The organism is Enterobacter sp. DC4, assembly GCF_000568095.1.
GTDB classification, from domain to species: Bacteria; Pseudomonadota; Gammaproteobacteria; order Enterobacterales; family Enterobacteriaceae; genus Enterobacter; species Enterobacter pseudoroggenkampii.
In genome coordinates, this window is record NZ_AZUB01000011.1 from 1 (window position 1) to 57671 (window position 57671).

Below are 57671 nucleotides of genomic sequence, written 5' to 3' on the forward strand. Positions count from 1 at the left end.
ATTTGCCTGGCGGCTTTAGCGCGGTGGTCCCACCTGACCCCATGCCGAACTCAGAAGTGAAACGCCGTAGCGCCGATGGTAGTGTGGGGTCTCCCCATGTGAGAGTAGGGAACTGCCAGGCATCAAACAAGTGAAGAGGCCATCCGAAAGGATGGCCTTTTTGCGTTTATGCGCCAAAAAAACGGCAGGCCGGGTAAGGCGAAGTCGCCACCCGGCACGTCAGACCGCACTCCACGTCACAATAAAGCCCGCAATCCCATCCACATCATTTAAGTCCAGCACCGGAACCTCAAGCGGCAATACCACATCACTGGCCACCGCAATCACATGCTCATCCAGCGTTAACTCGCTGAAATCATGCCCGGCATTGCTTCTGAACAGCATGATCTTAGGCACTGCCTCATGCTTAAATCCCTCAATCAGCACCAGATCCAGGGTGGAATGATCCATCCGACTGACCAGATAAGCGAGATCCAGCGGCGCCTCATCCGGCGTTTCTGTCATTAACGCCCAGCGCTGAGGACTTGCTACCATCGTTTGTGCTGCTCCGGCCTTACGCAGCTCATAGCTGTCTTTTCCTGGCGTATCGATATCCATGTTGTGATGACTATGCTTAATCAATCCAGGACGAAGGCCTCTGGCACACAGCGCGGGTATCAGCTTTTTCAGCAGCGTGGTTTTCCCGGTCCCACTCCATGCGGAAATGGCTAAAAGAGGTATCATTTTTTCTCCTGCATCATCTGCAAATCTTCATGCGTGTTCACGTTCGCAAACGCTGATTTCGCATCGCTAAAATCAACGGAATGGCCGCCAGACTCACGCATGAAGACCATCACCCTGCGCTCTCCCGCAGCCAGATAGCTCTGCAGAGCAGGCGCTAGCGAACGATGCATCAACGCGATAGCAGGATGGTCACGCTCGCCGTCATGTACCCAAACCACAGGTGCTGTACCACGAAGCAGGAGCAGACGCTCGACAAGACAGGAGGGAATAAACGGCGTATCGCAAGGGCAGAAGATAAACCACTCTCCGTGCGACTGTTGCATGACCGAAAGCATGCCGGCAAGCGGTCCCGGGTAATTCTCAAGGCTATCCTGATAAACGGCGTACCCGCTGCGTCGGTAAGTGTCGATATGCCTGTTCGCGCTGATGGCCATTGCCGTCACCTGGCCGGCAAGCGTATCGGCGACATGCTGCCACAAGGGCTTTCCATTAAGAAGCTGAAGCCCCTTATCTTTACCGCCCATTCGCGTTGCTCTGCCGCCTGCCAGAACGACCCCGATGATTTCCTGGCTAACATTCACGAATATCGCCTCTTTTATTGTGGGATTGACCCTGCTAACGTGTCACTCTAAATGAAAGGAGCACCACCATGAAATGTAAACGTCTGAATGAAGTTATTGAACTCCTCCAGCCCGCCTGGCAAAAAGAGCCAGAGCTAAATCTGATGCAATTTTTACAGAAACTGGCGAAAGAGTCAGGTTTTGACGGCGATCTGGCAGACCTTTCTGACGACATCCTGATCTACCACCTTAAAATGCGCGACTCCGCCAAAGATGCTGTTATTCCTGGTATTCAGAAAGATTATGAGGAAGATTTTAAGACCGCATTATTGCGCGCCCGAGGCGTAATTAAAGAGTAAAAGCTTGTAAGCGGCGGCACCGAAATCGCCACAAGATGATATCCTGAATCATTCGTATAATTTCCGGATGATCGGATGAACGACCAGGCTTTTACTTTCCAGACATTACACCCGGACACCATTATGGATGCCCTGTTTGAACAGGGTATTCGGGTGGATTCCGGGCTAACCCCATTAAACAGCTACGAAAACCGCGTCTATCAATTTCAGGACGAGGATCGTCAGCGCTTCGTCGTAAAGTTCTATCGTCCTGAACGTTGGTCCGCAGAACAAATTCAGGAAGAGCATCAGTTTGCTCACGATCTGCTGGATGACGATGTTCCCGTTGCCGCACCGCTAAAATTCAATAACCAAACGCTCCTCACGCACGAAGGGTATTACTACGCAGTATTCCCAAGCCTGGGTGGTCGTCAGTTTGAAGCGGATAATATCGATCAGATGGAATGGGTTGCCCGCTATCTTGGGCGTATCCACCAGACGGGACGCAAAAAAGCCTTTATTGCCCGTCCAACGATGGGGATTCAGGAATACCTCCTTGAACCGCGCGAACTATTCGAAACGTCTGCAATGATCCCCGCTGCGCTAAAGGATGATTTCCTCAACGCCACCGATAAGCTTATTGCTGCAGTGAAAACCTGCTGGCGCGATGATATTTCCGTTCTGCGCCTGCATGGCGATTGTCACGCCGGGAATATTCTCTGGCGTGATGGCCCGCTGTTTGTCGATCTCGATGATGCGCGTATGGGGCCAGCGGTTCAGGACCTGTGGATGCTGCTCAATGGCGACAAAGCCGAGCAACGCATGCAGCTTGAAACCATTATTGAAGCTTATGAAGAATTTAGCCCGTTTAATTCAGACGAAATTGCCCTGATTGAGCCTTTACGTGCGATGCGTTTTGTTTATTATCTCGCATGGTTAATCAGGCGTTGGGACGATCCGGCATTTCCCCGAAATTTCCCGTGGCTTACCGGAGAGGATTACTGGCGTAGCCAGATATCTACATTTACTGAGCAGGTTAAGGTTCTTCAGGAGCCCCCTCTGCAATTAACGCCGATGTATTAATTGGACACACCCAGGAGAGAGTTAATCATGAAAAAAATTTGGCTGGCGCTGGCAGGTATGATTCTGGCATTTAGCGCTTCTGCTGCGCAGTTTACCGACGGCAAACAGTACATCACGCTGGACAAGCCGGTCGCTGGCGAGCCACAGGTTCTGGAGTTCTTCTCGTTCTATTGCCCACACTGCTATCAGTTCGAGCAGGTGCTGCATGTCTCTGACAGCGTGAAGAAAAAGCTGCCGGAAGGCACCAAAATGACCAAGTACCACGTTGAGTTCCTGGGCCCATTGGGTAAAGACCTGACTCAGGCATGGGCGGTGGCGATGGCACTGGGCGTGGAAGATAAGATCACTTCGCCAATGTTTGAAGCCGTACAGAAAACCCAGACCGTTCAGACTACTGCGGATATCCGTAAAGTGTTTGTTGATGCTGGCGTGAAAGGTGAAGAGTACGATGCCGCATGGAACAGCTTCGTGGTGAAATCACTGGTTGCCCAGCAGGAAAAAGCGGCTGCTGACCTCCAGCTTCAGGGCGTTCCGGCGATGTTTGTTAACGGCAAATACCAGCTGAACATGCAGGGTATGGACACCAGCAGCATGGATATCTTCGTACAGCAGTATGCTGATACCGTGAAATACCTGGTTGAGAAGAAGTAATTTCGCTGATGTAAAAACGCCGGTCACTGACCGGCGTTTTTGTATGAAGATTTTATCTTGTCTATCTGTTCGTCTTTCTCTTTCCAGAGCGTATTAAGCCACTGCTGGAAACGACGTTTGAAGTTCTTATCGTTTACGTAATCACCGTGCAGTTCAGCGTCTATCGGGACCAGATCGACGTGCACGACAATGCGCGTCAGTTTGCCGCTGAGCATATCGAAGAACGGCGTCCTGTCGTTTTCCGGATAGCAGAGCGTGACGTTAAGAAGTTTATCGAACTGTGCTCCCAGCACGTTAAGCGCCATCGCAATCCCCGCCGCCTTTGGCGGCAACAGATGCTGATAAGGAGAGCGAGTTTGCTGGCGCTTCTCTTCCGTAAACCGGGAACCTTCAACAAAGTTCACGATGGTCGTTGGATGTGCGCGAAACTTTTCACAGGAACGGCGCGTGGTCTCCACATCCTTACCGCGACGTTCCGGATGACGAATCAAATAGCTGCGCGAATAGCGTTTCATAAACGGCATATCGAGCGCCCAGCAGGCCAGCCCGATAAAAGGCACCCAGGCGAGCTGCTGTTTCAGGAAGTATTTGTTCATCGGGATGTGTTTGCGAAAAAGCACGCATAACACCACGATGTCCGCCCAGCTGTGGTGATTGCAGATCAGCAGGTACCAGTTCTTTTTGTTGAGACTCTCCAGCCCTTTGACATCCCACTTCAGATGCGGGTTAAGGCACAACAGGATCGCCAGCCCTTCGCACCAGCAATACATCATGAAGTTACAAAATGCGGACACGGCTCGCCACACCACGGGTACAGGCAGCAGCAGTTTAATGATCCCGGCGAGAATGATCGGCACGGAACAGGCGATCGTCACCAGAATAGTTAAAATGATGCTTAGCAGTAATGTTATTGCAGCGAGCAATCTCGACATGATGAGCTTTTTCAAATAGTTAGCTGTAAGTGAGCGACCGACTAGTCGACGCTGGGCGCTGATTTTACCAGAAAACAGACAAATGAATGGCGCTTTCACATGATGATTTGGCGGCTTTTACCCTGGCGCAGCAGATTTCTCTGGGGTTCTGCGCGAATCAAGGCTTATATCCACATAGACTAAATTGCCATCAGTTGGCCATATAGATAAGATCTGACAACATAACAGCATGATAATTAAGATCTAAATATTACCTCATATGTGTTTTTTGCGTCTGTTATTCATATGAAGTGAAAATATACACAAACTTATCCACAGTTTGATTTTTGCGAGCGATCCTCACGATCGCAAAATCTTTTCCTGTATCTGGCGCTAATAACTGATGTTTTCATCCTTCTGTGGCATCCTTTACCCATAAATTGATTAAAGGCACGGACATTATGGTTCAGATCCCAGAAAACCCTCTTATTCTCGTCGATGGCTCTTCTTACCTGTATCGGGCATACCATGCGTTTCCTCCTCTGACCAATAGCGCAGGGGAACCCACCGGCGCAATGTATGGCGTGCTGAACATGCTGCGCAGCCTGATCCTTCAGTATCAGCCAACCCATGCGGCCGTCGTCTTTGATGCGAAAGGTAAAACCTTCCGCGATGAGCTGTTTGAGCATTACAAATCCCACCGTCCGCCAATGCCTGACGATCTGCGTGCGCAGATTGAGCCGCTGCACGCCATGGTAAAAGCGATGGGGCTGCCGCTGCTGGCCGTCTCCGGCGTTGAAGCCGATGACGTCATCGGCACGCTGGCGCGTGAAGCAGAAAAAATGGGGCGTCCTGTGCTGATCAGCACCGGTGATAAAGATATGGCGCAGCTGGTAACGCCAGGTATCACCCTGATTAACACCATGACCAACACCATTTTGGGGCCAGAAGAAGTGGTCACTAAGTATGGCGTGCCGCCTGAGCTGATTATCGACTTCCTCGCGTTGATGGGCGACTCCTCGGATAACATCCCTGGTGTTCCCGGCGTCGGTGAGAAAACCGCGCAGGCGCTGCTTCAGGGGCTGGGCGGGCTGGATACGCTCTATGCGGAATCGGACAAAATCGCCGGGCTCTCCTTCCGTGGCGCAAAAACCATGGCCGGAAAACTGGAAGAGAACAAAGAGGTGGCTTATCTCTCCTATAAGCTGGCTACAATCAAAACCGATGTCGAACTGGAGCTGGGCTGTGAGCAGCTGGAAGTGCAACAACCTTCCGCTGACGATCTGCTGAGCCTGTTTAAGAAATACGAATTTAAGCGCTGGATCACTGACGTGGAAGCCGGTAAATGGCTGCAGGCAAAAGGGGCGAAACCTGCTGCAAAGCCGAAGGAGACGATTGTCGTTGACGCAGAAGAGCAGGCGGAAGAAGAAGCCGTGGTGCTTACCTTCGACAACTACGAAACCCTTCTTGAAGAGTCACAGCTGATCGCCTGGATCGAGAAACTGAAAAAAGCGCCGGTCTTCGCCTTTGACACCGAAACGGACAGTCTCGATAACATTTCTGCCAATATGGTAGGCCTGTCATTTGCGACAGAGCCTGGTCATGCGGCCTATGTTCCCGTTGCGCACGATTACCTGGATGCGCCGGAGCAGATCTCCCGTGAACGCGTGCTTGAGCTGCTGAAGCCGATCCTGGAAGACGAAAAGGCGCTTAAGGTTGGGCAAAACCTCAAGTACGATCGTGGCATTCTGCAAAACTACGGCATTGAACTGCGCGGGATCGCCTTCGACACCATGCTCGAATCCTACATTCTGGACAGCGTCGCGGGTCGCCATGATATGGATTCCTTATCTGACCGCTGGCTCAAGCACAAAACCATTACGTTTGAAGAGATTGCCGGCAAAGGGAAAAATCAGCTCACCTTTAACCAGATTGCTCTCGAAGAGGCAGGACGCTACGCGGCGGAAGACGCTGACGTCACGCTGCAGCTGCACCTGAAGATGTGGCCAAAACTGCAGAAGCACGAAGGTCCGCTGAACGTGTTCCAGCATATCGAGATGCCGCTGGTGCCCGTGCTGTCACGCATTGAACGTAACGGCGTGAAAATCGACCCAACGGTGCTGCATAACCACTCCGGGGAGCTGGCACAGCGTTTGACCGAGCTGGAGCAAAAAGCGCATGAGCTTGCAGGTGAGCCGTTTAACCTCTCTTCACCGAAGCAGCTGCAAACCATCCTGTTTGAAAAGCAGGGCATCAAGCCGCTGAAGAAAACCCCTGGCGGCGCGCCGTCAACCTCTGAAGAGGTGCTGGAAGAGCTGGCGCTGGATTATCCGCTGCCGAAAGTGATTCTGGAGTACCGTGGTCTCGCGAAGCTGAAGTCTACCTACACCGACAAGCTCCCGCTGATGATCAACCCGAAAACGGGTCGTGTGCATACGTCGTATCATCAGGCTGTCGCGGCGACCGGTCGACTCTCATCTACCGATCCCAACCTGCAGAACATCCCGGTACGTAATGAAGAGGGGCGTCGTATTCGCCAGGCTTTCATCGCTCCAGAGGATTATCTGATTGTCTCGGCGGACTACTCGCAAATTGAGCTGCGCATTATGGCGCACCTGTCCCGTGACAAAGGCCTGTTGAGCGCATTTGCCGAAGGGAAGGATATCCACCGGGCAACCGCGGCAGAAGTCTTCGGTTTGCCGCTGGACAGCGTGACCAACGAACAGCGCCGCAGCGCTAAGGCGATCAACTTCGGTCTGATTTATGGCATGAGTGCATTCGGGCTTTCGCGCCAGCTCAACATTCCGCGTAAAGAGTCGCAGAAGTATATGGATCTCTACTTCGAGCGTTATCCGGGGGTGCTGGAATATATGGAACGCACTCGCGCGCAGGCGAAGGAGAAAGGTTATGTCGAAACCCTTGATGGTCGCCGTCTCTACTTACCTGACATCAAATCCAGCAACGCGGCGCGTCGCGCTGGCGCAGAGCGTGCGGCGATCAACGCCCCGATGCAGGGTACCGCGGCGGACATTATTAAGCGTGCAATGATCGCCGTTGATGCCTGGCTGGAAAAAGAGAAGCCTCGCGTGAAAATGATCATGCAGGTACACGATGAACTGGTATTTGAAGTGCACAAAGACGACCTCGACGCCGTGTCGAAGAAGATCCACGAACTGATGGAAAGCAGCATGACGCTTGACGTGCCGTTGCTGGTGGAAGTGGGAAGTGGTGAAAACTGGGATCAGGCTCACTAACGGTTCTTCGCATAACGCGCCTTTTATGTAAGTTTGCAACATAACAACGCGCGTTTTGTGACGATCATTAGAATTCCCTATGTAAAGAATGAAAAAAAACTACAAAAAGTGCTTTTTCTGCAGAACAAAAAGGGGTAGAGTTATCGGCGTAGGGTACAGAGGTAAGATGTTCTATCTTTCAGACCTTTTACTTCACGTAATCGGATTTGGCTGAATATTTTAGCCGCCCCAGTCAGTAATGACTGGGGCGTTTTTTATTGCGGCAAAGAAAAATTCAGGCAAAAAAAACGCGGCCATCGCCGCGCTCGGTATTACTCTTCTTCCGCTTCCGTCGCGGGTTCCAGCTCGCTAAACCAGGTGTCGAGCTTCTGACGCAGTTTGTCCACACCCTGCTTTTTCAGCGAGGAGAACGGCTCAACCTGCACGTCACCGTTGAACGCCAGCACCGCTTCGCGAACCATATTCACCTGCGCTTTGCGCGCGCCGCTTGCCAGCTTATCGGCTTTCGTCAGCAGCACCAGCACGGCGATATCGCTTGCCACAGCCCAGTCGATCATCTGCTGATCGAGATCTTTCAGGGGATGGCGAATATCCATCAGCACCACCAGACCTTTCAGGCACAAGCGTTTTTCCAGGTATTCCCCCAGCGCACGCTGCCACTTGATTTTCATCTCTTCCGGTACCTGCGCGTAACCGTAGCCCGGTAAGTCGACCAGGCGTTTGCCCTCTGCGACTTCAAACAGGTTGATGAGCTGGGTACGGCCAGGTGTTTTTGAGGTACGCGCCAGGCTCTTCTGATTGGTCAGCGTATTCAGGGCGCTGGACTTCCCCGCATTGGAGCGGCCAGCAAAGGCCACTTCAATACCGGTATCAGAAGGAAGGTGGCGAATATCGGGCGCACTGGTGACAAAATGCGTCTGTTGGTAGTTCCAGGTAGTCACGTGGTCGTCTCCAAAATCGTAATCTGAGGGGGATTATACCTGAATGCAGGCAAAAGGCTTTTCTGATTGCCAGGACTTGTAGGCGAATGCCCCAACCGGTGTGAGAGATCGGCCAGAGATGCTATGGGAGATTTCAGAGAATTCGCAGGCGTCAAAAAAGCCAAACTGTTTTAAATCATAATCTTATTTCCGGGTAATTGTCTGAAAATCCCTTTTTGTACCGTTTCGTTGCTTGTTAGTTTAACGGAACAAGGTAAAGTGTGCGTCAGGGCGAGGAAGCCAGCAGGATATCGACTTAAGGATTAGGGTCAGGAGCGCCAGGAGGCGAAGACGCAGGATTGTCAGGATGACCAGCGCCTGGAGGCGTTTAAACAGGAAAGGGAACCGTATCACGGACGGTATTAGCCAAGGGATAAACAGGGTTTGTTGTTGGCAAACACGGAATGTCTGACCCGCTAAGGGTTGTGAGTCAGGAAAAAAGGCGACAGATTGCTCTGTCGCCTTTTTTCTTTGCTTGCTTTCTGCTAGATTTCGCCGCAATTCTATACTGAAGAAAACGACTTAAAGATAAAACATCATGAAAAAACCAACCTCCGCTGCGGGCGCGAAACGCCCTGCAAAAGCACGCCGCAAAACGCGCGAAGAACTGAACCAGGAAGCGCGCGATCGCAAACGCGACAAAAAACATCGCGGTCATGCTGCGGGTAGCCGTGCCAACGGTGGTGGTGCAGCGGGCGCTTCTGCAAAAGGCAAACAGCAGAAAGATCCTCGTATCGGCAGTAAAACTCCCATTCCACTGGGCGTGACAGACACCCCGGTCACTAAGCAGCACAAACCAAAGAGCGAGAAACCTATGCTTTCACCGCAGGCTGAGCTGGATTTGCTGGAGAACGATGAGCGCCTGGACGCGCTGCTGGAACGTCTTGAAGAGGGTGAAACCCTGACCGCCGAAGAGCAGTCATGGGTGGATGCCAAACTGGATCGCATCGACGAGCTGATGCAGAAGCTGGGCCTGTCTTACGATGACGAAGACGACGAAGAAGAAGACGAAAAGCAGGAAGATATGATGCGTCTTCTGAAGGGTGGAAACTAACATTTGCACCCGGCAGGCACGATAGTCCTGCTTATAACCCTTCCGGTTATATGTTATCTGGTGTGGTTATTCGTTAAACTACGGCGGTTGTCGCGGCGACAGAAGTGGCTGCGCACCCGAGTGATGGCCCGCGATGGGGCCAGAACGGGCCGCCGTATACGAACGCGACACCAACGGAAGGAGTGAGCATGTCAGCACCAACTATCGACTGGGATTTGGCCCTAATCCAGAAATATAACTATTCCGGGCCGCGTTATACGTCATACCCCACCGCGCTGGAGTTCTCCGATGTCTTCGGAGAGCGTGATTTCCAGCAGGCTGTCGCGCGCTATCCTGAGCGTCCGCTGTCTCTCTACGTCCATATTCCGTTCTGCCATAAGCTGTGTTACTTCTGCGGCTGCAATAAAATCGTGACCCGTCAGCAGCATAAAGCCGACCAGTACCTTGATGCGCTCGAACAAGAAATTGTGCATCGCGCGCCGCTGTTTGCTGGTCGTCACGTCAGTCAGCTTCACTGGGGCGGCGGCACGCCAACCTATCTGAATAAAGCGCAAATAAGCCGCCTGATGACCCTGCTGCGCGGCAATTTCAGTTTTAACGCTGACGCTGAAATCTCGATCGAAGTCGATCCGCGTGAAATTGAGCTGGATGTACTGGATCACTTACGCGCCGAAGGCTTCAATCGTCTGAGTATGGGCGTGCAGGATTTCAATAAAGAGGTTCAGCGTCTGGTGAATCGCGAGCAGGACGAAGAATTTATCTTTGCCTTACTCAATCACGCGCGTGAGATTGGCTTCACCTCGACCAATATTGACCTGATTTACGGCCTGCCAAAGCAAACGCCGGAAAGCTTCGCCTTTACGCTGAAGCGCGTGGCCGAACTCAACCCGGACCGTCTGAGCGTCTTTAACTACGCGCATCTGCCGACCCTCTTTGCCGCGCAGCGCAAAATCAAAGATGCCGATCTTCCTTCTGCCCAGCAGAAGCTGGATATCCTGCAGGAAACGATCACCTCGCTGACCGAAACCGGCTATCAGTTTATCGGGATGGATCACTTTGCCCGTCCGGATGACGAACTGGCGGTCGCTCAGCGCGAAGGGGTCCTGCACCGCAACTTCCAGGGCTACACGACTCAGGGCGATACCGATTTGCTGGGAATGGGCGTCTCCGCCATCAGCATGATTGGCGACTGCTACGCGCAAAACCAGAAAGAACTGAAGCTGTATTACCAGCAGGTTGATGAGACGGGCAACGCGCTGTGGCGCGGCATTGCATTAACGCGCGATGACTGTGTCCGTCGCGATGTGATTAAGGCGCTTATCTGCAACTTCCGTCTCGATTTCAGCGACGTGGAAGCGCAGTGGGAGCTGAACTTCAGCGATTATTTCGCAGAAGACCTGAAGCTTCTGGCGCCACTGGCGAAAGACGGGCTGGTGGATGTGTCGGAGAGCGCGATTGAGGTCACGCCGAAAGGGCGTCTGTTGATCCGTAATATCTGCATGTGCTTCGACGCGTATCTGCGTCAGAAAGCGCGTATGCAGCAGTTCTCGCGGGTGATTTAAGCGGAAATGCCGGGTGGCGCTTCGCTTACCCGGCCTACATTTCACGCTTTTGTAAGCCGGGTAAGGCGAAGCCGCCACCCGGCTTTTCATTGATAGCTCGTTAGCTAAACAGCCCAACCAGCGCCGCACACAACATAGCCGCAACGGCGGTCTGTGGCGTGTGGCTTTCAGCGGCTCCGCTAGAGAGCATATTCACGATTGTTTCCAGCATGATGTTCACCCCCAATTTCCGGGCACGATCATACAAAACTCATCGGAACAGTAAAGCGCAAAATAACGGCGATTTGCGCTCAATTAATAACCTTTACACTTCGGGGAAGATCACTCCATTCCCAGCTCTTTAAGCTTGCGCGTCAGGGTATTACGTCCCCATCCCAACAGGCGAGCGGCTTCCTGCTTGTGACCCTGCGTATGACGAAGCGCGGTAGTTAACAGCGTACGCTCCATCTCTGGCTGAGCTTCAGACAGCAGGTTTTGATGACCGGAACGCAACGCGCGGTCGGCCCACTGTGCCAGCAGCGTCGCCCAGCTGTCCGGCAGCGCGTGGCCGGTAGTGCTTTCAGGCGCGGTCGCTTCAAACAGCTCAGCGGGTAAATCCTGAATCAGCACTTCCTGCCCGGCGGCCATCACGGTTAACCAACGGCAGGTGTTTTCCAGCTGACGCACGTTGCCCGGCCACGCCAGGCGCGTCAGAGCGGCATCGGTTTCCGGGTGAAGCTGCTTGGCTTCCACACCCAGCTCGCGGGCGGCCACCTGCAGAAAATGACGCGCCAGGCGGGGAATATCTTCCCGACGCTCACGCAGCGGCGGCAGATGAACGCGGATGACGTTCAGGCGATGGAATAAATCCTCACGGAATTTCCCTTCCTGCACGCGTTGCTCCAGGTTCTGGTGGGTCGCGGCAATAATGCGCACGTCTACCTTCACCGGCGCATAGCCGCCCACGCGGTAAAACTGTCCGTCGGCCAGCACGCGCAGCAGGCGGGTCTGGACATCCAGCGGCATATCGCCAATTTCGTCCAGGAACAACGTGCCACCGTCAGCCTGTTCGAAACGCCCCTGACGAATGGTATTAGCGCCGGTAAATGCCCCTTTTTCATGGCCGAACAGTTCGGACTCAATCAAATCCTTCGGGATCGCCGCCATATTCAGAGCGATAAACGGCGCTTTTGCCCGCGGGCTGTGGCGATGCAATGCATGCGCCACAAGCTCTTTACCGGTTCCCGATTCACCGTTAATCAATACGCTGATGGACGAGCGGGACAAACGACCGATAATGCGAAACACGTCCTGCATCGCCGGCGCTTCGCCGATGATGTCTGTCGTTGGCCCAAAATCGGGTGCGTGGCGCGGCTGCTGCTGCTCCTGATAATGGCTAATCGCGCGCTCAACCAGCGCCACCGCTTCGTCAATATCAAACGGTTTGGGCAGGTAATCGAACGCCCCTTGCTGATAGGCGCTCACTGCGGCATCCAGATCGGAATGCGCGGTCATTATGATGACCGGAAGCATAGGGTGGCGTTGTTTGATCTGCTTTAACAGCGCCAGCCCGTCCATGCCCGGCATACGAATATCCGAAAGCAGAACATCCGGCGTTTTGGTGGTGAGTGCATCGAGCACTTCGCTGCCGCTCTCAAACGTCGTGCAGCTTAATCCTGCCCCTGTGAGCGCGCGTTCAAGCACCCAACGGATGGAGCTATCGTCATCGACTACCCAGACTATCCCTCGTTGCATAAACGTCACCTTTATTTTTTAATCGGCAGGAAAACCGAAAACTCGGTATGTCCCGGCCAACTGGTAAATTCAATTTTCCCGGAGTGTTGATCGATCAAACTGCGGGCAATGGATAAGCCCAGGCCGGTCCCGCCTTCGCGACCGCTTACCATCGGGTAGAACAGGGTATCCTGCAGATGCGATGGAATGCCGGGCCCGTTATCCTCAACGTCGATTCGGGCCGCCAGCCGGTAGCGCACGCCGTGTAACGTGAGCTGGAAGGCGGTGCGGGTGCGTAAAATAATCTCGCCCCCTTCAGGCCCCAGCGCCTGCAGGGCATTACGCACAATATTCAACAGGACCTGCTCAATCTGGTCCGGATCATGGGCCAGTTCCGGCAGGCTTGGGTCGTAATCACGTACCAGCGTGACGTTCTCCGGCAGCTCCATTGAGACGAGCTTCACCACCCGTTCAGCCACTTTATGGATGCTTTCAGTGACGTGCATTCCCGGCTGCTGCGGACCAAGAAGACGGTCTACCAGATTTCGCAGACGGTCCGCCTGCTCAATGATGACGTTGGTGTACTCCGCCAGCGCGGGATCGGGGAGTGCCTTGGTCAGAAGCTGCGCCGCGCCGCGTAATCCACCCAATGGGTTCTTGATTTCATGCGCCAGACCGCGCACCAGGTCACGGGCGGCAATTTGCTGCGCATGCTGAAGCTGCTCCTGGCTCAGTCGACGCTGATTATCCATCGGCGCCATTTCCAGCAGGATCATCCCATCGGGAAGACGCTGCGCGGTCAGCGACAGAATGTGCGAGCGCCCGTCGATCACCAGCGTCACTTCGTTATCGGTAAACCCCTGGCCAGCCTGCAAACTTTCCTGCATCAGGCCAATATTCAGCGAAAAATAGCTCAGGAGTTCAGGAAGCGGGGTGCCGAACAGTTTACGTGCGCTTTGGGCGAGCAGCTGCTGCGCCGCCGGGTTGGCGTAATGAACGGCCAGCTCGTCATCGACCAGCAAAATGCTGTTAATCAAAGAATTGAGGATCTGCCCAGCATCGGGCAGCGTGCCAGTTGCCATTCAGCAGTCTCCTGGAGTTGTTGCACTGTTTTAGTGCAGTATAGCGTTTTCGGCGTAAATAGCGCGTGAGATCAGGTTGTTGGTGGAGAAAAAAGCCCATCCGGAGATGGGCTAAAAGTTTCCACGGCAACTACCCCCGGCGCTTGTCACGCCGGGTAAAACAACTTTATTAAACGCTGTAGTACAGCTCGAACTCAACCGGGTGTGGCGTCATACGCACACGGTCGTTCTCTTCAATACGCAGGGCGATGTAAGCGTCAATCGCTTCATCAGTGAACACACCACCCGCAGTCAGGAACTCGCGGTCTGCGTCCAGCGCCTGCAGGGCTTCTTCCAGAGAGCCAGCAACCTGTGGGATCTCTTTCGCTTCTTCTGGCGGCAGGTCGTACAGGTTTTTGTCCATCGCTTCGCCCGGGTGGATCTTGTTCTTAATACCGTCCAGACCGGCCATCAGCAGTGCTGCGAAGCACAGGTATGGGTTAGCCGCTGGATCCGGGAAGCGCACTTCGATACGACGTGCTTTAGGAGACGCCACCACAGGAATACGGATAGAAGCAGAACGGTTACGTGCAGAGTAGGCCAGCATCACTGGCGCTTCGTAGCCCGGAACCAGACGCTTGTAGGAGTTAGTGGTTGGGTTCGCCAGGGCGTTGATCGCTTTAGCGTGTTTGATAACACCACCGATGTAGTGCAGCGCCTGCTCGGACAGACCGGCATATTTGTCGCCAGAGAACAGGTTGGTACCGTTCTTGGACAGAGACATGTGGCAGTGCATACCGGAACCGTTATCGCCAAACATTGGTTTTGGCATGAAGGTCGCGGTTTTACCGAAACGGTGCGCAACGTTGTGCACAACGTATTTGTAAATCTGAATCTCATCCGCTTTCTTGGTCATGGTGTTAAAGCGGGTAGCGATTTCGTTCTGGCCAGCCGTCGCCACTTCGTGGTGGTGCGCTTCAACAACCAGGCCCATCTCTTCCATGATCATACACATGGTAGAACGGATGTCCTGTGAAGAATCGACCGGAGGAACCGGGAAGTAACCGCCTTTCACGCCAGGACGGTGACCTTTGTTACCACCTTCGTATTTGGTGGAAGAGTTCCATGCGCCTTCGATGTCATCGATAGCCACGTGGGAACCAGAAATTGAAGCGCCGAAACGGATGTCGTCAAACAGGAAGAACTCTGGCTCAGGTCCGAACAGAACGGTGTCTGCGATGCCGGTAGAACGCAGGTACTCTTCAGCGCGTTTTGCGATAGAACGTGGGTCACGGTCGTAGCCCTGCAGCGTGCCTGGCTCGAGGATGTCGCAACGGATGATCAGGGTTGGTTCTTCGAAGAACGGGTCAATGAGCGCAGTGGTCGCGTCCGGCATCAGAACCATGTCGGATTCGTTAATGCCTTTCCAGCCACCAATGGAGGAGCCGTCAAACATTTTGCCTTCTTCGAAGAATTCGGCGTTCACCTGATGAGCAGGGATTGTGACGTGCTGTTCTTTACCTTTGGTATCGGTGAAGCGCAGATCAACAAACTTCACTTCATGTTCGTTCAGCATCGTCAAAACGTGTTCAGCGGACATACTTAACTCTCCAGATTGGTCATTGTCGTCGTGGTAACGAGGTCTTCAATTTCTGTTTGTACTGGCTGGTGCCATGTATTTTTTATAAAGCGAAATCTGTGCCAACTTTTAAAACACCCCAAAAAGGCGTTATCATGCGCACCATAGTGCAAAAGGGCTGCACCACGATGGATTTGTTGCACCAGTATAGTGCTTCAATGTGAACATTGAGCACCATATTGGTGCAATTTACGTTAAAGAGCCCTTTTACCGCTCCGTGAAAGCGATCACAAAGCATCCCTGCATGACTTGTTTGCGGGGGATGTTTGTGATCCTGTTTTGTAGTGCGATTAATCCGTGTACAATAACGCGCTATTTCTAAATGCCTGAGGCAAAGTTGTGATCGAAAATTTGCGTAACATCGCCATCATCGCGCACGTAGACCATGGTAAAACTACCCTGGTTGACAAGCTGCTGCAGCAATCCGGTACGTTTGATGCGCGTGCCGAAACCCAAGAACGCGTGATGGACTCCAACGATTTGGAGAAAGAGCGTGGGATTACCATCCTCGCGAAAAACACCGCGATTAAATGGAATGACTACCGTATCAACATCGTTGATACCCCAGGGCACGCCGACTTCGGTGGTGAAGTTGAACGTGTAATGTCCATGGTAGACTCCGTTCTGCTGGTCGTTGACGCAATGGATGGCCCAATGCCACAGACGCGCTTCGTGACCAAAAAAGCTTTTGCCCATGGTCTGAAGCCAATCGTTGTTATCAACAAAGTTGACCGCCCTGGCGCGCGTCCTGACTGGGTTGTTGACCAGGTCTTCGACCTGTTCGTTAACCTCGACGCGACCGACGAGCAGCTGGACTTCCCTATCGTTTACGCCTCTGCGCTGAACGGTATCGCAGGTCTGGACCACGAAGACATGGCTGAAGACATGACCCCGCTGTATCAGGCGATTGTTGACCGTGTTCCTGCGCCAAACGTCGATCTCGACGGTACCCTGCAGATGCAGATCTCTCAGCTCGACTACAACAACTACGTTGGCGTAATCGGCATTGGTCGTATCAAGCGCGGTAAAGTGAAGCCTAACCAGCAGGTTACTATCATCGATAGCGAAGGCAAAACCCGTAACGGTAAAGTTGGTAAAGTACTGACTCACCTGGGTCTTGAGCGTATCGAGAGCGACATCGCTGAAGCGGGCGACATTATCGCTATCACCGGTCTGGGTGAACTGAACATCTCCGACACCATCTGCGATCCGCAGAACGTCGAAGCGCTGCCAGCCCTGTCCGTTGATGAACCAACCGTATCCATGTTCTTCAACGTCAACACCTCTCCGTTCTGTGGTAAAGAAGGTAAGTTCGTTACCTCTCGTCAGATCCTTGACCGCCTGAACAAAGAGCTGGTGCACAACGTTGCGCTGCGCGTTGAAGAAACCGAAGACGCTGATGCATTCCGCGTTTCGGGTCGTGGTGAGCTGCACCTGTCTGTTCTGATCGAAAACATGCGTCGTGAAGGTTTCGAAATGGCGGTTTCCCGTCCGAAAGTAATCTTCCGCGAAATCGACGGCCGTAAACAAGAGCCGTTCGAAAACGTGACGCTGGACGTTGAAGAGCAGCACCAGGGTTCTGTGATGCAGGCTCTGGGTGAGCGTAAAGGCGACCTGAAAAACATGAATCCAGATGGCAAAGGCCGCGTACGTCTCGACTACGTGATCCCAAGCCGTGGCCTGATCGGCTTCCGTTCAGAGTTCATGACCATGACCTCCGGTACCGGTCTGCTGTACTCCACCTTCAGCCACTACGACGACGTTCGTCCGGGCGAAGTGGGCCAGCGTAACAACGGCGTGCTGATCTCCAACGGTCAGGGTAAAGCGGTTGCGTTTGCGCTGTTCGGTCTGCAGGATCGCGGTAAGCTGTTCCTGGGTCACGGTGCTGAAGTTTATGAAGGCCAGATCATCGGTATTCACAGTCGTTCTAACGACCTGACCGTAAACTGCCTGACCGGTAAGAAACTGACCAACATGCGTGCGTCCGGTACTGACGAAGCAACGGTTCTGGTTCCACCGATCAAGATGACTCTGGAGCAGGCTCTGGAATTCATCGATGATGACGAACTGGTAGAAGTGACTCCACAGTCAATTCGTATCCGTAAACGTCACCTGACCGAGAACGATCGTAAACGTGCTATGCGCGGTGCGAAAGAAGACTAATACGGTCAATCCGTAATAAAAAAAGCCGCTGATTTCTCAGCGGCTTTTTTGTTGTTATTTGAAGCTGTATTTCACCCCCAGCATCCCCTGGGTATCGCTGTAGCCTTTGTCGCCTATCTGCTGAGCCACGTTGCCCCATACGCTAAGCTGCGGCGTAATCTGTCCCTCTACACCTGTCTTAAGTTCACCGATATTGCGAGTACCGCGCATTTCATTGCTGACGTCATCCATGCGAATGCGCGTGGTCTGGGTATTGTGGATCCAGTTCGCCTCGATAAACGGCTGGAAGGTACGGGATTTACCGTCGTCAATCGCGTTATGTCCGCTGATATAGGCCTTCACGCCGAGACGTGTCATCAGGTTTCCCTGAGTCTCGTCTTTCACCCGCGTGCCGTTGCGCTCGCGATGGTCGTCAGCCTTCACGTCCATCCAAACGGCCTGCGCCTTCGGCTGGACCCAGTAGCTGTTGCGGCCGCTTTCGCCTACCTTAACGCTATAGCCTGCTTCTACTGAAGCGGTCACGCCGCTGGAGCGATAACTCTCTGTGGCCTGATCCTGCCCCATCACCTTATTGTCGAACCAGTTATACAGCATCCAGCTATCCACGTAGGTGCCACTTTTATCTGCGTCGTTTGCGTACCAGGTCCCGTACAGACCGACGCTATAGCCATTCACTTCACCGCGTGAGTGGTAGCCGGTCAGGCTGGAAGCGCTCCGGCTCTGGCTGTTGCCGTAGCCCGCCATCAGACCAAGATGCCACCGATCCAGACCGTCGGTGCTCCACTGGGCGACATCACCACCCATCTGCAGCACGTAGCGATTGGCGGTCGTTTTTAACTGGCCACTGCCGTCTCGGAAACGCGTATGGCCGCCGACGTTACGCATCCACAAGCTCGTTACTTTCTGCTCGCCGGTGAGCATATCGGTGTACTGCGTTTCACCCAGACGGTCGTGCAGACGGGTCATAAACAGCGTATTTGCCGCATAGCTGTTTGCCATATAGCTACCAAATTCCGGACGGTACTGATGCTCGCTTTTCGGTGGTGCTGGCGGTGGGACGGGCTCTTGCGGCGGAATCACCGGGTCGACTGGCGGGTCCACTGGGTCAACTGGTGGATCTACCGGGTCGACTGGCGGGTCCACAGGGTCAACAGGTGGGTCTACCGGGTCAACTGGTGGGTCCACAGGGTCAACTGGTGGGTCGACGGGTTCAACCAGGCTGGTCAGAAACCAGTTTTTACCTTTTTGCACAACGTTATAGTCATAGCCCCCCGCCACGATACGGCTGGCCTTCTCAAACGTCCCCTCAGAGTTGCCGCCAACGCTGACAATTTCAATCCCTTCTACGGTTTGTGCGCCAGTACCGCCAATGTTGTTCACTTCCACGCCGGTATGACCTGAAGTGTTGCCTTCAACGATCAGTTTGTCCGTTTCCGAGGTATCGTCAAACAGCACGGTATTGAAAACCAGCTTGCCGCCGTTGCCGATAAAATCATCACTGATGGTCAGGGTTTGCCACGCCGCATCCTCAGCATGCTGGAAATTAATCGTGCTGCCCGCATTCAGCGTCAGGCTGGTCAGCGTGGAGCTGTCGCGCATATTCCACACGGCATCATTCATCGTAAGCGCGATAGTCCCGGTACCGTTGGCGTTGCTCTCAATATAAGACGCCCCGTTCCACAGTGAGCTGTCATCCATATTCAGCGTAATGGTACTGTTTTGAGCCGGAAGCGTGCTGGTGGCCGCGACGCCGCCTGCGGAGAGGATATCGCCGTTGAGGAGGAATTTACCGCCCGCGGACGCATCAATAACCCCGCCATTGCCGACGTTCATGGCATAACTGCCGTTGTCGCGTTGGCCAGCGGTGGCAATGGTTGCGCCACCCCCGAGCGTTATCACGCCACGTGACCAGGCATACATCCCATGCGGTGCTTGCGCGGAGCTGCTGATTTTCTCGCTGCTGTTGACCGCAATGGTGACGTTATCTCCAGGATTCACCGCGCCTGTGTATGCATAGACGCCATGCGCGCTGGCACCGTTGGTGGTGATGGTCGCGCCTTCATCAAGGGTGATGGTTGACGAGCCGGTAGAATAAACCCCGGAGGCGCTGGACGCGTCGGTGGTTATCGTCGCGTTTTTTCCCAGCTCAATTTTTGACGCTGAACCTGCATACAGGCCGTAGGACGATGTGCCGTAGGTTTCGATGGCGGCCTCATCCCCCAGACGGACATATGAGCCGCTCTGGTTGGTTCGAATCCCCTCGGCGGAGGTCCCACGCGTAACAATGTGCGCACGATCGCCGACGATAATGTTATTTTTGGCCTTCGACGCATCATTCAACGCATAGGCGCTGATGCCCCGACCGGTGCTGCCGGTGGTTTCGATATAGAGATCGTCACCCACATAAATATTGGCGGAGCCGAGAGAGCCCTGGCTGAAGGAGCTGTATCCGGCATTAATACCGTCACCGCTTTGGCCATTGACGTAAATATGGGTGCGGTCGCCGGTAATGATAAATACCGGGTTGTCGGGCGTGTTCATGCCATGGGTACGAATACCGTCGACGTCTTTACCATTGTTGGCGGCCACTTTTGACTGGGTGCGAATAGTGAGATCGTCGCCAAATATCACCCCTGGGCTGCCGGACGTGGAGTTCTGAATAACGGTGACCGAATGCTCAAAGGCTTCCGCCCCCGGTCCTTCAAGGGTGATCCCATCTCCATAGATCGGGATATTACCCGCGCTGTACTGGTAGACATAGTTAGGATCGCTGGTATTTTTGCTAAAGTTCGCGTTTGCCGTTGCAGGAATCAACGCCTGTATTTCTGCAGGCAAGTCCGTTACTGCTCCGGAGGCTGGTAAATTAGCAAAATCTATTACCGCTGCATGTGCGGTAAATAGCGCTGACGATAACGCCAGCGAAATCGCAGCGGCGATTGGTGAGTGTTTCATTAAATATGGCATAGCTAGCCCCTTCTTTCAGGCGTAGAACATCCTCCACAGCATTAGATGTGGGTATGTAAAAAGGTTGAAATTAAAAAATAGAAACGAGAATTTTATGAATGCTGGTACCTAACTTCCTCTCAAGTCGTATTTTATGAACATAAATTTTTTTAACATCAATGCTGTCTGTTTTTATAATCTCCTGAAGGCACGCTCCAGACAAAAATCTGTTAAGCAACGTGAATTCAACAGCATTTAACATGCTGCCACGTCTGCAATTCACCCGTCTCCCGGAGAATAGATGGCTAATTTTTTCCTTTAATATATTGTCGTTATCATTCGAATAAATAACTCCCTTTATTTCACTGTAGTGAGTGAAGAAATAATTGGCCAATGCTTCCAGCTTGCGGTCTGAGATAATCACAATGTTCATGTTAGTTCTCGCCAGACGTTCAATCCATTGCGGATCGGCAAGTACGCGCAGGTTGCACATCGAAAAGTCTACAAAAATAAATCCGCGTAATAAGTGATTCTTGTTTCCTCTCACTATTTTATTTTCTACTGCAATCTGCAGGAAATGGTTATCACCTGGCCAAACTGCGAACGAGGCGTTTCCACAATATTGTGACCGTACTGCGTTATCTGGATATAACTGACAGGACAATTCACAGCTTATGCAGCGGACAACCTTATGCGACGATGTTATCATCCAGTCCACTCCTGTCTTATTTTCGGTATCAATATTTCACTGCCATGCAAATGTGTCAATCTTGAAACATATCCAGTGGGCCTCTCTTGTTTATGAAAAATAGTGGTAAAGAATATAAATTCCTGGTGATGTCTATTCTGTCAGGCCGTAGCTATAGCCAGAGGACATACTTTGGTCGACGTATTCCCAGAACATTCGTCAGTCCATTAAGATTATTCGACAAAAAAAATCCCGGAAGAAGATTTATGAAATAGCACTAATAGCTAAAAATTCGTTTCGTAAATCTGCCGTAACGACCTTCTTTTCTCCGGTTGCGGCTCAATATAATTATTTGACCTGGTGATGTGTAATGAAATCTCATTATGTCGTTTTAGATGAGGGAAACCTAAGAAAAAAGTCTTGTAACAGATTGAAAAATAATACGTTGTTTTTAATCTTAGATGAGGTGGTTTCGCGTCCTAATCCATCTGACCTATAATGTTGTTAAATATACGTATATGTTTTTAGCGTATAAAGTTAAGCATTGTTATTGCAGAGGAAGGGAAAATTGTATCTCATTAACAAGTTGGTCGAGTATGACCCAGAAAACAAAACCCTGGTGAATCATATTACCGGGCGCACGATACAATTGCAGCTTCCTGCCAATCTCTGTTTTCTTTATCTCGTCACCCATCCCGGCGAAATAATTTCGCAAAACCAGTTAATGGTGGTGGGATGGGGGGAGCGCAATGACGTCACCACACCGAATACCTTTTACCAGGCCATTTTGACATTACGCAATGCTCTGGCTGAGGTGGGGTTACCGCGTGATACGGTAAAAACGATTTCGCGCCGCGGGCTTATGCTTTCCGGAACCACTCAGGTTGAAGTATTTACCCCGACTGCTGAGACGGTCATCGTCAATAAAGACGTGGCAATAGCCGATGACACCGCGAGGCAGAGGCCAGTCTGGTTGATAATTACCACCGCGACGCTTTTACTGATCGCCTTTATCAACGGGGTGATATTATATAAACACCACCAGAACATGCCGTTTAGTCACTTTATTCCACTTTCAACGGGCAGCACGAACAACGCTTGCCAGCTTTTTTATGCACCTAATGAACCTATTCAGGATCATTACTTGACCCTGTTAAAAAACAATCCCGGTTTGTGCGCCGAAAAACGATATGTCTTCCTCATCGGCTATAGTAAAACGGAGCGAATCGCGGCGTTTGTCTGTAATAACGATGCGCGACGGGACGCGGCAGCATTATGTACCACGCATTATTTTTGGACGCATGAGCAATGAAGACACTCCGGAACCGTATTATTTTACTGGTGGCGTTTCTGATGGCCGCTATCACCAGCGGCTGGTTAGCGTATTCGCATTTTTCGAGTACGCCGATACGTTGTACGGGAGATGTGGAATGGACGATTGGTAAAAACCGATTTGTGGGTACGGTTTCCTGGCGGATGCAGCATCGGGAGGGGTCAACCGTCATTAACGGTAAATTATTTGGTCAGACGGTTTCTGAAGTTAACCGGACCATCTATTTTCACTACAGCTATCATCAGAACGCGCGCGTATTAAATAACGGTCGGATTGTTAAAACCTTCGCCGATAATGCGGATGAGGCTGATATCAACGCAACGCTGCCAGGTTTTTATCGTACGCCGGGAAGAGAGCTGAGTCTGATGATCGATGAGTATCGGGGAGCCTGGCTTTTTGCCGCGTCAAACGTCCCTTCACTTTACTGTCGTAAAAACGCGCCGTAAAAATCGATCGCACACCTTAGACCGCACGCATAGTCAAATCTCTTTATTCCCGCTACAGTTACCTCTCCACGGCGAGCAGGAGATAAACATGCTTTATATCTTTGATTTAGGAAACGTCATCGTCGATATCGATTTTAATCGCGTGTTGGGTGCATGGAGCGACTTTAGCCGCGTGCCGCTGGCAACGTTAAAGCAAAATTTCGCGATGGGCGAGACCTTCCATCAGCATGAGCGGGGCGAGATCAGTGATGAGGAGTTCGCGGAACGTTTCTGTCAGGAGATGGATCTACCGTTAAGCTACGAGCAGTTTTCCCACGGCTGGCAGGCGGTATTTGTCGCCATTCGGTCTGAGGTGATAGACATCATGCACAAACTGCGCGAGCAGGGGCATCGGGTCGTTGTGCTATCAAATACCAACCGTCTGCACACGACGTTCTGGCCTGAGGAATACCCTGAAGTTAAGGCGGCGGCAGATAAGATCTATCTTTCGCAGGAGATGGGTATGCGTAAGCCTGAAGCGCGAATTTACCAGGCTGTTCTGCAGTCAGAGGGATTCACCGCGGCCGATGCGGTCTTTTTCGATGACAACGCCGATAATATAGAGGGAGCTAATCAGTTGGGTATCACATCAATTCTGGTGACCGGAAAAGAGACGATACCAAACTACTTCGCGAAGCAGCTATGCTAAAAACCGTTCATCAAAAAGCCACGCACCATACTCGCCCACTGCGGGCCTGGCTGAAACTGCTCTGGCACCGTATTGATGAGGACAATATGACCACGCTGGCGGGTAACCTCGCCTACGTGTCGTTGCTCTCATTAGTACCGCTGGTGGCGGTTATCTTTGCCCTGTTTTCCGCCTTTCCGATGTTTGCGGACGTCAGCCTGCAGCTTCGTCATTTTGTCTTCGCGAATTTCATTCCTGCAACCGGGGATGTCATCCAGAACTACATTGAGCAGTTTGTCGCTAATTCCAGCAAGATGACGGCAGTGGGGGCATGCGGGCTTATCGTCACCGCGCTGCTGTTGATGTACGCCATCGATAACGCGCTGAACACGATCTGGCGGAGTAAAAAAGCGCGGCCAAAGGTCTATTCCTTTGCCGTGTACTGGATGATCCTCACGCTGGGGCCGCTGCTGGCTGGGGCGAGCCTGGCGATCAGTTCGTATCTCCTTTCCTTGCGCTGGGCGAGTGATTTAAACGGCGTAATTGATAATGCGCTTCGCATCTTTCCGTTGATCCTGTCGTGGCTCTCATTCTGGCTGCTCTATAGCGTCGTACCGACCACGCGCGTGCCTAACCGTGATGCTGTCGTGGGGGCGCTGGTGGCGGCGTTGCTCTTTGAGCTCGGTAAGAAAGGGTTTGCCCTCTACATCACCATGTTTCCGTCCTATCAGCTGATTTACGGCGTGTTGGCGGTGATCCCCATTTTATTTGTCTGGGTCTACTGGACCTGGTGTATCGTCTTGCTTGGTGCTGAAATAACTGTCACTCTCGGTGTATACCGCGAACTTAAAAAAGCAGCAGCAGCTGAAAAACAACAAGAAGCAGACCAACCATGATTGCATTGATACAGCGCGTAACCCGTGCCAGCGTCACCGTGGAGGGAGAGGTGACGGGTGAAATTGGCCCAGGACTTTTGGTGTTGTTAGGTGTCGAAAAGGATGACGACGAACAAAAAGCCAACCGCTTATGTGAGCGCGTGCTGGGCTACCGTATTTTCAGCGATGCGGAAGGCAAGATGAACCTGAACGTCCAGCAGGCGGGCGGCAGCGTGCTGGTAGTTTCCCAGTTTACGCTGGCAGCGGATACCGAGCGCGGCATGCGCCCGAGTTTCTCTAAAGGCGCCGCGCCGGATCGTGCAGAAGCACTTTACGAGTACTTTGTTGAGCGTTGTCGCCAGCAGGAAATGAATACGCAAACCGGACGATTCGCTGCAGATATGCAGGTGTCGCTGGTGAACGATGGCCCCGTCACATTCTGGCTCCAGGTATGAGCATACTTACGGCATGGCCGCGGGTAACAAGAGAGAGTACAGCTATGTATCACCTTCGAGTACCGCAAACGGAAGAAGAGTTAGACGCTTATTACCAGTTCCGCTGGGAAATGCTGCGCAAGCCATTGCATCAGCCAAAAGGCTCTGAACGCGACGCCTGGGACGCGATGGCCCACCATCAGATGGTGATGGACGAGGAGGGTAACCTCGTCGCCGTCGGGCGTTTGTATATCAACGCCGATAACGAAGCGTCTATTCGCTTTATGGCGGTTCATCCCTCCGTGCAGGACAAAGGTCTGGGGACGCTAATGGCGATGACCCTGGAGTCCGTCGCCCGTCAGGAAGGCGTTAAGCGCGTCACCTGTAGCGCCCGCGAAGATGCCGTAGAATTCTTTGCCAAACTTGGTTTTGTGAATCAGGGGGAGATCACGACCCCGCAAACCACGCCGATTCGTCATTTTTTGATGATCAAACCCATCGCCACGCTGGACGATATTCTGCATCGCGCCGACTGGTGCGGACAGCTCCAGCAGGCCTGGTATCAGCACATTCCGCTCAGTGAAAAAATGGGTGTGCGTATTCAGCAGTACACCGGACAAAAATTTATTACCACCATGCCGGAAACCGGCAATCAGAACCCGCACCACACGCTGTTTGCCGGCAGCCTGTTCTCACTGGCCACGCTCACCGGCTGGGGGCTGATCTGGCTGATGCTGCGCGAGCGCCATCTGGGTGGCACCATCATTCTGGCCGATGCTCACATCCGCTATAGCGCACCGATCAGCGGCAAGCCGAGCGCGGTGGCCGATCTGGGGTCACTGGGCGGCGATCTGGACCGTCTGGCACGTGGCCGCAAGGCTCGCGTACAAATGCAGGTTGAACTGTTTGGCGATAAAACACCGGGCGCGGTGTTTGAAGGCACCTATATCGTTCTTCCGGCGAAGCCCTTCGGCGCGTATGAAGAGGGTGGGAACGAGGAGGAGTAATCTCCTGTTCACTCTTACCGGGCGTGCTGAATCCGCCCGGCGATATCCCGCATAACATCTCGCGCTGACTGGCTGATGCCGCCAAGCTGAAAGAAGCCATGGATGACGCCCAGCCAGCGCTGAGCGGTACACTTCACACCCTGCTCAGTCAGATGCTGATACAACATTTCTCCCTCATCACAGAGCGGATCGTACTCTGCGGTAATGATGTGCACTGGCGGAAGCCCGTAAAAATCATCGCGCCAAAGCGGGCTCGCTTCGGGATGCTGACGGTCAGTCTCTGCGAGATACATTTCATACCCGCTGAGCAGGGTATCCCGGGTGATAACGTAATCCGTGCCATTGAGGGCATAGCTTTCAAAACTGGCGGTGGCGTCGAGCATGGGGTAGATAAGAATAAGCTGTGCGGGTTTCCATCGCCCCTTCGCGTTGAGCCGCAATGACGTTACCAGCGCAAGATGTCCCCCCGCGCTGTCTCCACAAAGGGTGAGCCGGTTCCTGTCGACGCCTAATTTGTCCGCATATTGCCATACCAGCTCCGCACCTCTTTCCGCATCGTCATGTGCGGCGGGGAAGGTATGCTCCGGTGCCAGCCTGTACTGGATCGCAATCACCCGACAATTGCTGTAGCAGGCTAACTGACGAAGTTGGTTGTCATGGGTATCAAAGCCGCCGCTGATAAAGCATCCACCGTGATAGTAGATCGCTGCAGGCAATATTTCAGGTGCATTGAGAGGTGAAAATACCCGAATGGTAAGACCCTCAAGAACAAGCGTCTCCACCTGTACGCGCGTTTCGGTCTCCCCGGCAAGCCCCGTGCTGGCAATATAGCCCGCTCGTCGTACTTCAACACTCTGTCGACGTGAAGACGGCCGCCCTGCAGCGATAAACCCCTGAACCAGCTGCGCAATACCCTGTTCCAGCGCCATGAAAAATTCCCTTTTACTGTATGGATAAACAGTTTTATAGCCTGGTTTGATTCAAAAGAAAACAAGAATATTGTTGCGGATAACAATCTGGAAAGCGGCCCGCAAATAGAAGGCAAACTATTGGCTGGGACTTTAACCCTACTGAGAGAAAGTGTATGTTGCCTTGAAAATAGACAATAGTGATATACTGAGGTGATATATGAGTTTACTGGCGGAGCTTAACATGGGCAGAATTCTGGTCGATTTGTCGGATGACGTTATTCAACGTCTCGATAACCTCAAACAGCTGCGTAACCAACCTCGTGCCGAATTACTGCGTGAAGCAATTGAGCAGTATCTCGATCAGCAAAGCTCATCCGTTATCCGTGATGCGCTTGGTCTGTGGGGGAACCAGCAAGAAGACGGTTTAGAGTATGAACGCAAGCTGCGTGAGGAGTGGTAGCTATGGAACACATGGCGGTTTTTGATACCAATATCCTGATCGACCTTTTCAACAATCGCGTCGAGGCAGCAAATACGATCGAAAACACAGCGTCGCACCGGTCAATCAGTCTAATCACATGGATGGAAGTCATGGTGGGGGCACGCAAACATGGCCACGAAGCGAAAACAGCGTCGGTAATGGGCGCATTTGAGATTATCGATGTAACCCGAGAGATCGCTGAAAGAAGCGTCGTGCTCCGTGAGAAGCATGGCATGAAACTGCCGGATGCCATTATTTTAGCGACTGCCCAAAGCAGAAATTGCCCGTTAATCACCCGGAATACTAAAGACTTTCAGGGCATTCCAGGGGTTGTTTCACCATACCAGCTGTAGGCCGGGCAAGCACGCGCTGCCCGGCACTGTTACAGGGAATTACTCCCCTTCACCCGGGAACAGGAACGGGTTGATCGAGCTGCGGGCAAAGCCCTCCTGCTCCATTTTCGCGTCCAGAATCAGCGAGGCAAGATCGTCGGCCACCGCTTCGACTTTCGGGTCTTTTTCCTGATACAGAATCTTCAGGTAAGTGCCGCAGTCGCCGCAGCTTTCGGCTTTCACCGCCGCGTCTTCATTTTCCAGCGACCAGTAGTTCAGATCGCGGGTCTGCTCGCAGTTGCTGCACTTGATGCGCACCACGTGCCACTCGGTTTCACACAGGTTGCAGTGCAGGTAGCGCAGCCCCTGCGTGGTGCCGATTTGCACCATGCTCGATACCGGCATGGAGCCGCAGACCGGGCAGAACTGGCGCGCTTCGCCGTATTCGGCGCGCGCTTTGCCCGGGATCAGGCTTGCCATTTGCGCCCAGTAGAGCGACAGGGCAGCCCAGATAAACGGCGCTTTATCGCTGCTCACCAGCGAGAAGTCAGAGGCAAACAGCGCGCTCGCCATCTCTTCCAGCTCTTGTTCGGACGCTTTTTCCAGATTCTCAATGACCGCCAGCGCGGTACCGCTCATCTCGGGTTTAAGCTCGGCAATCAGCGAATGCAGCAGCTTCTGCCAGTGCTTGTCGCGCGGCAGGACGTGAATGTCCAGCGGCGGCTTGCCCTGCGCGTTGGCTTCTTTGATGCGCGCGGTCAGGTCCATTTGCAGGGGATGATCGTACAGCACCACTTCCTGCGCGTGGGCGACCAGCGCGGCAAAGCGCAGAAAATCACCCAGCGGGTTGTTCTCTGCCAGCTCACGCAGACGCTCTGCGCGGCGGTTGTAGAGGTTCTTGAGTCTGGGGAATAACAACGGCGGAATATAATCCGCCGTGCGTTTCTCGCTCGACCCCAGCTCATCTTGCGGGATTATGCGAATACTCATTCAGATGACTTTTCCTGTTTCTGGCGGACTTCACGGTACCAGCGCGGGTGATGCTTCTTCGCCCACGTACTGGTTACCCATCCTTCCACCATCGCGGTAATGGTGCCTTTCACCCAAAGGGCGGCGTAGATATGCACCATGATAACCACAATTAACGCCACTGCGGCAAATGAATGCAGCATCAGCGCGAATCGGATCACCGGGATTGAGAAAGCAGGCGCAAAGTACGGACGCCAGATGATCACGCCGCTCACCAGCAACAGGACCAGGAAGATAATCGCCGCCCAGAATACGCATTTCTGGCCGAAGTTATAACGCCCGGTATCACCCACTTCCTCGTTGACGACGATCTTACGAATATTCTTCGCCCAAAAGATATCATCCCGATTGATTAGGTTATGGTGCCAGTAGCGGAAAAACATGATGATGAACGACGCGAACATGATGACGCCCACAAACGGGTGCAGAATACGCGCCAGCTGTGGTGTCCCCATGATCTGCATCAGCCAGTTGAAGGACGGGAAGAAGAACCCCAGCCCGCTTATCGCCGCCAGCATGAAGCAGAAGGCGGTGACCCAGTGGTTGATGCGTTCCGGCGCGGTGTAGCGCACGATGGTGTCACGTTTTCTCATTTGCGCACCTCGTCTTTCTCTTCATGCAGGTTGTCGTCTTCCTCTTCCGCGCGGTTCGGACCAACGCCGACGTAGTGGAAGATGCTCGCTGCGAAGGTGGCAGCAAAGCCCACCGCTGCCAGCGGTTTCCAGATGCCTTTCCAGAACTTCACGGTGGCGCTGATTTCCGGGTTCTCCGGCAGGCCGTGATACAGGTTCGGCTTGTCGGCGTGGTGCAGCACGTACATCACGTGCGTACCGCCAACCCCGGCCGGATCGTACAGGCCCGCGTTGTCGTAACCGCGGGTTTTCAGCTCGCCCACGCGCTCTGCCGCCAGCGTTTTCATATCCTCTTTGGAGCCAAAGTGGATAGCGCCGGTTGGGCAGGTCTTCACGCATGCAGGCTCCTGGCCGACGGTAACGCGGTCAACGCACAGCGTGCATTTGTAGACGCGGTTGTCTTCCGGGTTCAATCGCGGTACGTCGAACGGACAGCCCGCGATGCAGTAGCCGCAGCCGATGCACTGTTCGGACTGGAAGTCGACGATGCCGTTGGCATACTGAATGATAGCCCCTTCTGACGGACATGCCTTGAGGCAGCCCGGATCCGCACAGTGCATACAGCCGTCTTTGCGGATAAGCCATTCCAGTTTGTCGTTCTGCTCCACTTCCGAGAAACGCATCACCGTCCAGGACTTGGCGGTCAGGTCCGCCGGGTTGTCGTACACCCCGACGTTGTGACCCACTTCGTCACGCAGATCGTTCCACTCTGAACACGCCACCTGACAGGCTTTACAGCCGATACAGGTGGTCACGTCGATAAGCTTCGCCACTTCCTGCTGGTGGTCCCGCGCCTGAGGCGCGGGCGTGAAACCATTAGTCGCGGAACGACGGATAATGTCTTGAGATTGATAAGCCATAAGTCGTCTCCGTTACACCTTTTCCACGTTCACGAGGAAGGCCTTAAACTCCGGCGTCTGCGTGTTCGCATCACCGACGAACGGCGTCAGGGTGTTCGCAATGAACCCTTTCTTCGCCACGCCCTCATAGCCCCAGTGAATCGGAATACCGATGGTATCCACCTGCTGACCATGAACGTTCAGCGTGCGAATACGCTTGGTCACCACCGCCTTGGCCTTAATGTAGCCGCGGTTAGAGGAGACCTTCACGGTATCGCCATGGGCAATCCCGAGCTTGTTCGCCAGCTTCTCGCCGATCTCCACAAACTGTTCCGGCTGCGCGATGGCGTTAAGCAGCGCGTGCTTGGTCCAGTAGTGGAAGTGCTCGGTCAGACGGTAGGTGGTACCCACGTACGGGAACTTGTCTTTTTTACCCAGCGCTTCGAAATCGCCCTTAAAGATACGGGCTGCCGGGTTAGAGACCACGTTCGGGTGCAGCGGGTTGGTGCCCAGCGGCGTCTCAAACGGCTCGTAGTGTTCCGGGAACGGACCTTCCGCCATCTTATCGATAGCAAACAGGCGTCCCATCCCTTCAGGCTGCATGATAAACGGCCCAACGTCGCTGCCCGGTGCGGCAGTGCTGTAGTCCGGAATATCCACGCCGCCCCATTTCGCGCCGTCCCACTTCAGAAGCTGACGCTTCGGATCCCACGGGTTGCCCTGCGGGTCAGCGGATGCGCGGTTATAGAGGATGCGGCGGTTAAGCGGCCACGCCCATGCCCAGCCCAGCGTATTGCCAAGGCCCGACGGATCGGCGTTATCGCGGTTGGCCATCTGGTTGCCCTTCGGCGTCCAGCTACCGGCAAAGATCCAGCAGCCGCTGGAGGTGGTGCCGTCATCGCGCAGGTGCGCGAAGGTGCTGAGCTGATCGCCTTTCTTCGCCAGTACGGTGCCGGTGGCCGGGTCGATAACGTCCGCCAGCGCCTTACCGTTGCTCTCCATCGCCACTTCTTCTGGCGCAGGGTTTTCCGGCGTCGAGTAGTTCCAGGTCATGTTCAGGACCGGTTCCGGGTTCGCGCCGCCTTCTGCCGCGTACATCTTACGCAGGCGCAAGAAGATTCCGGCCAGGATCTCGCCGTCGTTCATGGCGATGCCCGGGGCGTCTGCGCCTTTCCAGTGCCACTGCAGCCAGCGTCCGGAGTTAACGATAGACCCGTTCTCTTCCGCAAAGCAGGTTGACGGCAGACGGAACACTTCGGTCTGAATCTTCGACGGATCGACGTCGTTCGATTCACCGTGGTTCTGCCAGAAGGTCGAGGTCTCGGTATTGAGCGGGTCAATCGTCACCAGGAACTTCAGCTTCGACAGAGACTCAACAACCTTGTTCTTGTTCGGGAACGAGGCCACCGGGTTAAAGCCCTGGCACAGATAGCCGTTCACTTTGCCCTGGTGCATCATCTCGAAATACTGCAGAACGTCGTAGCCTTTGTCCCACTTCGGCAGCCAGTCAAAGCCCCAGCTGTTTTCCGCCGTCGCTTTATCGCCGAAGAACGCTTTCATCATGGAAACGAAGAACTTCGGATAGTTGCCCCAGTAGTTCACCTGGCCTTCAAGCAGCGGTTTAGGCGTGCTGGCCGTCAGGTAGGTTTGCAGGTCGGTCTGTTTTTCGCTTGGCAGGTTCATGTAACCCGGCAGGCTTTGAGACAGCAGGCCGAGGTCGGTCAGACCCTGAATGTTGGAGTGACCGCGCAGGGCGTTCACGCCGCCGCCTGCCATCCCCATGTTGCCGAGCAGCAGCTGAACCATCGCCATGGTACGGATGTTCTGCGCGCCGATGGAGTGTTGCGTCCAGCCGAGGGCGTACAGGAACGACGCGGTTTTATCTTTCGCGCTGGTTTCGGCGATCAGCTCGCACACCTTCAGGAAGTCCGCCTTCGGCGTACCACAGATGTTTTCGACAACCTCCGGCGTGTAGCGGGAGACGTGCTCTTTCAGCAGATTCCACACGCAGCGCGGGTGTTGCAGGGTGGTGTCGCGCTTCGCAAAGCCTTTCTCATCCAGCTCGTAGTTCCAGCTGGTTTTATCGTATTTGCGTTTTTCGGCGTCGTAACCGCTGAACAGGCCATCTTCGAAGTGGTAATCCTCACGCACGATCAGGCTGGCGTTGGTATAGGCTTCGGTGTATTCGCGGTTGTATTTTTCGTTGGTCATCAGGTACAGCAGTACGCCTGACAGGAAAGTGATGTCAGTACCTGAACGAATAGGGGTGTAGAAATCCGCCACTGACGCAGTACGCGTAAAGCGGGGATCGATCACAATCAGTTTCGCACCGTTGTGGATTTTGGCTTCCATCGCCCAGCGGAACCCGACAGGGTGCGCTTCAGCGGCGTTACCGCCCATCACCACAATGAGGTTGGCGTTCTTGATGTCGACCCAGTGGTTGGTCATCGCACCGCGACCAAATGTTGGAGCAAGACTTGCTACCGTTGGTCCGTGTCAGACACGCGCCTGGTTGTCGACCGCGAGCATACCGAGTGCGCGCGTAAATTTCTGGGTTAAATAACCGGTTTCGTTGCTGGAAGCAGAGGCACACAGCATCCCGGTGGAGAGCCAGCGGTTGACCGTAACGCCGTCGGCGTTCTTCTCAACAAAGTTGGCATCGCGGTCTTCTTTAATGTGTTTTGCGATGCGATCAAACGCCTCTTCCCAGCTGATTTGCTGCCATTTGTCGGAGCCAGGCGCACGATATTCAGGGAATTTGAGGCGGCTTTCGGAGTGGATAAAGTCCACCAGACCGGCCCCTTTCGGGCACAATGCGCCGCGGTTGACCGGATGATCCGGGTCGCCTTCGATATGGAAAATAGACGCTTTGGCGTTTTTAGCACCGTCGCCGAGGCTATACATTAACAGCCCGCAACCGACAGAGCAGTACGTACAGGTATTACGGGTTTCACGGGTGCGCAGCAGTTTATACTGCCGCGTTTCCGCCAGCGCTACGCCGGGCGCAAAGCCCAGTGCCGCTGCCGTGGTGCCTGCCATACCGCCAGCGCAGATCTTAAAGAACTGCCTTCTGCTGACCTGCATGGGTCACTCCTTGTTTCGACATTGCTTACATATGTAGTTTTAACTTCGCGGTTGAGAATTGACCGCAAAGGAGAAAAATTTGCGTTAATCCCTCAATTCCACGAGGGATATCATCAGAATACCACATTGTCGGTACCGCTGTTCTAATGGCGTTAATACAAAGTGAACGTATTATCACCATGTTGATTATAAAGTGTGATATTGATCACATTAAAAGCTCTGCATGTTAAAGCGGTGTAGCTGGTGGCAGGTTGCACCCCTGCTAAATGAGTAGGAGAATGGTTGTCGAAAAGTTGATCCATACTATGCGTAACACCTGTGGATTATGCTGCAATAGCAGGCTCACCTCCGTGGTTGTTCAGGAATACCGCTGTGTCTAAACAAAACCGTACTCCCCACTCGTCACCACTGCCTGCGGGCATTGTGGAACTGTCGGTACACAGACCGCCCCACATCACCCATGCCACGCCGGATTTTCTGGCGGAAGAGGTGCCCGTTGCGCTCGTTTACAACGGTATCTCGCATGTGGTGATGATGGCTTCGCCAAAAGATCTTGATCTGTTCGCCATCGGTTTTTCCCTCTCGGAAGGCATCATCGAGCATCCGCAAGACATCTACGGCATGGATGTGGTGCAGGCCTGCAACGGTCTCGAAGTGCAAATCGAACTCTCCAGCCGCCGCTTTATGGGGCTGAAAGAGCGCCGCCGCGCGCTGGCCGGGCGTACCGGCTGCGGCGTCTGTGGCGTAGAGCAACTCAATGATATTGGTAAACCCGTTGCGCCATTGCCGTTTACTCAGACCTTTAATCTGGCTCACCTCGACCATGCGCTTGAGCACCTGAACGATGTACAGCCCATCGGCCAGCTGAGCGGCTGTACGCACGCGGCGGCATGGGTGTTGCCGTCGGGAGAGATTGCCGGTGGGCATGAGGACGTTGGCCGCCATGTGGCGCTGGATAAGCTGCTGGGGCGCCGGGCGCGTGAAAGTGACGTCTGGAAGCAGGGGGCGGCTCTCGTTTCCAGCCGGGCCAGCTACGAGATGGTGCAAAAGTCCGCCATGTGCGGTGTGGAAATTTTGTTCGCGGTGTCGGCGGCGACCACATTGGCGGTGGAGGTAGCGGAGCGCTGTAACCTGACGCTGGTGGGTTTCTGCAAGCCGGGAAGGGTGACCATTTATACCCATCCACAGCGATTAATACTCAATCAATAATTTTGAATGATAATAGCAAATCCTTCCGCTTTTAGTTGTTCATGATGAGGTCTAGTATTTATCTCATCAAGGCACGGTGCCTTACCTAAACAACTTAATGAAAGGGTTTATATTATGAAAAGCATCAAAACTTTTGTCGCTATAATCGCTCTGGCTACTTCTTTCGGTTCTTTCGCTGCTCAGACCGTGACCGCAACCGCGTCAACCATTGACGGCGCAGAAGCGAAAATCGCGGCTCAGGCTCAGGAAGCCGGCGCGTCATCTTACAAAATTACCCAGGCGTTCTCAGGTAACCGCGTACACATGACCGCTGAACTGACGAAATAAGCTGTCACACCGTCGAAAGAGCGCCCCCGGGGCGCTTTTTTAGTTTATGCCCGCCACGCGCAGCAGCGCGGTTACCACTGCCGCCGCCACGATCACCACAATTAACGGCATCTTTCTCCAGGCCAAAAACACCGCAAACGCCACGCCCAGCACGCGCGCCATACCGGCAAAATGGTTGCCCTCATAAAACGTGGTCGCCAGCGCCACGGAAAAAAGCAGCACTGTTGCCGCGTCCGAAAGCAGCGCCTGAGAGCGTTCTGACAGTGCCAGCCTGCTGCCCAGTTTCGCCCCGCCAAGACGCATCAGATACGTTCCCGCAGACAAAATGGCGATGCCGAGAATAAAAAACGTCATATTTCCCATTATTTTTTCCTCGCAGCAAGACCCAGTAAAGAGAGCAGCACCGGTAATCCTACCGGGGCAAACGGCACGGCAGCCAGTGAAAGCGCGGCCCCGCTGCAGGCGCGGATCAGCGTGGTACGGTTTTTAAATGCGGGAACCACCAGCGCCAGCAATATGGCCGGAAATACCGCGTCCAGGCCGATGGTTTCCGGGTCAGGTAACAGTTTGCCAACCATGGCACCCAGCAGCGCACCGAGCGGCCAGACGATGGCGACGCCTAAGCCGCACAGCCAGTAGGCGGCCTTACGCTGCTCGGCGGTTTTTTGCGACAGGCCAAACACCACGCTTTCGTCGTTCATAATGTGGCAGCCCAACAGGCTCAGACCGCGTTTGCCTACCAGTTCACGCACCGTCACGCCAAACGGCACGTGCCGCGCGTTGACCAGCAACCCCGCGGCTGCGGCTGCCAGTGGGTTACCGCCGCTTGCCACAATGCCGATAAACATAAACTCTGACGCGCCCGCGAGTACGGTGATGGAGAGTACAAACGGTACCCAGACCGGGAAACCGTAGGCCATCGCCAGGGAGCCGTAGGACATCCCGACCACGCCCACCGCGAGGCAGACCAGGATGATTGCTTTTATGGTGTCGCCTTTCAGGCAAGAGAGATGATGCTTCATACAATTTTAGCCATATCGAACGTGTATCCATTATAATGAACGCAACGAAACTGATTTTCAAGGCGAACGATTCGTTCGTTTTATAGAACAAGAGGCCGTTATATGACGCAGCCGATCAGCCTGATCGCCAAAAGTCTGGTGCGAGAACGCCTGCGAACCGGGCTTTCACTGGCGGAAATTGCCCGTCGTGCCGGGATCGCAAAATCCACCCTTTCCCAGCTGGAGTCCGGCAACGGTAACCCTAGCCTGGAAACGCTGTGGTCGCTTTGCGTGGCGCTGGATATTCCTTTCGCCCGCCTGCTTGAGCCGCAGTTGCCGACCACACAGGTGATCCGCCGCGGTGAAGGGACGAAAGTGGTCGCCGGACAGGCTAATTACGAGGCTATTTTACTGGCCGCATGCCCCCCCGGCGCGCGCCGCGATGTTTATCTTCTGATGACCCAGCCGGGTGCAGACCGTATTTCACAGCCGCATCCGCCGGGCTCGGTTGAGCATATCATTGTCACGCAGGGACGGGCGCTGGTTGGCCTGCTTGACGCGGCGGAAGAGCTCGGCGCAGGGGATTACATTTGTTATCCCGCCGACCAGCCGCACATCTTTAAGGCCCTGGAGCCAGACACTTACGCGCTGCTGGTGGCGGAACAAAACTAACCCGACAATGCTGTCGTCTTCGCGGCAGCATCTTCCGTTAACCTCCTGAGTGAATTACCCATTTTAGCTTTTGTCAGAATGTGAATAACCTTATAAAAACTACGGCATTGATAATCATTTTCAATATCATTTAATTAACTATAATGAACCAACTGCTTACGCGGCATTAACAGCTGTGCCGCCCGACAATAATGGAGAGGATTATGAGTTATACACTGCCATCCCTGCCGTATGCCTACGACGCACTGGAACCGCATTTCGACAAGCAGACGATGGAAATCCATCACACTAAACACCATCAGACCTATGTGAACAATGCGAACGCCGCGCTGGAAAGCCTACCAGAGTTCGCTAACCTGCCTGTTGAAGAGCTGATCACCAAGCTGGACCAGCTGCCAGCGGACAAGAAAACCGTTCTGCGTAACAACGCTGGCGGCCACGCTAACCACAGCCTGTTCTGGAAAGGCCTGAAAACCGGTACCACCCTGCAGGGCGACCTGAAAGCGGCTATCGAGCGCGACTTCGGTTCCGTGGACAACTTCAAAGCGGAATTCGAAAAAGCCGCTGCTACTCGTTTCGGTTCTGGCTGGGCGTGGCTGGTTTTGAAAGGTGACAAACTGGCGGTGGTTTCTACTGCGAACCAGGACTCCCCGCTGATGGGTGAAGCGATCTCTGGCGCATCCGGCTTCCCAATCCTGGGTCTGGACGTGTGGGAACACGCTTACTACCTGAAATTCCAGAACCGTCGCCCGGACTACATCAAAGCCTTCTGGGACGTGGTGAACTGGGACGAAGCTGCAGCACGTTTCGCCGCTAAAAAATAAGGTTGCGTTGACGCCTGTGAGAAGCGAGTCTTATGACTCGCTTTTTTTGTATCTGCGTAATGGAGGCAGCAATGCATTACCCGGTGAACGTGTTTACAGGCAAGGTAAGGGAGTACGACGGCAGTCGCCCGAGCGCCATCGCTAAAATTCAGGTTGACGGTGAGCTGACGCTTACCGACCTCGGGCTGGCGGGTGACGAGCAGGCCGAAAAGAAAATCCACGGCGGGCCCGAGCGCGCGCTGTGCCACTACCCGCGCGAGCACTATCAGCACTGGAAAGCCGAATTCCCCGAACAGGCGGATCTGTTTGTCGCGCCCGCGTTCGGTGAGAACCTCTCGACCGAAGGGCTGACCGAGCAAAACGTCTTTATCGGTGATATTTACCGCTGGGGCGATGCCCTGATTCAGGTGACGCAGCCACGCTCGCCGTGCTTCAAGCTCAACTACCATTTCGGCATTCATGACATGTCGGCTCAGATGCAAAACGCGGGTAAAACCGGCTGGCTGTACCGTGTGGTGCTGGCTGGGCAGGTTTCAGCGGACGCACCGCTTGAGCTGGCATCACGCCTGAGCGATGTGTCTGTTTATGACGCCTGCGCCATTGCCTGGCATATGCCGTTTGATGACGAACAGTATCACCGCCTGCTGTCAGCGGCGGGGTTGTCGACTAGCTGGACAAGAACGATGCAGAAGCGGCGTTTAAGCAGCAAGATCGAGGATAATTCGCGGAGGTTGTGGGGTAAATAGTCCTCCGTAAAGAGTAGGCCGGGTAAGGCGAAGCCGCCACCCGGCACTAACAGCTACGAACGCTTATACAACGGTAGCCACAGCGTTAACCGCAGCCCACCCAGCGGACTGTCATCGGCTTTCACCCAGCCACGGTGCTGCTGCATGGCGGTTTCCACAATCGCCAGGCCCAGCCCCGTACCACCCGATTCACGGTCGCGCGCCTCATCGGTACGATAGAACGGACGGAAAATCTGCTCGCGGTCTTCCGGGCTGACGCCAGGACCGTCGTCGTCGACAATGACGGTGATCCCGTCTTTATCCACCGAGAACGCCACCTCAATCTTCGTGTGCGAGTAGCGCAGGGCGTTACGCACGATATTCTCCAGCGCGCTTTCCAGCGTGTTGGGGTTACCGTACAGCGGCCATGGACCCGGTGGGAAGTTGACGGTGAAGGATTTACCCATCTGTTCCGCTTCGAACGCCGCGTTGTCCAGCACCTCGTGCCACAGGTGATTGGCTTTCACCGTTTCGCTGACCAGCGCGTTTTTCTGCTGATTACGCGACATGACCAGCAGGTCGTTGATCATGCTGTCCAGGCGGTGAGCTTCTGTTTCAATACGCTCCAGCTCTTTGCTCTCACCGCTGCGGCGGCGCAGCAGCGCCGTGCCAAGCTGCAGGCGCGTAAGCGGGGTACGCAGTTCGTGCGAGATATCCGACAGCAGACGTTGCTGTGCGGTCATCATGCGATCGAGAGCGCTCACCATCTGGTTAAAACTGGTCCCGGCGGCAAGGAATTCCTGCGGTCCGGCTTCCAGTTCAGGGTGTTGTCGCAGGTTACCCTGCGCCACTTCATCGGCGGCATTTTTCAGCTTACGCGCCGGTTTTGCCAGGCTCCACGCCAGCCATAACAGCAGCGGCGAGCTGACCAGCATGGTGACAATCAGCAGCAGGAGAGGGCGGTCAAACAGCAGGTTGATAAAATCAGACTGGGAGTTGCTCGCCGGACGGATCAGGTAGAGCTGATAATTATCCTCTCCGTCTCTGACGGAGAAAGGCCCTACCATTTCTACGCGGCCATATTTCTTCTTCTGGGGATGATCGGCGTTATCCGCCTGGCCAATGAAGTTGCGGATAATCTGCATTTCATTGCGATCGGCCCCAATGACGCGGCCTTCGCTGGTCACCAGCAGCAGGCGTTGTCCGGGCGGCGCCCACTTGTCGATAGCGCGAAATAATCTGCGCCACCACATTAAATCGTTCGGCGGGTCGTTTGCCAGCTCGGCTTCCACGTGCTGCTCGATCATCACGCCCTGACGTTGCTCGCTGTCGAGAAGCTCCGTCATCTGGCGTGAGTCGAGTTTTGGCAACATCAGTACGAGCATTAAAACCAGTGCCAGCGTCAGCCAGAAGATGGCGAAGATGCGGGCGGTTAAGCTTCCTATCATGAAGCGGAAACCATCAGATAACCGCGACCACGCAGGGTTTTAAACCATGGGTGACCGTCTTTACGCTCCGGCAGCTTACGGCGCAGGTTAGAGATGTGCATGTCGATGGCGCGGTCAAACGGGGTCAGACGCTTGCCCAACACTTCCTGACTTAAATGCTCACGCGAGACCACCTGGCCGAGGTGCTGTGCCAGCAGATACAGCAGGGTGAACTCCGTGCCGGTGAGTTCCAGCGTCTGGCCATCAAAGCTCGCTTCCTGACGGCCCGGGTTCAGGCTCAGGGAGTCGACTTCAAGGGTGGGTGAGCTGTTGTCGGTATTCTGCTGCTGCTCGCTCCAGTGGGAACGACGCAGGATCGCGCGAATACGGGCGACCAGTTCGCGGTCGTTAAACGGCTTCGGTAAATAGTCATCCGCGCCCAGCTCAAGGCCGAGTACGCGATCGAGTTCGCTGCCGCGTGCGGTCAGCATGATAACGGGAGTCTGGTGTGTCTGGCGAAGCTCTTTCAACGTATCAATACCGTTTTTCTTCGGCATCATCACGTCGAGCAAAAGTAAATCGATGCTGTCGTCAAGGAGACTCAGCGCCTGCTCGCCATCATGGGCAACCAGGACGTTGAAACCTTCCATGTCGAGCAACTCCTTTAAAAGGGATGTGAGCTCTCGGTCATCATCAACTAACAGGATTTTATTCATTGTTTAAATACCTCCGAGGCAGAAATTACGACATCAAGGCTGTCTAATCCATGACTTTACGTTGTTTTACACCCCCTGACGCATGTTTGCAGCCTGAATCGTAGACTGTCTCTCGTTGAATCGCGACACGAAAGATTTTGGGAGCAAGTGATGCGCAAAGTTACCGCTGCCGTCATGGCCTCAACGCTGGCGTTCAGTGCGTTTAGCCAGGCTGCTGAAGCTATCATCAGCGATAACAGTCCCTTACAAGATGGCGCAACGCAGAACAGCAGCCAAAGCCATATGTTTGACGGCATAAGTTTAACCGAACATCAGCGTCAACAGATGCGAGATCTGATGCAGAGGGCGAGACACGACCAGCCCCCTGTTAATGTTAGCGAAATGGAGACAATGCATCGCCTTGTCACCGCAGAAAATTTTGACGAAAGCGCTGTACGCGCTCAGGCCGAAAAAATGGCACAGGAACAGGTTGCTCGCCAGGTTGAAATGGCGAAGGTCCGCAACCAGATGTTCCACCTGCTAACGCCCGAGCAGCAAGCGGTTTTGAACACCAGACATCAGCAGCGTATGGATCAGCTGCGTGAGGTTGCACGGATGCAGCGAAGCTCAGAAACGACGTTTTTCAGTAGCAATAGCAGTACCCGTAGTAACCAGTAAACCCTGTTTTCCTTGCCATAGACACCATCCCTGTCTTCCCCCACATGATGTGGGGGTTTTTTTTATCATTAGCCGATATAATAATAAGTTGGGTTATTGCTTGACGTTAAGGCTTTTTTGGGATTTCAGTGAGGGTAGATAGTATTACCTGGCTGAGTGCCATGTCTGGTTTCATATTAACTGTAAGATCTCGCTAATTTATTCAACACAACGCCTACGTACAACACGCTAAAATATCGGTCTCAATCATCACTAATAATGGCTTCACATCGTAATTAACTTTCGCGATGAGGCCTTATAGCATGAACTTTCAAGCTGTTAAGTCTGTTTTTTCCCTTTGTTGCATGTGCTTGTAGCGGGTATGACATGACAGGGACTCTCAAGGCAAGTTATCATTAATGCCAGAATGTTAACCGTATAGCGACTGTTGTGATTCTGTAGCTCGTATAGCGCATAGTATCAACAGGTCAGGAGAACTTAAACTACTCAAACCACATTCTGACTTGCAAGAACTGCACATGTTGTGTAAGAAAAACGCAATTGTGAAGGTTCTTTATATTATGAGAGCATTTTTTGATTTTATTGCACAAGAAAAAATTAAAGGGGTTGGCAGGAATGAGGTGTGATTTTAAATGTTTGGATGTGGCAAAAATAAATAATAATATGCTGCGAAATGTGTTTGTTGAAGTATTTTGCATTTCAATTATTATTGTTTTTTTGAAAGTAGGCTTGGGTGTTATTGGTGATGATCCTAACTATATAAATCTTCATGAGATTATTAGAATTTACTGGAAGTCAGCGCCAGTTATTCTTTTATATCTCATTCTCCGTCTGTTTAATGCCAGGGTTCTTTTTTCATTGTATGTTGTCACATTGATAGCTACTATCCTTACGTTTATAAATTCAACAAAGTTGTCTCTCACTGGTCAGCCACTGTCCTACAATGATATTGTTGCTGGCTCAAATATCTCACTGGCTAGTAAGTATCTTTCATATAATAATATTTTGATCTGTGTTGGGGTTGTTTTTATTGGGGGGGTTATATTATTTTTAGATAATAAGTTGAAAATTTATAAGGCGAGTAAATTCGTTTTGTGTTTGTTTATAATACCTACCTTGTTTATGGCGGTTTCATCTTATTCTAATGCTATTCGAGGGTTGCCGGGTTGGATTGTTGAAAGGGTTAATGTTCTAAATAATAAGTACGATGTTAATTATTTTGCATGGGATTGGCCGGGCAATGTAAGTCATCATGGTTTGCCTCTGCATCTAATTCAGACTAGTATTCGTACCTCAATACCTGAGTTAGCTAAAAATGAATTGAGAAACTATATTGCCTTGCGTGATGAATATATTTCCGGTGATCCAAAGAATAAGACGGTGATATTTATTTTATGTGAGTCGTGTTGGTATGATGATAATAATTTTAAAGATCTATACCAACCATTAATGGATACTGGTTTTATTGCTATGAGAGCTACATCCCCACATTATGGAGCTGGTACAGCTAACATAGAATTTGAAATGTTAACCGGCTTACCAAGTACGAGTAAGTACCTTTCAGGTATCATCTATCAGGAATATGTTGATACATTTAAGGATAATGCTGAATCTTTCCCTCGTGCTTTAAAAAATAAAGGCTACGCAACCTTTGCTGCTCATAACAATAACAGAACATTTTGGCGAAGAAATGATGTTTATCGTAAGTTTGGTTTTGATCAGTTTGTTGATATAACCCAAATGGATAATGTGCCGGCTGAAATATTAAAAAATAAGAAACCTTGGCAGTGGCAAACAGATGATATCGTTTTATACCGTTCAGCATTAAATAAGTTGCGTGAGAAACAGGGGCAGCCAATTTTTATGAACCTCATAACCATGGGTACCCACGGGCCTTACCCACATCTGAATGATTCTGGCGAAACAGTTTATAAATATGAAGTTGCTGAGTCGATTTCTCGTTTAGTGAGTTTTTCTCAAGAGGTTCAAAAGATAGATAAAAATGCCGTTATTATTGTATATGGTGATCATAAGCCGGCACTAAATAAATATTTTTATGAACATAATATTATTCCGCGTAATTTGTTCTCAACTATTGGTGATAAAGATGAGGATTTCAATTTTAAAGTTATTGCAACACCTTTAGATTTAGGGGATGTCCCTGTATTCATAAAATCTAACGATAAAGTTGCTGTTGCAGATTTCGTAAAAAATGCGAACAAGAAACCCTATTTCTGTTTAGCCGCATTTGCAGATAAATATTTTATTAATTCTGATGTCTTTGCTGTTAAATACACTCAGAATAACGGTTGTAAAAACCCAATGTATACTGATTATAGCGGTTATAAATCTTTAATAAACAGTGTTCCATCATGGGTTTACGCAATATCATTGTTCGAAAACATACCGCAATAAAATTGGGGGGATATAATACGTTTGGCCATTATCATCCCCCCGAATTTATGCTGCTTTCTCCTTAACTTGACAACATCAACACTTCGTTATGATGATGAGAAGGAGCTTCACAATTGCAGGTCATGGCATAGACCGATGTGGTACAAAATGTGCACTACAAAATGTGCACATTGCAAGATACTAAACATTTAGTTTCAAAGATACAAAGCAGTATTAAGGTACCACGCCCGCAATACCCACACATAATTTATGGTTTTTTTGCCTGTCATTCTCTTTTGTTAACCGTTTATTCATCCTTCGACTCCACATGCTTCCGTTATACTAGCGGCATGACATGACAGGAGCGTTTATGAATCAATCCTATGGAAGACTGGTAAACCGGGCCGCCATGGCCGCGACGGTAATGGCGTCGTGCTTGCTGGTCATCAAAGTTTTCGCGTGGTGGTATACCGGTTCGGTCAGTATTCTGGCGGCGCTGGTGGACTCGCTGGTGGATATTGCCGCCTCGCTGACCAACCTGCTGGTGGTGCGTTACTCGCTGCAGCCAGCGGATGAAGAGCACACCTTTGGGCACGGTAAAGCGGAGTCGCTGGCCGCGCTGGCGCAAAGCATGTTTATATCCGGTTCTGCGCTGTTCTTGTTTCTCACCGGCATTCAGCATCTCGTCTCGCCAACACCGATGAACGATCCCGGCGTCGGCGTCGTTGTGACGATTGTCGCGCTTATATGCACACTTGTTCTGGTAACGTTCCAGCGCTGGGTTGTGCGCAAAACGCAAAGTCAGGCTGTACGGGCAGATATGCTTCATTATCAATCTGATGTTATGATGAATGGGGCTATTCTTATTGCGCTCGGTCTGGCCTGGTATGGCTGGCATCGGGCCGATGCGTTGTTTGCGTTAGGGATTGGTATCTATATTTTATATAGCGCCCTGCGGATGGGGTATGAAGCGGTGCAATCACTGCTTGACCGCGCCCTCCCGGACTCAGAACGTAATGAAATTTTTTCTATCGTGACCTCCTGGCCCGGCGTCAGCGGTGCACACGATCTTCGAACGCGGCAGTCAGGGCCGACCCGCTTTATTCAGATTCACATTGAAATGGAAGACAACCTGCCACTGGTTCAGGCTCACGTGATAGCTGAGCAGGTCGAGCAGGCGATTTTGCAGCGTTTTCCTGGTTCAGACGTCATCATTCACCAGGATCCCTGCTCGGTTGTACCCGGTCATGTTGGGCTTTCGTAATTCGTTGTAAAAAAGTGAGCCAGGCCAGCATTTTGTGTATAAATTACCGCCATTTGGTCTGACCTGAATCAATTCAGCTGGAAGGGATTGATATACTATTTGCAGTATTCGTTGGTCGATAAGTTTCTTCCGGCAACAGATTTCAATTTTGCATTCCTAAGTTCAGAGGTAGTCATGATTAAGAAAATCGGTGTGTTGACAAGCGGCGGTGATGCGCCGGGCATGAACGCGGCAATTCGTGGTGTTGTCCGTGCAGCGCTGACGGAAGGCTTGGAAGTTTTTGGCGTTTATGACGGTTATCTGGGCCTGTATGAAGATCGTATGGTTCAGCTCGACCGTTACAGCGTGTCTGACATGATCAACCGTGGCGGTACTTTCCTCGGTTCTGCGCGCTTCCCGGAATTCCGTGATGAACACGTTCGTGAAGTGGCTATCGAAAACATGAAGAAACGCGGCCTGGACGCCCTGGTGGTTATCGGTGGTGACGGCTCCTACATGGGTGCAAAACGTCTGACCGAAATGGGTTTCCCGTGCATCGGTCTGCCGGGCACCATCGACAACGACATCAAAGGTACTGACTACACTATCGGCTTCTTTACCGCGCTGGGTACCGTTGTTGAAGCGATTGACCGTCTGCGTGACACCTCGTCTTCTCACCAGCGTATCTCTATCGTTGAAGTGATGGGCCGTTACTGCGGCGACCTGACGCTGGCGGCAGCCATTGCGGGTGGTTGCGAATTTATCGTCGTGCCAGAAGTCGAATTTAGCCGTGAAGATCTGGTGGCTGAAATCAAAGCGGGCATCGCGAAAGGTAAAAAACACGCCATCGTGGCTATCACCGAGCACATCTGTGACGTTGACGAGCTGGCGAAGTACATCGAAGCCGAAACCAAACGCGAAACCCGCGCGACCGTACTGGGTCACATCCAGCGTGGCGGTTCCCCAGGCCCTTACGACCGTATTCTGGCGTCCCGTATGGGCGCGTACGCTATCGATCTGCTGCTGCAGGGTCACGGCGGCCGCTGCGTCGGTATTCAGAACGAAAAACTGGTTCACCATGACATCATCGACGCGATTGAAAACATGAAGCGTCCGTTCAAAGGTGACTGGCTGGACTGCGCGAAAAAACTGTACTGATCGGCGTTTTTTGCCCGGTGGCGCTGCGCTTACCGGGCCTACAAAAGCACGGTTCGTAGGCCGGGTAAGGCGAAGCCGCCACCCGGCTTTTTTATGTGTGCACGCTTTTTTATTCCACTCCGTTATAGCCAATCTTTTTTTATTCTTTAATCCTTGAATCGCTTTCTGGCACGCTGCATTCATCAAAACACTACACAAGAGAGCTGGGCGATGAATAAATGGGGCGTGGGTTTAACATTATTGCTGGCATCGACCAGCGTTCTGGCTAAGGACATCCAGTTACTGAACGTGTCATACGACCCGACGCGTGAACTGTACGAGCAATACAACAAAGCGTTTGCGGCACACTGGAAACAGGAAACCGGCGACAATGTCGTGGTTCGCCAGTCCCACGGTGGTTCTGGCAAGCAGGCGACCTCCGTCATCAACGGGATTGAAGCCGACGTGGTGACCCTGGCGCTGGCCTACGATGTTGACGCGATCGCCGAGCGTGGCCGTATCGACAAAAACTGGATCAAACGCCTGCCGGATAACTCCGCGCCATACACCTCGACCATCGTTTTCCTGGTACGTAAAGGCAACCCGAAACAGATCCATGACTGGAATGACCTGATTAAGCCGGGCGTATCAGTCATCACGCCTAACCCGAAAAGCTCTGGCGGCGCTCGCTGGAACTACCTGGGCGCATGGGGCTACGCGCTGCACCACAACAATGGCGACCAGGCCAAAGCGCAGGAATTCGTGAAAGCGCTGTATAAAAACGTTGAGGTGCTGGACTCCGGCGCACGTGGCGCCACCAACACCTTCGTCGAGCGTGGGATTGGCGACGTGCTGATCGCATGGGAAAACGAAGCCCTGCTGGCTACCAATGAACTGGGTAAAGACAAGTTCGAGATCGTGACCCCAAGCGAATCAATTCTGGCTGAACCGACCGTCTCCGTGGTCGATAAAGTGGTTGAGAAGAAAGATACCAAAGCGGTGGCGGAAGCCTACCTGAAGTATCTGTACTCGCCAGAAGGCCAGGAAATTGCGGCGAAAAACTTCTATCGTCCACGCGATCCGGCCGTTGCGAAGAAATACGAAAGCGTATTCCCTAAACTGAAACTCTTCACCATTGATGACGAGTTCGGTGGCTGGACGAAAGCGCAGAAAGAGCACTTCTCTAACGGCGGCACCTTCGACCAGATCAGCCAGCGCTAACCCATTAGCCCATGACACGGTGACCCGGCGTGAGAAATCCGCCGGGTTTTTTATTTGGTCATCATTTTGCGTTACTCTTTTGCCTCTATTGAAAACAGGGAACGCGTTGTGAAAAAAATTATCTTATTGATCCTCATTGTCATCGCCCTGGCAGCTGGCGGCGTGTACTGGATGAAAGCGGGTAATCCGAATGCGTTGCGACATATCGTTCTCGATCAGTGTGTGCCGAATCAGATCCAGAACCGTAACCCGGCGCCGTGTGCGCAGGTGAAAACGGATGCAGGCTACGTGGTGTTTAAAGATCGCAACGGGCCGCTGCAGTACCTGCTGATGCCAACCTACCGCATCAACGGTACCGAAAGCCCGCTTTTGACCGAATCTCATACGCCGAACTTTTTCTGGCTGGCGTGGCAGTCGCGCAGCTTTATGACCCTGAAGCGCGGATCCGAGGTGCCTGACAGCGCCATTTCGCTGACCATTAACTCCCCGACGGGTCGTACGCAGAACCATTTCCATATTCATATCTCCTGCCTGCGCCCGGACGTGCGCGAGAAGCTCAACGCGGCACAGGGAGAAATCAGCACCCAGTGGCTGCCTCTTCCCGGAGGGCTGGAAGGACATGAGTATCTTGCTCGCCGGGTGACGGAGAATGAACTGGTGCAGCGCAGCCCGTTCATAATGCTGGCGGAAGAGCTGCCGGAAGCGCGCGACCATATGGGGCGCTTTGCCCTGGCGATGGCGCAGCAGTCGGATGGCTCGTTTGTGTTGCTGGCGACCGAGCGTAATCTGTTGATGCTCAACCGCGCGTCGGCAGAGGAATTGCAGGATCATCAATGCGCTATCCTGAAGTAACCCCACCATAAATCGCGTTTACTCGGGCTGCCTGTCACCGTAGACTTGCTGAAAAATTCTACAGGAGACAGGTATGTCGCTCTGGTTAACGTATCCTCTGCTGCTACCCTCACTGATTGTTGGCGTCACCATCGTTCTGTGGGCGACGTCGCTATTGCCGGAATTCATCACCGCGCTGCTGTTCTTCACGGCGGCGATGACCGCCAGAATCGCCCCGCCGGAGGTCATCTTCGGCGGTTTTGCCTCGTCGGCTTTCTGGCTGGTATTCAGCGGCTTTGTGCTCGGCGTGGCGATCCGTAAAACCGGACTGGCGGACAGGGCCGCCCGGGCGCTGTCGTCAAAGCTCACCGACTCCTGGGTATTAATGGTAGCGAGCGTGGTGCTGCTGAGCTATGCGCTGGCGTTTGTGATGCCGTCGAACATGGGACGTATTGCGCTGCTGATGCCGATTGTCGCGGCGATGGCAAAACGCGCCGGTATCGCCGACGGCTCCCGCGCCTGGTTTGGTCTGGCGCTGGCGGTAGGGTTCGGGACTTTCCAGCTTTCGGCGACGATTCTGCCCGCTAACGTCCCTAATCTGGTGATGAGCGGTGCTGCGGAAGGTTCGTACGGCATCCATCTGAACTATGTCCCGTATCTGCTGCTGCACACGCCGGTGCTGGGCATTCTCAAAGGCCTGATCCTGATTGGCCTGATCTGCTGGCTATTTCCCGGTAGCCCGAAACCGCCGAAGGAACAGGCGCCGTCTGAGCCTATGGGGCGGGACGAAAAGCGTCTCGCCTGGCTGCTGGCGGTGGTGCTGGGGATGTGGGTGACGGAGAGCTGGCACGGCGTGGGACCCGCGTGGACGGGGCTGGCGGCGTCGGTCATCGTTATGCTGCCGCGTATAGGTTTTATCACCGGGGAGGAGTTTTCTGCGGGGGTGAATATGCGCACCTGTATCTACGTTGCCGGTATTTTGGGGCTGGCGATCGTCGTGACCCAAACCGGTATCGGAACGGCGGTGGGCGAGGCGTTGCTCCGCATTATGCCGCTGAATGCAGACCGACCGTTCACCAGTTTCCTGGCGCTGACCGGTATTACCACCGCACTCAACTTCATTATGACCGCCAACGGCGTGCCGGCGCTTTACACCACCCTGGCGCAGAGCTTCTCGGACGCGACCGGCTTCCCGCTGCTGTCGGTGATCATGATTCAGGTGCTCGGCTATTCTACGCCACTGCTGCCGTATCAGGCGTCGCCGATTGTGGTGGCGATGGGGCTCGGGAAGGTGCCTGCAAGGGCGGGGATGGTGCTTTGTCTGGCGCTGGCGGTGGCAACTTATCTGGTGCTGCTGCCGCTGGATTATCTGTGGTTTAGCGTGTTAGGTAAGTTGTAGCGTTTTTGTAGGGCGGGTAAGCGCAAGCGCCACCCGCCACAAAGGCAATTACGCCTGTTTAGCCGCTTCTGCCGCTTTAACGATCACCGCGAAAGCGTCCGCTTTCAGGGATGCACCGCCAACCAGCGCGCCATCGATGTCTGGCTGGGTGAACAGCTCAGCAGCGTTGGAGGCGTTTACGGAACCGCCGTACTGGATGATCACTTGCTCAGCGACTTTGGCGTCAGCTTTCGCAATGTGGTCACGGATGAATTTGTGAACCGCCTGAGCCTGCGCAGGGGTTGCTGATTTGCCGGTACCGATCGCCCAGACTGGCTCGTAAGCGATAACCGCGCCTTCGAACGCTGCCGCGCCCTGGGTTTTCAGCACTGCGTCGATCTGACGTGCGCACACTTCTTCGGTTTTGCCCGCTTCGTTTTCTGCTTCGGTTTCACCGATGCACAGAACCGGGATCAGACCCTGCTCTTTCAGCACGGCGAATTTCTTCGCGATGAACTCATCAGATTCTTTGTGATAGGTGCGACGCTCGGAGTGGCCGATGATGATGTATTTCGCGCCGATATCTTTCAGCATTTCAGCGGAGGTTTCACCGGTGAACGCGCCAGACAGGTTAACGTCAACGTTCTGCGCGCCCAGAATGATGTGGCTGCCGTCAGCGGCGTGTTTAGCCAGATCCAGGTACATATCCGGCGGAGCGATAGCAACCGCGCAGCCCGTCACGCCAGCCAGCTCTTTACGCAGGTTCGCAACCAGTTCGTTTACCATGTGGCGGCTGCCGTTCAGTTTCCAGTTACCCATCACTAAAGGATGTCGCATTTCAATTCTCCACGCTCAATAAGCGAATTAAGGAATATGGCCACCCTGTCGGGCAGCATGGTCTGTGAATCAGTATAGAGATTTTCCCTCGAAAGGCTTTGCTTTTTGTCATTAATTCGCCCCGTCGAGAGTGTCAGATAGTGCCAGCTTAATCGGTTCAACAGCGAAGGTCAGTCCTTTTTCGCCGTTGTCCGCTACAACATAGCGGATCGCGCCTTCGGTATCGGCGTAGTAACGCTTGTTTTTCCCGGCGGTAAGGAGTTTTTGCAGCTTTTGCTGACTTTGTTTTTTCGTCAGCGCAGGGGTAAAGGCCTGCAATACCGCGCTCATGTACTCCAGCGCTTTCGCCTTAGCGGCTTTCTGCTCTGGCCCCTGTATTGGCAGCCAGGTGATTTGCATGCTTTTGATTTTTAACGTCCCGCGCTCCAGCGCCGTGGAGGCATACAAATTCTCGTTAATCTTGCTTGCCGCACGGGTCAGGGTAGGCGTGTCGCGGGGGCCATCGATGGCGCGAAACTCATCCAGCGGCAGCGTAGGGTTGGCCTGATTGAAGGTTTCACGAAACTCGCTGATGGACTGATCGAATGACGGCGCGCCCGCCAGCAGATACGGAGCTGTGGTCGGGGCAGTGGTTTCGGCGGCGTGCAGGGGATAACCCACGCTGAGCAGCGCTAAACACAGGAAGAGAGAACGTGCCGAACTTTTCATCAACATTGCCCCTGGCCGTAAGTGCTCATGATTAAAACGATATCTGGTCGGCTTGTCAAAAGGTCACAACTCCAGGGTAAAATGCGCGCTATACGATAATAAGGAACCTTACATGACCATACAGCAGTGGCTGTTTTCGTTCAAAGGGCGTATTGGACGCCGTGATTTCTGGATCTGGATGGTGACGTGGATTGTCGCCATGCTGCTTCTGTTTTTCGTTGCCTATAACGCATGGCTAAGCACGCAAACGGCGGCCTTCGCGCTGGTCTGTCTGCTATGGCCAACGGCGGCTGTCGTCGTGAAACGGCTGCACGATCGCGGACGTTCCGGCGCGTGGGCATTTCTGATTATTCTGGCGTGGATGCTGGTGGCGGGAAACTGGGCGATGCTGCCGTCCATCCTGCCGTGGGTTGTGGGCAGGCTGCTGCCGTCGGTCATCTTCGTGATGATGATTGTCGATCTGGGCGCGTTTATTGGCACCCAGAGCGAAAACAAATACGGTAAAGACACCGTTGAGGTGAAGTACCGCTGATCACCAGTAGTGTTCGGCGGTCATATGGCCCGGTCGGCGGCGAAGATGTTTCGTCATCTGCCGGGTATCCTTCAGAAGCTGCTGCGTGTCGCGAACCATCTGCGGATTGCCACACAGCATGACGTGGCTGGTTTCAGCGTTCAGCGGCAAACCTACCGCGTCTTCCAGGGCTCCACTCTCAATTAACGCCGGCACGCGACCGGTCAGCGCTCCTGCTACGGTTTCGCGGCTGACCACCGTCTGAATCTTTAACTTTCCGCCGTACTGCTGTTCCAGCGCCCGCATCTGCGGCAGGTAGCTCAGGTCTGCAGCGTAGCGTGCAGCGTGCACCAGCACGATGTTTTTAAAGCGCTCCAGATCTTTGCCGTACTGCAAAATAGAGAGATAAGGGCCGATGGCCGTGCCGGTTGCCAGCATCCAGAGCGTGTCACAATCAGGGATCTCTTCGAGCACAAAGAAGCCTGCCGCTTCACTCACAATTTGCACGTCGTCGCCGGGCTTGAGGGCGGCAAGGCGCGGGCTGAGCTTACCGTCCGGAACGGTGACCAGATAGAACTCAAGATCCGGGTTATCAGGCGCGTTAACGTAAGAGTAGGCGCGCTGCACGCGTTCGCCGTCGACATCCAGCCCCAGCTTGGCGAATTGCCCGGCTTTAAACGGGTGTACGGGAGCATGGACGGTGAGACTAAATAGCGCATCGGTCCAGAACTCTATTTTCGTGACTTTACCTGTTACCCAGTCCGCCATGATCTTCTCCTGTGCTGTTTCTCTGTTCTATCTTCCGTACTTGTGGTGACAATTTCCAGCCCGTCAGGGCCGGAAAGCTCTATCGATCAAACGGTTTTACAGAATGTGCGTCTGTACGTCCGGGTCTTTGCGGTCGAGATAGTGGATAGACTGGATGCGGCGAATGGTGCGCGATTTACCGCGGATCAGCAGCGTTTCGGTCGTCGCCATATTGCCCTTGCGGGTGATACCGTTCAGCAGATCGCCTTTGGTGATGCCGGTCGCGGAGAAGACAACGTTATCGCTACGGGCCATCTCGTCCAGCGCGAGCACTTTATTGGCCTCGATGCCCATCGCTTCGCAGCGCGCCAGCTCGTTTTCTCCGATACGGCGGTTCTCTTCGCTGTCGCCTTTTACCTCGTGACGGGGCAGCAGACGAGCCTGCATGTCGCCATCCAGCGCGCGGATCACTGCCGCAGAGACGACACCTTCCGGCGCGCCGCCGATGCCGTACAGCACGTCTACTTCGCTGTCCGGCATGCAGGTCAGGATCGAGGCGGCAACGTCACCGTCAGGAATAGCAAACACGCGCACGCCGAGCTTTTGCATTTGAGCGATGGTGGCGTCGTGGCGCGGTTTGGCCAGAATCGTCACGGTCAGTTCGCTAAGGGGTTTGCCCAGGGCTTTGGCGATGTTGTGCAGGTTCTCTTCCAGCGGCAGGCTGAGGTCGATTGCGCCCTTTGCGCCAGGCCCGACAATCAGCTTTTCCATGTACATATCTGGCGCGTTAAGGAAGCAGCCCTTATCGCCTACGGCCAGCACCGCCAGGGCGTTGGCCTGACCCATTGCCGTCATGCGCGTACCTTCGATCGGGTCGACGGCGATATCCACGGCATCGCCTTTGCCGGTACCGACTTTTTCACCAATATAGAGCATTGGCGCTTCGTCGATCTCGCCTTCGCCGATCACGATGGTGCCGTCGATGTTGACCTGGTTAAGGACAATGCGCATGGCATGGACGGCTGCGCCGTCTGCGGTATTTTTGTCGCCACGACCCAGCCATTTATAGCCTGCAAGGGCGGCCGCTTCGGTGACGCGGGAAAACTCGATAGCAAGTTCACGTTTCATGAGGTACTCGTGCAATCAAAAGGAATTGCACGAAGTTTATCACAGAGTGGGGAGGGGGGTTTTAAGTCCCCTCTCCCCTTTGGGGGGCTTACTCGTCGTGCTCTTCCCACGCCAGGGCGCGTTTCACCGCTTTCTTCCAGCCGCTGTAGCGGAAGTTACGCTCGGTGGTTTCAATGCCCGGGCGGAATTCGCGTTCGATCACCGCTTTTTCCTGCAGCTCGTCCAGGTTCTGCCAGAAGCCTACTGCCAGACCGGCAAGATACGCCGCGCCCAGCGCCGTCACTTCACGCACTTCAGGACGCTCAACGCGGGTGCCCAGAATGTCGGACTGGAACTGCATCAGGAAGTTATTCGCGACCGCACCGCCGTCCACGCGCAGGGCGTGCAGACGAATGCCGGAGTCAGCCTGCATCGCTTCCAGCACGTCGCGCGTCTGGTAGGCGATGGATTCCAGGGTGGCGCGAATAATGTGGTTAGAGTTCACACCGCGCGTGAGGCCGAAAATCGCGCCGCGTGCATACGGATCCCAGTACGGTGCGCCCAGACCGGTGAACGCAGGTACCACGTACACGCCGTTGGTGTCTTTCACTTTGGTCGCGAAGTACTCGGAATCGAACGCATCGCTGATCAGCTTCATCTCGTCGCGCAGCCACTGGATAGACGCGCCGGCCATGAACACCGCACCTTCCAGCGCATAGTTCACTTCGCCGCGCGGGCCGCAGGCGATGGTAGTCAGCAGGCCGTTTTCTGATTTCACCGCTTTCTCGCCGGTGTTCATCAGCATAAAGCAGCCGGTGCCGTAGGTGTTCTTCGCCATCCCTTCTTTGACGCACAGCTGGCCGAACAGCGCCGCCTGCTGGTCACCGGCGATACCGGCGATAGGAATACGGGTGCCGCCTTTACCGCCGATGTTGGTCTGACCGTACACTTCTGAAGACTTGCGCACTTCAGGCAGCATCGCGCGTGGGATATCCAGGGCGTCCAGCATCTTGTCATCCCACTCCAGGGTGTTGATGTTGAACAGCATGGTGCGCGAGGCGTTGGTGTAGTCGGTGACGTGAACGCGTCCCTGGGTCATCTTCCAGATAAGCCAGGTATCAACGGTACCGAACAGCAGCTCGCCGCGTTTAGCACGCTCGCGTGAACCTTCCACATGGTCGAGGATCCATTTGACTTTGGTGCCGGAGAAATACGGGTCAACCACCAGGCCGGTGGCGCTGCGCACGTACTCTTCCATGCCGTCGCGCTTCAGCTGTTCGCAGATCTCAGAGGTACGGCGGCACTGCCAGACGATGGCGTTGTAAATAGGCTTACCGGTTTCACGTTCCCAGACAATTGTCGTTTCACGCTGGTTAGTGATACCAATCGCGGCAATCTCGTCGGAACTGATATCGGCTTTCGCCAGTACTTCGACCAGCGTGGAGCTTTGTGACGCCCAGATCTCCATTGGGTCGTGTTCTACCCAGCCTGGACGAGGATAAATTTGCTCAAATTCGCGCTGTGACACGCTGACGATGTTCGCGTCATGATCCATTACGACAGCGCGGGAGCTGGTAGTGCCCTGGTCGAGCGCAACGATATATTTTTTTTCGGTCATGGTATGTGTCCCGTAGTCAGATTACAGCGAAGCTTTTTGTTGTGCGGTAGAAGTCGTTTCCTTCTCCTCTTCCACACAGGTGTCGCACGGTAAATGGCGACCAATTAATTTGCGGTAGCTAAACGCACCCAGCGCAGCCCCTACAACCGGCGCAAACAGCGGTACCAGGAAGTAAGGAATGTCTTTTCCACCGGTGAAGGCGACGTCGCCCCAGCCTGCGATAAAGGCGAACGCTTTTGGTCCGATATCACGTGCCGGGTTCATCGCGAAGCCGGTCAGCGGGCCCATGGAGGCGCCAATCACCGCAATCAGCAGGCCAATCAGCAGGGGGGCCAGCGGGCCGCGCGGAATGCCGTTTCCGTCGTCGGTCAGCGCCAGGATAACGCCCATCAGAATAGCGGTAATCACCATTTCAACTGCGAACGCCTGCACAAAATTGATATGCGGGTTTGGATAGGTTGAGAAGATGCCTGCCAGATCCAGACTTTCGACGCTGCCGCGTACCATATGATGCGTCTGTTCGAAGTCGATGAAAAGATTGTAATAAAGCCCGTAAACTAACGCCGCTGCGCAAAACGCGCCGGCAAACTGAGAAAGAATGAAAGGAACAACTTTGCGTCCGTCGAAGCACGCGAACAGCCACAGTGCGATTGTCACCGCCGGGTTAAGATGTGCACCAGACACCCCTGCGGTCAGGTAGATGGCCATCGCCACGCCCAGACCCCAGATGATACTGATTTCCCACTGACCAAAACTGGCACCCGCCACTTTCAGTGCAGCGACACAGCCCACTCCGAAGAATATCAACAACCCGGTACCAAGGAACTCGGCAATGCACTGGCCTTTTAAGGTTGATGTCTGACTCATAATCGGAATCCTGAAGAAATTGATGTTTATTGTTAGCATGGCCGCCCGTGACAGCCACGATGCCCTGTAGACATAGTGTTAATTTATCGTTAACGAGCAAAAACGAGAAATATCGAAATCAAAATGTGTGGTCTGCGTCAATAAAATGAGCGTTTTCGCGCCATAAAGCACATTTTTGCAGCAGTACAGGATCGGTACAGGAATGTGAGCTGAATCATTTCATTAACGAATCAGTTAACAATTTAGGGGTATATGACGCGAACGCACCAGGACCAGACCTAAAAGTGTTGCAAACCGCGATCTGCGCGGTGTGTCGCTGGACACAGAGCGCCGCGCTCCATACAATCGACGGTATATGTCGTGCGCGTTTATGTTAAAGCGTCGCCTTGCAATTCAGGAGAGGTAGCATCATGTCTTTAGAAGTGTTTGAGAAACTGGAATCGAAAGTACAGCAGGCGATTGACACCATCACCCTGCTGCAGATGGAAATTGAAGAGCTGAAAGAGAAGAACAACAGCCTCGCGCAGGAAGTTCAGAACGCGCAGCACGGCCGCGAAGAACTGGAGCGCGAAAACAACCAGCTGCGCGAACAGCAGAACGGCTGGCAGGATCGCCTGCAGGCGCTGTTGGGACGTATGGAAGAAGTCTGATTCCCATTGGGATGAACTGACCAGGCCGGGTAAGGCGAAGCCGCCACCCGGCTTTTTTTATGGTTCTCGCTGACTGACATCCAACCATAAAAAAGGCCGCCAAAGGCGGCCTTAACGCTACTTGTCCTGCGCTGTCATAGCAAAAGCAACGAACACATTCGGTTCATCACTCTTTACAACGAGTACGCTGGCGACAATGAACGCGATACATAAATAGCGTTTCATTATGCGGTCCCTGCAGCTAACCGCTCCACCGTTCACCACCGGTGATAAGTCGGTGGACACAAGCCCTGGTGTGGGCTGTTTTACGGTTGTGAATACACCTTTCCCTGGACCGATGCCCATTTGCGAGATGGCGGAAAGGGACGCAGCATCATAGTTAACATCAGCCTCGCCGTTAAGATGTGCAAATAAAATTAGGATTTTATAAAGGGTTTAAGGGATTGCCTGCCATTTATTGAGAGGTATGATAAAAGTCCCTGGTGTGGAGCTGTAAATCCTCCCAACGGACCGCGAATCCCGAGGGACAAAAAAACCGCCACATTGCTGTTGGCGGTTTTTTTATGGTTCACGCTTACGGTTTTACTACTCGATATCCAGCGGATCTTCGGAAAGGATAATGCCGGTATTATCGGCGTAGAGATGGTCGCCGGAGAAGAAGGTCACGCCGCCGAAATTGACGCGCACGTCGCTTTCGCCGATGCCGTCACCCGCCGCCCCTACCGGTATGGCCGCGATGGCCTGAATCCCGATATCCAGGTCTTCCAGATCGTCCACCTGGCGCACGGAGCCGTATACCACAAGGCCTTCCCATTCATTCTGGACGGCAATACCGGCCAGCTCAGCATCAATCAATGCACGGCGCACGGAACCGCCGCCATCGACCACAAGAACGCGGCCGCGGCCGTTCTGTTCGAGCAGATCGTACAGCAACCCGTTGTCCTCGAAACATTTCACCGTGACGATCTGTCCGCCAAACGACGACCGCCCACCAAAGTTGGAGAACAGCGGTTCAACGACGTTGACATCTTCCTGGTAGATGTCACAAAGCTCGGAGGTATCGTATTTCATAGGTTTAACGCTCAGTTGCTGCGAATGTGTTCAGTATATCGTGCGAAATGCGTTGTTGGCAAAATCATCAATTGTTAATTGATATTTGTCAGCTAACTGAGCGTCTGGCTTAAGACAATCCCGATGACGAACAACAGGTTAGTCAGCAGCGCGCCTTTTACCGTGCGCTCCAGCATCGGCGGCATGGCGGACGGGCTGAGTTCACGCATCACAAAGCGAGCCTGCTTAATCAGCAGCGGCGCGGCAAGCACAAACAGCCAGCCCCACACGCTCTGCAACGAAATCAGGTTAAACAGCGCCAGGCAAACCAGCGCGCCAGTGAGCAGGCAGGCATGATAACGGCGGGCATTGACCGGCCCAAGACGAACCGCCAGAGTATTTTTGCCATTCTCGCGATCGC

General features: G+C 53.5%; 57 protein-coding genes and 1 rRNA gene (1 of these 58 running past the window's edge). 31 read left to right on the forward strand and 27 right to left on the reverse strand.

Annotated features, from left to right (window positions below):
• The first annotated feature begins 5 nt into the window (after positions 1-5).
• Positions 6-121 (forward strand): 5S ribosomal RNA (gene rrf / locus P349_RS02795).
• Positions 122-219: 98 nt separating this feature from the next.
• Here the strand turns inward: rrf and mobB are convergent.
• Together mobB and mobA are read right to left on the reverse strand one after the other, a co-directional pair.
• Positions 220-723, reverse strand: coding sequence for a molybdopterin-guanine dinucleotide biosynthesis protein MobB (mobB, locus tag P349_RS02790; RefSeq protein WP_032648424.1), 504 nt, complete (start codon positions 721-723; stop codon positions 220-222).
• Positions 720-1304 carry a molybdenum cofactor guanylyltransferase MobA gene (mobA, locus tag P349_RS02785; protein WP_032648426.1) on the reverse strand — a complete coding sequence of 195 codons (585 nt, stop codon included), beginning with the start codon at positions 1302-1304 and terminating at the stop codon, positions 720-722. Before mobA ends, mobB begins: the two co-directional genes overlap by 4 nt.
• Before the next feature lie 68 nt (positions 1305-1372).
• Here mobA and P349_RS02780 point away from each other — a divergent pair, with 68 nt between their 5' ends.
• From P349_RS02780 to dsbA, 3 genes are all read left to right on the forward strand, one after another.
• The gene (locus P349_RS02780) at positions 1373-1642 is read left to right on the forward strand and encodes a YihD family protein (protein WP_008501866.1); all 270 of its coding nucleotides are present in this window, start codon (positions 1373-1375) and stop codon (positions 1640-1642) included.
• Between the two features lie 75 nt (positions 1643-1717).
• On the forward strand, positions 1718-2704 hold the full coding sequence (locus tag P349_RS02775) for a serine/threonine protein kinase (protein WP_024909223.1): 987 nt from the start codon (positions 1718-1720) through the stop codon (positions 2702-2704).
• A gap of 27 nt (positions 2705-2731) precedes the next feature.
• Positions 2732-3355 (forward strand): thiol:disulfide interchange protein DsbA, encoded by a 624-nt coding sequence (gene dsbA / locus P349_RS02770; RefSeq protein ID WP_024909222.1) that lies wholly within the window; start codon positions 2732-2734, stop codon positions 3353-3355.
• 23 nt (positions 3356-3378) lie between these two features.
• On the opposite strand, the gene P349_RS02765 is transcribed toward dsbA, so the two are convergent.
• Positions 3379-4287: an acyltransferase gene (locus P349_RS02765; RefSeq protein WP_024909221.1), complete on the reverse strand. Its 909-nt coding sequence runs from the start codon at positions 4285-4287 to the stop codon at positions 3379-3381.
• 440 nt (positions 4288-4727) lie between these two features.
• Here P349_RS02765 and polA point away from each other — a divergent pair, with 440 nt between their 5' ends.
• Both polA and P349_RS27080 read left to right on the forward strand, forming a co-directional pair.
• The gene (polA, locus tag P349_RS02760) at positions 4728-7520 is read left to right on the forward strand and encodes a DNA polymerase I (RefSeq protein ID WP_032648428.1); all 2793 of its coding nucleotides are present in this window, start codon (positions 4728-4730) and stop codon (positions 7518-7520) included.
• A 166-nt stretch (positions 7521-7686) separates the two neighbouring features.
• The gene (locus P349_RS27080) at positions 7687-7734 is read left to right on the forward strand and encodes a spot 42 RNA, inhibition of DNA synthesis (RefSeq protein ID WP_071892919.1); all 48 of its coding nucleotides are present in this window, start codon (positions 7687-7689) and stop codon (positions 7732-7734) included.
• Between the two features lie 97 nt (positions 7735-7831).
• On the opposite strand, the gene yihA is transcribed toward P349_RS27080, so the two are convergent.
• Positions 7832-8461, reverse strand: a complete 630-nt coding sequence (yihA, locus tag P349_RS02755; RefSeq protein ID WP_023309768.1) for a ribosome biogenesis GTP-binding protein YihA/YsxC — start codon at positions 8459-8461, stop codon at positions 7832-7834.
• Between the two features lie 577 nt (positions 8462-9038).
• On the opposite strand from yihA, the gene yihI reads away from it, so the two are divergent.
• On the forward strand, positions 9039-9554 hold the full coding sequence (gene yihI / locus P349_RS02750) for a Der GTPase-activating protein YihI (protein WP_014885763.1): 516 nt from the start codon (positions 9039-9041) through the stop codon (positions 9552-9554).
• 188 nt (positions 9555-9742) lie between these two features.
• Positions 9743-11116 carry an oxygen-independent coproporphyrinogen III oxidase gene (gene hemN, locus P349_RS02745; RefSeq protein WP_032648430.1) on the forward strand — a complete coding sequence of 458 codons (1374 nt, stop codon included), beginning with the start codon at positions 9743-9745 and terminating at the stop codon, positions 11114-11116.
• A gap of 100 nt (positions 11117-11216) precedes the next feature.
• Here the strand turns inward: hemN and P349_RS26470 are convergent, their stop codons facing one another.
• The 4 genes from P349_RS26470 to glnA form a co-directional block, all read right to left on the reverse strand.
• Positions 11217-11327 carry a YshB family small membrane protein gene (locus P349_RS26470; RefSeq protein WP_023333898.1) on the reverse strand — a complete coding sequence of 37 codons (111 nt, stop codon included), beginning with the start codon at positions 11325-11327 and terminating at the stop codon, positions 11217-11219.
• A gap of 110 nt (positions 11328-11437) precedes the next feature.
• Complete coding sequence (glnG, locus tag P349_RS02740) at positions 11438-12850, reverse strand: nitrogen regulation protein NR(I) (protein ID WP_024909218.1); 1413 nt, start codon at positions 12848-12850, stop codon at positions 11438-11440.
• 11 nt (positions 12851-12861) lie between these two features.
• Positions 12862-13911 carry a nitrogen regulation protein NR(II) gene (gene glnL, locus P349_RS02735; protein WP_023333897.1) on the reverse strand — a complete coding sequence of 350 codons (1050 nt, stop codon included), beginning with the start codon at positions 13909-13911 and terminating at the stop codon, positions 12862-12864.
• 169 nt (positions 13912-14080) lie between these two features.
• Positions 14081-15490, reverse strand: coding sequence for a glutamate--ammonia ligase (glnA, locus tag P349_RS02730; RefSeq protein WP_024909217.1), 1410 nt, complete (start codon positions 15488-15490; stop codon positions 14081-14083).
• A 378-nt stretch (positions 15491-15868) separates the two neighbouring features.
• On the opposite strand from glnA, the gene typA reads away from it, so the two are divergent.
• Complete coding sequence (gene typA / locus P349_RS02725; RefSeq protein WP_023331638.1) at positions 15869-17692, forward strand: ribosome-dependent GTPase TypA; 1824 nt, start codon at positions 15869-15871, stop codon at positions 17690-17692.
• A 54-nt stretch (positions 17693-17746) separates the two neighbouring features.
• Here the strand turns inward: typA and P349_RS02720 are convergent, their stop codons facing one another.
• Both P349_RS02720 and P349_RS02715 read right to left on the reverse strand, forming a co-directional pair.
• Complete coding sequence (locus P349_RS02720; protein WP_032648432.1) at positions 17747-20656, reverse strand: autotransporter outer membrane beta-barrel domain-containing protein; 2910 nt, start codon at positions 20654-20656, stop codon at positions 17747-17749.
• A gap of 70 nt (positions 20657-20726) precedes the next feature.
• Positions 20727-21344: a hypothetical protein gene (locus P349_RS02715; protein WP_032648434.1), complete on the reverse strand. Its 618-nt coding sequence runs from the start codon at positions 21342-21344 to the stop codon at positions 20727-20729.
• Positions 21345-21891: 547 nt separating this feature from the next.
• On the opposite strand from P349_RS02715, the gene P349_RS02710 reads away from it, so the two are divergent.
• From P349_RS02710 to fabY, 6 genes are all read left to right on the forward strand, one after another.
• Positions 21892-22635 carry a winged helix-turn-helix domain-containing protein gene (locus P349_RS02710; protein ID WP_032648435.1) on the forward strand — a complete coding sequence of 248 codons (744 nt, stop codon included), beginning with the start codon at positions 21892-21894 and terminating at the stop codon, positions 22633-22635.
• On the forward strand, positions 22632-23102 hold the full coding sequence (locus P349_RS02705) for a hypothetical protein (RefSeq protein ID WP_032648438.1): 471 nt from the start codon (positions 22632-22634) through the stop codon (positions 23100-23102). The genes P349_RS02710 and P349_RS02705 overlap by 4 nt, the downstream gene beginning before the upstream one ends.
• Positions 23103-23190: 88 nt before the next feature.
• Positions 23191-23790, forward strand: coding sequence for a glucose-1-phosphatase (yihX, locus tag P349_RS02700; protein WP_032648440.1), 600 nt, complete (start codon positions 23191-23193; stop codon positions 23788-23790).
• A complete protein-coding gene (locus P349_RS02695; protein ID WP_032648442.1) occupies positions 23784-24665 on the forward strand; it encodes a virulence factor BrkB family protein in 882 nt (293 codons plus the stop codon). The genes yihX and P349_RS02695 overlap by 7 nt, the downstream gene beginning before the upstream one ends.
• A complete protein-coding gene (gene dtd, locus P349_RS02690; protein WP_008501836.1) occupies positions 24662-25099 on the forward strand; it encodes a D-aminoacyl-tRNA deacylase in 438 nt (145 codons plus the stop codon). The genes P349_RS02695 and dtd overlap by 4 nt, the downstream gene beginning before the upstream one ends.
• A 44-nt stretch (positions 25100-25143) precedes the next feature.
• Positions 25144-26085: a fatty acid biosynthesis protein FabY gene (gene fabY / locus P349_RS02685; RefSeq protein ID WP_023309755.1), complete on the forward strand. Its 942-nt coding sequence runs from the start codon at positions 25144-25146 to the stop codon at positions 26083-26085.
• A gap of 14 nt (positions 26086-26099) precedes the next feature.
• On the opposite strand, the gene P349_RS02680 is transcribed toward fabY, so the two are convergent.
• Positions 26100-27014 carry an alpha/beta hydrolase gene (locus P349_RS02680; RefSeq protein ID WP_032648444.1) on the reverse strand — a complete coding sequence of 305 codons (915 nt, stop codon included), beginning with the start codon at positions 27012-27014 and terminating at the stop codon, positions 26100-26102.
• Between the two features lie 199 nt (positions 27015-27213).
• On the opposite strand from P349_RS02680, the gene P349_RS02675 reads away from it, so the two are divergent.
• Together P349_RS02675 and P349_RS02670 are read left to right on the forward strand one after the other, a co-directional pair.
• Positions 27214-27456, forward strand: coding sequence for a ribbon-helix-helix protein, CopG family (locus P349_RS02675; RefSeq protein WP_024909210.1), 243 nt, complete (start codon positions 27214-27216; stop codon positions 27454-27456).
• Positions 27457-27458: 2 nt separating this feature from the next.
• The gene (locus P349_RS02670; protein ID WP_032648446.1) at positions 27459-27830 is read left to right on the forward strand and encodes a type II toxin-antitoxin system VapC family toxin; all 372 of its coding nucleotides are present in this window, start codon (positions 27459-27461) and stop codon (positions 27828-27830) included.
• 39 nt (positions 27831-27869) lie between these two features.
• On the opposite strand, the gene fdhE is transcribed toward P349_RS02670, so the two are convergent.
• Genes fdhE through fdnG form a run of 4 tightly spaced genes read right to left on the reverse strand, consistent with a single transcriptional unit; the run spans position 27870 to position 33393 of the window.
• Positions 27870-28799 carry a formate dehydrogenase accessory protein FdhE gene (gene fdhE / locus P349_RS02665; RefSeq protein ID WP_008501833.1) on the reverse strand — a complete coding sequence of 310 codons (930 nt, stop codon included), beginning with the start codon at positions 28797-28799 and terminating at the stop codon, positions 27870-27872.
• On the reverse strand, positions 28796-29431 hold the full coding sequence (gene fdoI / locus P349_RS02660; RefSeq protein WP_008501832.1) for a formate dehydrogenase cytochrome b556 subunit: 636 nt from the start codon (positions 29429-29431) through the stop codon (positions 28796-28798). Before fdoI ends, fdhE begins: the two co-directional genes overlap by 4 nt.
• Entirely contained in the window at positions 29428-30330 is a 903-nt protein-coding gene (fdxH, locus tag P349_RS02655) for a formate dehydrogenase subunit beta (protein WP_008501831.1), read from the reverse strand. Before fdxH ends, fdoI begins: the two co-directional genes overlap by 4 nt.
• A gap of 12 nt (positions 30331-30342) precedes the next feature.
• Positions 30343-33393: a formate dehydrogenase-N subunit alpha gene (fdnG, locus tag P349_RS02650; protein WP_152540069.1), complete on the reverse strand. Its 3051-nt coding sequence runs from the start codon at positions 33391-33393 to the stop codon at positions 30343-30345.
• A 372-nt stretch (positions 33394-33765) separates the two neighbouring features.
• On the opposite strand from fdnG, the gene fdhD reads away from it, so the two are divergent.
• Positions 33766-34602 carry a formate dehydrogenase accessory sulfurtransferase FdhD gene (fdhD, locus tag P349_RS02640; protein ID WP_032648450.1) on the forward strand — a complete coding sequence of 279 codons (837 nt, stop codon included), beginning with the start codon at positions 33766-33768 and terminating at the stop codon, positions 34600-34602.
• Positions 34603-34716: 114 nt separating this feature from the next.
• Complete coding sequence (locus P349_RS02635; RefSeq protein ID WP_032648452.1) at positions 34717-34929, forward strand: DUF1471 domain-containing protein; 213 nt, start codon at positions 34717-34719, stop codon at positions 34927-34929.
• A gap of 39 nt (positions 34930-34968) precedes the next feature.
• Here the strand turns inward: P349_RS02635 and P349_RS02630 are convergent, their stop codons facing one another.
• Positions 34969-35292: an AzlD domain-containing protein gene (locus P349_RS02630; protein ID WP_032648454.1), complete on the reverse strand. Its 324-nt coding sequence runs from the start codon at positions 35290-35292 to the stop codon at positions 34969-34971.
• A complete protein-coding gene (locus P349_RS02625; RefSeq protein ID WP_023333870.1) occupies positions 35292-35951 on the reverse strand; it encodes an AzlC family ABC transporter permease in 660 nt (219 codons plus the stop codon). Before P349_RS02625 ends, P349_RS02630 begins: the two co-directional genes overlap by 1 nt.
• A gap of 102 nt (positions 35952-36053) precedes the next feature.
• On the opposite strand from P349_RS02625, the gene P349_RS02620 reads away from it, so the two are divergent.
• From P349_RS02620 to yiiM, 3 genes are all read left to right on the forward strand, one after another.
• Entirely contained in the window at positions 36054-36602 is a 549-nt protein-coding gene (locus tag P349_RS02620; protein WP_023309744.1) for a helix-turn-helix domain-containing protein, read from the forward strand.
• 203 nt (positions 36603-36805) lie between these two features.
• The gene (sodA, locus tag P349_RS02615; protein ID WP_003861999.1) at positions 36806-37426 is read left to right on the forward strand and encodes a superoxide dismutase [Mn]; all 621 of its coding nucleotides are present in this window, start codon (positions 36806-36808) and stop codon (positions 37424-37426) included.
• A 71-nt stretch (positions 37427-37497) separates the two neighbouring features.
• Entirely contained in the window at positions 37498-38172 is a 675-nt protein-coding gene (yiiM, locus tag P349_RS02610) for a 6-hydroxyaminopurine reductase (RefSeq protein WP_032648456.1), read from the forward strand.
• Between the two features lie 53 nt (positions 38173-38225).
• On the opposite strand, the gene cpxA is transcribed toward yiiM, so the two are convergent.
• Entirely contained in the window at positions 38226-39599 is a 1374-nt protein-coding gene (gene cpxA / locus P349_RS02605) for an envelope stress sensor histidine kinase CpxA (protein ID WP_023309731.1), read from the reverse strand.
• A complete protein-coding gene (gene cpxR, locus P349_RS02600) occupies positions 39596-40294 on the reverse strand; it encodes an envelope stress response regulator transcription factor CpxR (RefSeq protein ID WP_006179159.1) in 699 nt (232 codons plus the stop codon). The genes cpxA and cpxR overlap by 4 nt, the downstream gene beginning before the upstream one ends.
• A gap of 150 nt (positions 40295-40444) precedes the next feature.
• Between cpxR and cpxP the strand changes: the two genes are divergently transcribed.
• From cpxP to P349_RS02565, 7 genes are all read left to right on the forward strand, one after another.
• Positions 40445-40951, forward strand: coding sequence for a cell-envelope stress modulator CpxP (cpxP, locus tag P349_RS02595; protein ID WP_032648458.1), 507 nt, complete (start codon positions 40445-40447; stop codon positions 40949-40951).
• Between the two features lie 573 nt (positions 40952-41524).
• Positions 41525-43366 carry an LTA synthase family protein gene (locus P349_RS02590; protein WP_152540070.1) on the forward strand — a complete coding sequence of 614 codons (1842 nt, stop codon included), beginning with the start codon at positions 41525-41527 and terminating at the stop codon, positions 43364-43366.
• A 349-nt stretch (positions 43367-43715) separates the two neighbouring features.
• Positions 43716-44609 carry a CDF family cation-efflux transporter FieF gene (fieF, locus tag P349_RS02585; protein WP_024909199.1) on the forward strand — a complete coding sequence of 298 codons (894 nt, stop codon included), beginning with the start codon at positions 43716-43718 and terminating at the stop codon, positions 44607-44609.
• 174 nt (positions 44610-44783) lie between these two features.
• A complete protein-coding gene (gene pfkA / locus P349_RS02580) occupies positions 44784-45746 on the forward strand; it encodes a 6-phosphofructokinase (RefSeq protein ID WP_023309696.1) in 963 nt (320 codons plus the stop codon).
• A gap of 210 nt (positions 45747-45956) precedes the next feature.
• On the forward strand, positions 45957-46946 hold the full coding sequence (locus tag P349_RS02575; protein ID WP_024909198.1) for a sulfate ABC transporter substrate-binding protein: 990 nt from the start codon (positions 45957-45959) through the stop codon (positions 46944-46946).
• Between the two features lie 108 nt (positions 46947-47054).
• Complete coding sequence (locus tag P349_RS02570; RefSeq protein WP_032648501.1) at positions 47055-47798, forward strand: CDP-diacylglycerol diphosphatase; 744 nt, start codon at positions 47055-47057, stop codon at positions 47796-47798.
• A 73-nt stretch (positions 47799-47871) separates the two neighbouring features.
• Entirely contained in the window at positions 47872-49176 is a 1305-nt protein-coding gene (locus P349_RS02565) for an SLC13 family permease (RefSeq protein ID WP_032648461.1), read from the forward strand.
• A 48-nt stretch (positions 49177-49224) separates the two neighbouring features.
• Here the strand turns inward: P349_RS02565 and tpiA are convergent, their stop codons facing one another.
• Entirely contained in the window at positions 49225-49992 is a 768-nt protein-coding gene (tpiA, locus tag P349_RS02560; protein WP_014172206.1) for a triose-phosphate isomerase, read from the reverse strand.
• A 111-nt stretch (positions 49993-50103) separates the two neighbouring features.
• On the reverse strand, positions 50104-50700 hold the full coding sequence (locus P349_RS02555; RefSeq protein ID WP_024909195.1) for a DUF1454 family protein: 597 nt from the start codon (positions 50698-50700) through the stop codon (positions 50104-50106).
• Positions 50701-50812: 112 nt separating this feature from the next.
• Here P349_RS02555 and P349_RS02550 point away from each other — a divergent pair, with 112 nt between their 5' ends.
• Positions 50813-51232 (forward strand): DUF805 domain-containing protein, encoded by a 420-nt coding sequence (locus P349_RS02550; protein ID WP_023333860.1) that lies wholly within the window; start codon positions 50813-50815, stop codon positions 51230-51232.
• On the opposite strand, the gene fpr is transcribed toward P349_RS02550, so the two are convergent.
• The 4 genes from fpr to P349_RS02530 all read right to left on the reverse strand — a co-directional run bounded on the left by fpr (position 51233) and on the right by P349_RS02530 (position 55550).
• Positions 51233-51979, reverse strand: a complete 747-nt coding sequence (gene fpr / locus P349_RS02545) for a ferredoxin--NADP(+) reductase (protein ID WP_024909194.1) — start codon at positions 51977-51979, stop codon at positions 51233-51235.
• 96 nt (positions 51980-52075) lie between these two features.
• Positions 52076-53086, reverse strand: coding sequence for a class II fructose-bisphosphatase (gene glpX, locus P349_RS02540; RefSeq protein WP_024909193.1), 1011 nt, complete (start codon positions 53084-53086; stop codon positions 52076-52078).
• Between the two features lie 88 nt (positions 53087-53174).
• A complete protein-coding gene (gene glpK / locus P349_RS02535; protein WP_014885706.1) occupies positions 53175-54683 on the reverse strand; it encodes a glycerol kinase GlpK in 1509 nt (502 codons plus the stop codon).
• Positions 54684-54704: 21 nt separating this feature from the next.
• The gene (locus P349_RS02530) at positions 54705-55550 is read right to left on the reverse strand and encodes an MIP/aquaporin family protein (protein WP_014885705.1); all 846 of its coding nucleotides are present in this window, start codon (positions 55548-55550) and stop codon (positions 54705-54707) included.
• 410 nt (positions 55551-55960) lie between these two features.
• Here P349_RS02530 and zapB point away from each other — a divergent pair, with 410 nt between their 5' ends.
• Complete coding sequence (gene zapB / locus P349_RS02525; RefSeq protein WP_010436935.1) at positions 55961-56200, forward strand: septal ring assembly protein ZapB; 240 nt, start codon at positions 55961-55963, stop codon at positions 56198-56200.
• Between the two features lie 585 nt (positions 56201-56785).
• On the opposite strand, the gene rraA is transcribed toward zapB, so the two are convergent.
• On the reverse strand, positions 56786-57271 hold the full coding sequence (gene rraA / locus P349_RS02520; RefSeq protein WP_023309687.1) for a ribonuclease E activity regulator RraA: 486 nt from the start codon (positions 57269-57271) through the stop codon (positions 56786-56788).
• A 92-nt stretch (positions 57272-57363) separates the two neighbouring features.
• Positions 57364-57671, reverse strand: the end of a protein-coding gene (gene menA / locus P349_RS02515) for a 1,4-dihydroxy-2-naphthoate polyprenyltransferase (protein WP_032648463.1). It continues 613 nt past the right edge of the window; only the last 308 of its 921 coding nucleotides appear in the window; its start codon lies off the right edge, out of view; its stop codon occupies positions 57364-57366.

Coding starts and splice junctions, on each gene's coding strand:
- P349_RS02530 (WP_014885705.1), bottom strand. CDS start 55,550: ATGAGTCAGACATCAACCTTAAAAGGCCAGTGCATTGCCGAGTTCCTT.
- P349_RS02780 (WP_008501866.1), top strand. CDS start 1,373: ATGAAATGTAAACGTCTGAATGAAGTTATTGAACTCCTCCAGCCCGCC.
- yihX (WP_032648440.1), top strand. CDS start 23,191: ATGCTTTATATCTTTGATTTAGGAAACGTCATCGTCGATATCGATTTT.
- P349_RS26470 (WP_023333898.1), bottom strand. CDS start 11,327: ATGCTGGAAACAATCGTGAATATGCTCTCTAGCGGAGCCGCTGAAAGC.
- glnL (WP_023333897.1), bottom strand. CDS start 13,911: ATGGCAACTGGCACGCTGCCCGATGCTGGGCAGATCCTCAATTCTTTG.
- sodA (WP_003861999.1), top strand. CDS start 36,806: ATGAGTTATACACTGCCATCCCTGCCGTATGCCTACGACGCACTGGAA.
- yihI (WP_014885763.1), top strand. CDS start 9,039: ATGAAAAAACCAACCTCCGCTGCGGGCGCGAAACGCCCTGCAAAAGCA.
- P349_RS02550 (WP_023333860.1), top strand. CDS start 50,813: ATGACCATACAGCAGTGGCTGTTTTCGTTCAAAGGGCGTATTGGACGC.
- fieF (WP_024909199.1), top strand. CDS start 43,716: ATGAATCAATCCTATGGAAGACTGGTAAACCGGGCCGCCATGGCCGCG.
- P349_RS02630 (WP_032648454.1), bottom strand. CDS start 35,292: ATGGGAAATATGACGTTTTTTATTCTCGGCATCGCCATTTTGTCTGCG.
- glnA (WP_024909217.1), bottom strand. CDS start 15,490: ATGTCCGCTGAACACGTTTTGACGATGCTGAACGAACATGAAGTGAAG.
- fpr (WP_024909194.1), bottom strand. CDS start 51,979: ATGGCGGACTGGGTAACAGGTAAAGTCACGAAAATAGAGTTCTGGACC.
- P349_RS02575 (WP_024909198.1), top strand. CDS start 45,957: ATGAATAAATGGGGCGTGGGTTTAACATTATTGCTGGCATCGACCAGC.
- fdxH (WP_008501831.1), bottom strand. CDS start 30,330: ATGGCTTATCAATCTCAAGACATTATCCGTCGTTCCGCGACTAATGGT.
- cpxA (WP_023309731.1), bottom strand. CDS start 39,599: ATGATAGGAAGCTTAACCGCCCGCATCTTCGCCATCTTCTGGCTGACG.
- fdhE (WP_008501833.1), bottom strand. CDS start 28,799: ATGAGTATTCGCATAATCCCGCAAGATGAGCTGGGGTCGAGCGAGAAA.
- P349_RS02715 (WP_032648434.1), bottom strand. CDS start 21,344: ATGATAACATCGTCGCATAAGGTTGTCCGCTGCATAAGCTGTGAATTG.
- fdoI (WP_008501832.1), bottom strand. CDS start 29,431: ATGAGAAAACGTGACACCATCGTGCGCTACACCGCGCCGGAACGCATC.
- dsbA (WP_024909222.1), top strand. CDS start 2,732: ATGAAAAAAATTTGGCTGGCGCTGGCAGGTATGATTCTGGCATTTAGC.
- P349_RS02565 (WP_032648461.1), top strand. CDS start 47,872: ATGTCGCTCTGGTTAACGTATCCTCTGCTGCTACCCTCACTGATTGTT.
- P349_RS02775 (WP_024909223.1), top strand. CDS start 1,718: ATGAACGACCAGGCTTTTACTTTCCAGACATTACACCCGGACACCATT.
- mobB (WP_032648424.1), bottom strand. CDS start 723: ATGATACCTCTTTTAGCCATTTCCGCATGGAGTGGGACCGGGAAAACC.
- P349_RS02670 (WP_032648446.1), top strand. CDS start 27,459: ATGGAACACATGGCGGTTTTTGATACCAATATCCTGATCGACCTTTTC.
- glpX (WP_024909193.1), bottom strand. CDS start 53,086: ATGAAACGTGAACTTGCTATCGAGTTTTCCCGCGTCACCGAAGCGGCC.
- yiiM (WP_032648456.1), top strand. CDS start 37,498: ATGCATTACCCGGTGAACGTGTTTACAGGCAAGGTAAGGGAGTACGAC.
- P349_RS02625 (WP_023333870.1), bottom strand. CDS start 35,951: ATGAAGCATCATCTCTCTTGCCTGAAAGGCGACACCATAAAAGCAATC.
- zapB (WP_010436935.1), top strand. CDS start 55,961: ATGTCTTTAGAAGTGTTTGAGAAACTGGAATCGAAAGTACAGCAGGCG.
- P349_RS02695 (WP_032648442.1), top strand. CDS start 23,784: ATGCTAAAAACCGTTCATCAAAAAGCCACGCACCATACTCGCCCACTG.
- polA (WP_032648428.1), top strand. CDS start 4,728: ATGGTTCAGATCCCAGAAAACCCTCTTATTCTCGTCGATGGCTCTTCT.
- P349_RS02705 (WP_032648438.1), top strand. CDS start 22,632: ATGAAGACACTCCGGAACCGTATTATTTTACTGGTGGCGTTTCTGATG.
- glpK (WP_014885706.1), bottom strand. CDS start 54,683: ATGACCGAAAAAAAATATATCGTTGCGCTCGACCAGGGCACTACCAGC.
- tpiA (WP_014172206.1), bottom strand. CDS start 49,992: ATGCGACATCCTTTAGTGATGGGTAACTGGAAACTGAACGGCAGCCGC.
- P349_RS02620 (WP_023309744.1), top strand. CDS start 36,054: ATGACGCAGCCGATCAGCCTGATCGCCAAAAGTCTGGTGCGAGAACGC.
- dtd (WP_008501836.1), top strand. CDS start 24,662: ATGATTGCATTGATACAGCGCGTAACCCGTGCCAGCGTCACCGTGGAG.
- P349_RS02635 (WP_032648452.1), top strand. CDS start 34,717: ATGAAAAGCATCAAAACTTTTGTCGCTATAATCGCTCTGGCTACTTCT.
- cpxR (WP_006179159.1), bottom strand. CDS start 40,294: ATGAATAAAATCCTGTTAGTTGATGATGACCGAGAGCTCACATCCCTT.
- cpxP (WP_032648458.1), top strand. CDS start 40,445: ATGCGCAAAGTTACCGCTGCCGTCATGGCCTCAACGCTGGCGTTCAGT.
- hemN (WP_032648430.1), top strand. CDS start 9,743: ATGTCAGCACCAACTATCGACTGGGATTTGGCCCTAATCCAGAAATAT.
- P349_RS02680 (WP_032648444.1), bottom strand. CDS start 27,014: ATGGCGCTGGAACAGGGTATTGCGCAGCTGGTTCAGGGGTTTATCGCT.
- fabY (WP_023309755.1), top strand. CDS start 25,144: ATGTATCACCTTCGAGTACCGCAAACGGAAGAAGAGTTAGACGCTTAT.
- P349_RS02765 (WP_024909221.1), bottom strand. CDS start 4,287: ATGTCGAGATTGCTCGCTGCAATAACATTACTGCTAAGCATCATTTTA.
- P349_RS02720 (WP_032648432.1), bottom strand. CDS start 20,656: ATGCCATATTTAATGAAACACTCACCAATCGCCGCTGCGATTTCGCTG.
- pfkA (WP_023309696.1), top strand. CDS start 44,784: ATGATTAAGAAAATCGGTGTGTTGACAAGCGGCGGTGATGCGCCGGGC.
- rraA (WP_023309687.1), bottom strand. CDS start 57,271: ATGAAATACGATACCTCCGAGCTTTGTGACATCTACCAGGAAGATGTC.
- P349_RS02675 (WP_024909210.1), top strand. CDS start 27,214: ATGAGTTTACTGGCGGAGCTTAACATGGGCAGAATTCTGGTCGATTTG.
- glnG (WP_024909218.1), bottom strand. CDS start 12,850: ATGCAACGAGGGATAGTCTGGGTAGTCGATGACGATAGCTCCATCCGT.
- P349_RS02555 (WP_024909195.1), bottom strand. CDS start 50,700: ATGAAAAGTTCGGCACGTTCTCTCTTCCTGTGTTTAGCGCTGCTCAGC.